The sequence below is a fragment of the Gaetbulibacter sp. M240 genome, from assembly GCF_043876815.1.
In the GTDB taxonomy this organism is placed as follows: domain Bacteria; phylum Bacteroidota; class Bacteroidia; order Flavobacteriales; family Flavobacteriaceae; genus Gaetbulibacter_A.
Window position 1 is genome coordinate 57672 of record NZ_JBAWKA010000005.1, and the last position, 57671, is coordinate 115342.

The 57671-nt window shown below is 36.8% G+C and carries 59 protein-coding genes (1 of these 59 only partly in view); 11 read left to right on the forward strand and 48 right to left on the reverse strand.

The window, feature by feature from the left end:
- The 4 genes from recA to V8G61_RS13390 all read left to right on the forward strand — a co-directional run.
- Positions 1-842: the 3' portion of a recombinase RecA gene (gene recA / locus V8G61_RS13375; protein ID WP_394876367.1), read on the forward strand. Its footprint begins 166 nt before the window's first position; 842 of the gene's 1008 nt are visible here — the last part of the coding sequence; the start codon falls outside the window, past its left edge; its stop codon occupies positions 840-842.
- Between the two features lie 97 nt (positions 843-939).
- Positions 940-1344 (forward strand): hypothetical protein, encoded by a 405-nt coding sequence (locus V8G61_RS13380; protein WP_394876368.1) that lies wholly within the window; start codon positions 940-942, stop codon positions 1342-1344.
- A 27-nt stretch (positions 1345-1371) separates the two neighbouring features.
- A complete protein-coding gene (locus V8G61_RS13385; RefSeq protein WP_394876369.1) occupies positions 1372-1914 on the forward strand; it encodes an RNA polymerase sigma factor in 543 nt (180 codons plus the stop codon).
- Complete coding sequence (locus V8G61_RS13390) at positions 1914-3452, forward strand: hypothetical protein (protein ID WP_394876370.1); 1539 nt, start codon at positions 1914-1916, stop codon at positions 3450-3452. Before V8G61_RS13385 ends, V8G61_RS13390 begins: the two co-directional genes overlap by 1 nt.
- 83 nt (positions 3453-3535) lie before the next feature.
- Here V8G61_RS13390 and V8G61_RS13395 read toward each other — a convergent pair whose 3' ends face one another.
- The gene (locus tag V8G61_RS13395; protein ID WP_394876371.1) at positions 3536-4273 is read right to left on the reverse strand and encodes a lysophospholipid acyltransferase family protein; all 738 of its coding nucleotides are present in this window, start codon (positions 4271-4273) and stop codon (positions 3536-3538) included.
- 65 nt (positions 4274-4338) lie between these two features.
- On the opposite strand from V8G61_RS13395, the gene V8G61_RS13400 reads away from it, so the two are divergent.
- Together V8G61_RS13400 and trpS are read left to right on the forward strand one after the other, a co-directional pair.
- The gene (locus V8G61_RS13400; protein WP_394876372.1) at positions 4339-4581 is read left to right on the forward strand and encodes a GlsB/YeaQ/YmgE family stress response membrane protein; all 243 of its coding nucleotides are present in this window, start codon (positions 4339-4341) and stop codon (positions 4579-4581) included.
- Positions 4582-4667: 86 nt separating this feature from the next.
- Positions 4668-5636: a tryptophan--tRNA ligase gene (gene trpS / locus V8G61_RS13405; RefSeq protein ID WP_394876374.1), complete on the forward strand. Its 969-nt coding sequence runs from the start codon at positions 4668-4670 to the stop codon at positions 5634-5636.
- A gap of 15 nt (positions 5637-5651) precedes the next feature.
- Here the strand turns inward: trpS and dprA are convergent, their stop codons facing one another.
- Positions 5652-6755, reverse strand: a complete 1104-nt coding sequence (dprA, locus tag V8G61_RS13410) for a DNA-processing protein DprA (protein WP_394876375.1) — start codon at positions 6753-6755, stop codon at positions 5652-5654.
- 104 nt (positions 6756-6859) lie between these two features.
- Here dprA and V8G61_RS13415 point away from each other — a divergent pair, with 104 nt between their 5' ends.
- Positions 6860-7795: an SPOR domain-containing protein gene (locus V8G61_RS13415; protein WP_394876376.1), complete on the forward strand. Its 936-nt coding sequence runs from the start codon at positions 6860-6862 to the stop codon at positions 7793-7795.
- Positions 7796-8172: 377 nt separating this feature from the next.
- Here the strand turns inward: V8G61_RS13415 and V8G61_RS13420 are convergent, their stop codons facing one another.
- On the reverse strand, positions 8173-8379 hold the full coding sequence (locus V8G61_RS13420) for a hypothetical protein (protein WP_394876377.1): 207 nt from the start codon (positions 8377-8379) through the stop codon (positions 8173-8175).
- 675 nt (positions 8380-9054) lie between these two features.
- The gene (locus tag V8G61_RS13425; RefSeq protein WP_394876378.1) at positions 9055-9537 is read right to left on the reverse strand and encodes a hypothetical protein; all 483 of its coding nucleotides are present in this window, start codon (positions 9535-9537) and stop codon (positions 9055-9057) included.
- A 337-nt stretch (positions 9538-9874) separates the two neighbouring features.
- Between V8G61_RS13425 and V8G61_RS13430 the strand changes: the two genes are divergently transcribed.
- Positions 9875-10387, forward strand: coding sequence for an acyl-CoA thioesterase (locus V8G61_RS13430; RefSeq protein ID WP_394876605.1), 513 nt, complete (start codon positions 9875-9877; stop codon positions 10385-10387).
- A 135-nt stretch (positions 10388-10522) separates the two neighbouring features.
- Here the strand turns inward: V8G61_RS13430 and V8G61_RS13435 are convergent, their stop codons facing one another.
- The 20 genes from V8G61_RS13435 to V8G61_RS13530 all read right to left on the reverse strand — a co-directional run bounded on the left by V8G61_RS13435 (position 10523) and on the right by V8G61_RS13530 (position 29616).
- Entirely contained in the window at positions 10523-11749 is a 1227-nt protein-coding gene (locus tag V8G61_RS13435) for a murein hydrolase activator EnvC family protein (protein WP_394876379.1), read from the reverse strand.
- Between the two features lie 2 nt (positions 11750-11751).
- Positions 11752-12519 carry a DUF4292 domain-containing protein gene (locus V8G61_RS13440; protein WP_394876380.1) on the reverse strand — a complete coding sequence of 256 codons (768 nt, stop codon included), beginning with the start codon at positions 12517-12519 and terminating at the stop codon, positions 11752-11754.
- Positions 12519-13880 (reverse strand): tetratricopeptide repeat protein, encoded by a 1362-nt coding sequence (locus V8G61_RS13445; RefSeq protein ID WP_394876381.1) that lies wholly within the window; start codon positions 13878-13880, stop codon positions 12519-12521. The genes V8G61_RS13440 and V8G61_RS13445 overlap by 1 nt, the downstream gene beginning before the upstream one ends.
- Before the next feature lie 39 nt (positions 13881-13919).
- Positions 13920-14939, reverse strand: coding sequence for a sugar nucleotidyltransferase (locus V8G61_RS13450; protein WP_394876382.1), 1020 nt, complete (start codon positions 14937-14939; stop codon positions 13920-13922).
- A 115-nt stretch (positions 14940-15054) separates the two neighbouring features.
- On the reverse strand, positions 15055-15489 hold the full coding sequence (dut, locus tag V8G61_RS13455; protein ID WP_394876383.1) for a dUTP diphosphatase: 435 nt from the start codon (positions 15487-15489) through the stop codon (positions 15055-15057).
- A complete protein-coding gene (locus tag V8G61_RS13460; protein WP_394876384.1) occupies positions 15486-16946 on the reverse strand; it encodes an oligosaccharide flippase family protein in 1461 nt (486 codons plus the stop codon). Before V8G61_RS13460 ends, dut begins: the two co-directional genes overlap by 4 nt.
- 307 nt (positions 16947-17253) lie before the next feature.
- Complete coding sequence (atpG, locus tag V8G61_RS13465) at positions 17254-18114, reverse strand: ATP synthase F1 subunit gamma (RefSeq protein ID WP_394876386.1); 861 nt, start codon at positions 18112-18114, stop codon at positions 17254-17256.
- A gap of 88 nt (positions 18115-18202) precedes the next feature.
- Positions 18203-19777, reverse strand: coding sequence for a F0F1 ATP synthase subunit alpha (gene atpA / locus V8G61_RS13470; RefSeq protein WP_394876388.1), 1575 nt, complete (start codon positions 19775-19777; stop codon positions 18203-18205).
- Between the two features lie 43 nt (positions 19778-19820).
- Positions 19821-20357, reverse strand: coding sequence for an ATP synthase F1 subunit delta (gene atpH / locus V8G61_RS13475; RefSeq protein ID WP_394876389.1), 537 nt, complete (start codon positions 20355-20357; stop codon positions 19821-19823).
- Between the two features lie 6 nt (positions 20358-20363).
- The gene (locus V8G61_RS13480; protein ID WP_394876390.1) at positions 20364-20864 is read right to left on the reverse strand and encodes a F0F1 ATP synthase subunit B; all 501 of its coding nucleotides are present in this window, start codon (positions 20862-20864) and stop codon (positions 20364-20366) included.
- 79 nt (positions 20865-20943) lie between these two features.
- Positions 20944-21138 carry an ATP synthase F0 subunit C gene (gene atpE / locus V8G61_RS13485; protein ID WP_344738838.1) on the reverse strand — a complete coding sequence of 65 codons (195 nt, stop codon included), beginning with the start codon at positions 21136-21138 and terminating at the stop codon, positions 20944-20946.
- A gap of 36 nt (positions 21139-21174) precedes the next feature.
- Positions 21175-22269, reverse strand: coding sequence for a F0F1 ATP synthase subunit A (atpB, locus tag V8G61_RS13490; RefSeq protein ID WP_394876391.1), 1095 nt, complete (start codon positions 22267-22269; stop codon positions 21175-21177).
- 104 nt (positions 22270-22373) lie between these two features.
- Complete coding sequence (locus V8G61_RS13495) at positions 22374-22775, reverse strand: DUF6168 family protein (protein WP_394876392.1); 402 nt, start codon at positions 22773-22775, stop codon at positions 22374-22376.
- Positions 22776-23012, reverse strand: a complete 237-nt coding sequence (locus V8G61_RS13500; RefSeq protein WP_394876393.1) for an AtpZ/AtpI family protein — start codon at positions 23010-23012, stop codon at positions 22776-22778.
- Positions 22966-23391, reverse strand: a complete 426-nt coding sequence (locus V8G61_RS13505) for a polymer-forming cytoskeletal protein (protein ID WP_394876394.1) — start codon at positions 23389-23391, stop codon at positions 22966-22968. Before V8G61_RS13505 ends, V8G61_RS13500 begins: the two co-directional genes overlap by 47 nt.
- An 8-nt stretch (positions 23392-23399) precedes the next feature.
- Positions 23400-25862, reverse strand: coding sequence for a hypothetical protein (locus V8G61_RS13510; protein WP_394876395.1), 2463 nt, complete (start codon positions 25860-25862; stop codon positions 23400-23402).
- A gap of 202 nt (positions 25863-26064) precedes the next feature.
- Positions 26065-26760, reverse strand: a complete 696-nt coding sequence (locus V8G61_RS13515) for an ABC transporter ATP-binding protein (RefSeq protein WP_394876396.1) — start codon at positions 26758-26760, stop codon at positions 26065-26067.
- A gap of 12 nt (positions 26761-26772) precedes the next feature.
- On the reverse strand, positions 26773-28251 hold the full coding sequence (locus tag V8G61_RS13520; RefSeq protein ID WP_394876397.1) for a DUF5687 family protein: 1479 nt from the start codon (positions 28249-28251) through the stop codon (positions 26773-26775).
- 21 nt (positions 28252-28272) lie between these two features.
- A complete protein-coding gene (locus V8G61_RS13525) occupies positions 28273-28680 on the reverse strand; it encodes a DUF2059 domain-containing protein (protein WP_394876398.1) in 408 nt (135 codons plus the stop codon).
- A gap of 594 nt (positions 28681-29274) precedes the next feature.
- Positions 29275-29616, reverse strand: a complete 342-nt coding sequence (locus tag V8G61_RS13530; RefSeq protein WP_394876399.1) for a PadR family transcriptional regulator — start codon at positions 29614-29616, stop codon at positions 29275-29277.
- 112 nt (positions 29617-29728) lie between these two features.
- On the opposite strand from V8G61_RS13530, the gene V8G61_RS13535 reads away from it, so the two are divergent.
- Positions 29729-30784: a 2Fe-2S iron-sulfur cluster-binding protein gene (locus V8G61_RS13535; RefSeq protein WP_394876400.1), complete on the forward strand. Its 1056-nt coding sequence runs from the start codon at positions 29729-29731 to the stop codon at positions 30782-30784.
- A gap of 2 nt (positions 30785-30786) precedes the next feature.
- Here V8G61_RS13535 and V8G61_RS13540 read toward each other — a convergent pair whose 3' ends face one another.
- The gene (locus tag V8G61_RS13540) at positions 30787-31809 is read right to left on the reverse strand and encodes a glycosyltransferase family 9 protein (RefSeq protein ID WP_394876401.1); all 1023 of its coding nucleotides are present in this window, start codon (positions 31807-31809) and stop codon (positions 30787-30789) included.
- 61 nt (positions 31810-31870) lie between these two features.
- Positions 31871-32476 (reverse strand): DUF4254 domain-containing protein, encoded by a 606-nt coding sequence (locus tag V8G61_RS13545; RefSeq protein WP_394876402.1) that lies wholly within the window; start codon positions 32474-32476, stop codon positions 31871-31873.
- A 68-nt stretch (positions 32477-32544) separates the two neighbouring features.
- On the opposite strand from V8G61_RS13545, the gene upp reads away from it, so the two are divergent.
- On the forward strand, positions 32545-33204 hold the full coding sequence (upp, locus tag V8G61_RS13550; RefSeq protein WP_394876403.1) for a uracil phosphoribosyltransferase: 660 nt from the start codon (positions 32545-32547) through the stop codon (positions 33202-33204).
- Here the strand turns inward: upp and V8G61_RS13555 are convergent.
- On the reverse strand, positions 33193-34116 hold the full coding sequence (locus tag V8G61_RS13555; protein WP_394876405.1) for a DUF6427 family protein: 924 nt from the start codon (positions 34114-34116) through the stop codon (positions 33193-33195). The genes upp and V8G61_RS13555 overlap by 12 nt on opposite strands.
- Before the next feature lie 68 nt (positions 34117-34184).
- Between V8G61_RS13555 and V8G61_RS13560 the strand changes: the two genes are divergently transcribed.
- Positions 34185-34376 (forward strand): uracil phosphoribosyltransferase, encoded by a 192-nt coding sequence (locus tag V8G61_RS13560; protein ID WP_394876407.1) that lies wholly within the window; start codon positions 34185-34187, stop codon positions 34374-34376.
- A gap of 26 nt (positions 34377-34402) precedes the next feature.
- Here the strand turns inward: V8G61_RS13560 and purD are convergent, their stop codons facing one another.
- The 21 genes from purD to rfbA all read right to left on the reverse strand — a co-directional run bounded on the left by purD (position 34403) and on the right by rfbA (position 57619).
- Positions 34403-35674 carry a phosphoribosylamine--glycine ligase gene (purD, locus tag V8G61_RS13565; RefSeq protein ID WP_394876408.1) on the reverse strand — a complete coding sequence of 424 codons (1272 nt, stop codon included), beginning with the start codon at positions 35672-35674 and terminating at the stop codon, positions 34403-34405.
- A 94-nt stretch (positions 35675-35768) separates the two neighbouring features.
- Positions 35769-37124: an undecaprenyl-phosphate glucose phosphotransferase gene (locus V8G61_RS13570; RefSeq protein WP_394876409.1), complete on the reverse strand. Its 1356-nt coding sequence runs from the start codon at positions 37122-37124 to the stop codon at positions 35769-35771.
- Between the two features lies 1 nt (position 37125).
- Entirely contained in the window at positions 37126-38112 is a 987-nt protein-coding gene (locus V8G61_RS13575) for a UDP-glucuronic acid decarboxylase family protein (protein ID WP_394876410.1), read from the reverse strand.
- A gap of 859 nt (positions 38113-38971) precedes the next feature.
- Positions 38972-40366 (reverse strand): UDP-glucose 6-dehydrogenase, encoded by a 1395-nt coding sequence (locus tag V8G61_RS13580; RefSeq protein WP_394876411.1) that lies wholly within the window; start codon positions 40364-40366, stop codon positions 38972-38974.
- 10 nt (positions 40367-40376) lie between these two features.
- Positions 40377-41585 carry a WcaI family glycosyltransferase gene (locus tag V8G61_RS13585; RefSeq protein ID WP_394876412.1) on the reverse strand — a complete coding sequence of 403 codons (1209 nt, stop codon included), beginning with the start codon at positions 41583-41585 and terminating at the stop codon, positions 40377-40379.
- Entirely contained in the window at positions 41578-42147 is a 570-nt protein-coding gene (locus V8G61_RS13590; RefSeq protein ID WP_394876413.1) for a putative colanic acid biosynthesis acetyltransferase, read from the reverse strand. The genes V8G61_RS13585 and V8G61_RS13590 overlap by 8 nt, the downstream gene beginning before the upstream one ends.
- Positions 42148-43236 (reverse strand): glycosyltransferase family 4 protein, encoded by a 1089-nt coding sequence (locus V8G61_RS13595; protein WP_394876414.1) that lies wholly within the window; start codon positions 43234-43236, stop codon positions 42148-42150. It lies immediately after the preceding gene.
- An 8-nt stretch (positions 43237-43244) separates the two neighbouring features.
- Entirely contained in the window at positions 43245-44465 is a 1221-nt protein-coding gene (locus tag V8G61_RS13600; protein WP_394876415.1) for an O-antigen ligase family protein, read from the reverse strand.
- Entirely contained in the window at positions 44462-45643 is a 1182-nt protein-coding gene (locus V8G61_RS13605; RefSeq protein ID WP_394876416.1) for an O-antigen polymerase, read from the reverse strand. The genes V8G61_RS13600 and V8G61_RS13605 overlap by 4 nt, the downstream gene beginning before the upstream one ends.
- 255 nt (positions 45644-45898) lie before the next feature.
- Positions 45899-47113: a hypothetical protein gene (locus V8G61_RS13610; protein WP_394876417.1), complete on the reverse strand. Its 1215-nt coding sequence runs from the start codon at positions 47111-47113 to the stop codon at positions 45899-45901.
- A complete protein-coding gene (locus tag V8G61_RS13615) occupies positions 47100-48314 on the reverse strand; it encodes a hypothetical protein (protein WP_394876418.1) in 1215 nt (404 codons plus the stop codon). Before V8G61_RS13615 ends, V8G61_RS13610 begins: the two co-directional genes overlap by 14 nt.
- A 173-nt stretch (positions 48315-48487) precedes the next feature.
- Positions 48488-49021 carry a GNAT family N-acetyltransferase gene (locus V8G61_RS13620; protein ID WP_394876420.1) on the reverse strand — a complete coding sequence of 178 codons (534 nt, stop codon included), beginning with the start codon at positions 49019-49021 and terminating at the stop codon, positions 48488-48490.
- Between the two features lie 10 nt (positions 49022-49031).
- A complete protein-coding gene (locus tag V8G61_RS13625; RefSeq protein WP_394876421.1) occupies positions 49032-50096 on the reverse strand; it encodes an N-acetylneuraminate synthase family protein in 1065 nt (354 codons plus the stop codon).
- Positions 50083-50982, reverse strand: coding sequence for a dTDP-4-dehydrorhamnose reductase family protein (locus V8G61_RS13630; protein WP_394876422.1), 900 nt, complete (start codon positions 50980-50982; stop codon positions 50083-50085). Before V8G61_RS13630 ends, V8G61_RS13625 begins: the two co-directional genes overlap by 14 nt.
- A gap of 1 nt (position 50983) precedes the next feature.
- Positions 50984-51685, reverse strand: a complete 702-nt coding sequence (gene pseF / locus V8G61_RS13635; RefSeq protein WP_394876607.1) for a pseudaminic acid cytidylyltransferase — start codon at positions 51683-51685, stop codon at positions 50984-50986.
- On the reverse strand, positions 51685-52704 hold the full coding sequence (pseB, locus tag V8G61_RS13640) for a UDP-N-acetylglucosamine 4,6-dehydratase (inverting) (RefSeq protein ID WP_394876423.1): 1020 nt from the start codon (positions 52702-52704) through the stop codon (positions 51685-51687). The genes pseF and pseB overlap by 1 nt, the downstream gene beginning before the upstream one ends.
- A 39-nt stretch (positions 52705-52743) precedes the next feature.
- Positions 52744-53829, reverse strand: coding sequence for a GDP-L-fucose synthase family protein (locus V8G61_RS13645; protein WP_394876424.1), 1086 nt, complete (start codon positions 53827-53829; stop codon positions 52744-52746).
- 50 nt (positions 53830-53879) lie between these two features.
- Positions 53880-54998: a GDP-mannose 4,6-dehydratase gene (gene gmd / locus V8G61_RS13650; RefSeq protein ID WP_394876425.1), complete on the reverse strand. Its 1119-nt coding sequence runs from the start codon at positions 54996-54998 to the stop codon at positions 53880-53882.
- A gap of 92 nt (positions 54999-55090) precedes the next feature.
- A complete protein-coding gene (rfbD, locus tag V8G61_RS13655; RefSeq protein ID WP_394876426.1) occupies positions 55091-55960 on the reverse strand; it encodes a dTDP-4-dehydrorhamnose reductase in 870 nt (289 codons plus the stop codon).
- Positions 55961-56195: 235 nt separating this feature from the next.
- A complete protein-coding gene (gene rfbC / locus V8G61_RS13660) occupies positions 56196-56753 on the reverse strand; it encodes a dTDP-4-dehydrorhamnose 3,5-epimerase (RefSeq protein WP_394876427.1) in 558 nt (185 codons plus the stop codon).
- Positions 56750-57619: a glucose-1-phosphate thymidylyltransferase RfbA gene (gene rfbA / locus V8G61_RS13665; RefSeq protein ID WP_394876428.1), complete on the reverse strand. Its 870-nt coding sequence runs from the start codon at positions 57617-57619 to the stop codon at positions 56750-56752. Before rfbA ends, rfbC begins: the two co-directional genes overlap by 4 nt.
- Positions 57620-57671: the final 52 nt, after the last annotated feature.

A 57671-nucleotide genomic window follows, 5' to 3' on the forward strand; every position in this document is an offset into this window, starting at 1 on the left:
GTGGTTATCCGCGCGGACGTGTGATAGAAATTTATGGTCCGGAATCTTCGGGTAAAACAACCTTAACCTTACATGCTATTGCAGAAGCCCAAAAAGCAGGTGGTATTGCCGCTTTTATAGATGCTGAACATGCCTTCGATCGGTTTTATGCTAAAAAACTAGGTTTAGATATTGATAATTTAATTATCTCACAACCTGACAACGGTGAGCAGGCTCTGGAAATTGCAGATAACCTCATCCGTTCGGGAGCTATTGATATTGTGGTTGTCGATTCTGTAGCTGCTTTAACACCTAAAAGTGAGATTGAAGGTGAAATGGGTGATTCAAAAATGGGATTACATGCCCGTTTGATGTCGCAAGCTCTAAGAAAATTAACCGCGTCTATAAGTAAAACCAACTGCACGGTAATTTTCATTAACCAGTTACGTGAAAAAATTGGAGTGATGTTTGGGAATCCGGAAACTACTACCGGTGGTAACGCTTTGAAATTCTATGCTTCAGTACGTTTAGATATTCGTCGTTCTACGCAAATAAAAGATAGCAACGGTAATGTTTTAGGTAATAAAACGCGTGTAAAAGTTGTTAAAAACAAGGTAGCACCACCTTTCAGACTGGCTGAATTCGATATTATGTACGGCACAGGTGTAAGCAAGGAAGGTGAAATTCTGGATATTGCTGTTGAAAATGATATTGTGAAGAAAAGCGGTTCTTGGTTTAGTTATGGTGACACCAAACTTGGTCAGGGTCGTGATGCTGTAAAAGATCTGATAAAAGATAATCCCGAATTGATGGATGAACTGGAACAAAAGGTTCGAGAGGTCATGAAGGAAGCAACTACATAAAATTTAAAAGCCCGATAACGGGCTTTTTTTTATAACTCACGCAACCTTTTTATCTTTTTAGCATCTAATCGATGAAAGTCGAAATTATTAATTTGTTATGAAAAGGTTTATTTTATTTTCTGTTCTTATCCTGTTTTTTGCTTCATGTAGCACGGATGATCAACCCTATTATTACAGAGAATTCATGCCGGTAGAAAGCGTTGACATCCCGGAGGAATTTATCATGGGTGAAATATATCCTATTACCGTGCGCTATTACAGACCTACAACCTGTTATTGGTTCGAGACATTCTATTACCGCAAAGACAATAACATCCGTGTCGTTGCCCCGATCAATGTTGTTGGAAATGAAAACTGTGAACCATTAGATAATGTATTAACAGAAGATTCTTTTAACTTTTTGGTTACTAGCAATGGATCGTATGTTTTTAAATTCTGGCAAGGTGAAGACAGCAATGGTGATGATATTTATTTAACTATTGAAGTGCCGGTAGTAGAATAATTTAATTGTAACAAATACAAGGCTAATTTGAGTTTAAAACAACTCATAGAAAAGTGTAAATCGGAAGATACTAAAGCACAGGGAGAGTTATATACGATTTTCTCTGCCAAACTATTTTCGGTTTGTTTGAAGTATTCCAGGAATTACACTGAAGCAGAAGATAATTTGCAGGATGCCTTTATAACCATCTTCAACAAGATCCATCAATATAAAAACAAGGGATCATTTGAGGGCTGGTTAAAACGAATTGTTATCAATACGGTGTTGCAACGTTACCGCAAAGAAAAGGTCTTTGATATTATTAATGAAAATACTGTTGAGGCAGAAGAACAGGAGGTAGAAGATACACCGGTATCTTTGGAATATTTGCTCCGAAGTATTCAAAAATTACCAGACCGCTACAGACTGGTTTTCAACCTGTATGTTTTAGATGGCTATTCTCATAAAGACATCGCCGACATGCTGGAAATTAGTGAAGGTACCTCAAAATCAAACCTGTCGCGAGCGCGACAGATATTGAAAAAAGAAATTGAAAATTATACGAATTCGGTAAGAATTAATTCATTGTAATGAGTGATAAAAAGAATATAGACCGGTTATTTCAGGAAGGCTTTAAAGATTTTGAAGTCCAGCCCAATGATGCCGTTTGGAAACATATTGAAGCCAAACTGGGGAAAAAGAAAAAACGACGCGCTATTCCTTTTTGGTGGCCATATGCAGGTGTAGCTGCGCTTTTAGCATTGCTATTAGGTTTGGGCTACTCATATTTTAATGATGCAGAAGTTGTTCCGGAACGCAACCGCATTGTTAATGAGAACCCAAATACTTCTCCACATGAAATACTTGAAGAACAAGATCAGAATAAAACATTAGTTCCTGACCCTACAAACAACCTGCTTCCTGAAAACACCTTCTCCAACGAGCAACAATTAGCTTCAGAAAAAACTTCTGAAAGTAAAAATGCTTTGATCTCCGAGGTTCAAAAATCGAATGCAAATAAATCCATTACACAAGGCTCTAATACTAAAACAACTCCTAATAATCCTTCGGCGGTAGCCGGAAATGAAAGTGCAACATATCCATCTGATAGTTCAGATGATAGGGTTAAGAATCTCAATTTAAGTAAAGACTCAAACGCTGTTACAAACAACAATCCTTCAAATAACCCTTCAGCCATAGCTGAAAATTCATCCGATGTAAATTCGAAACAACGAAATGATCCGACTTCGGCTTTAGCCGAAAATAAACCTCGAAAAAATAATATAACGAACCAGGATTCACTTTCGGGACTAGCCCAAAACACAACTAAGAGCAAACAAAGCATTGAAGAGGTGCTTAACGATAATAAGATCCTTGAAAAGGAAGACGACGACGATTTAAGCAGGTGGAGTGTTGCTGCTAATGCTGCACCTGTTTATTTCAATTCCTTAGGGCAAGGCTCTGCAATTGACCCGCAATTCAACGGAAATTCCAAAACAGGAGAAGTAAATATGAGTTATGGGATTTCGGCCCGTTACGCCTTGAATAAAAAACTTCGGATTCGATCCGGAATCAATAAAGTAGCCTTAGGCTACAGAACAAATGATGTTTTGGTGTTTCAATCACTGAGCCAAAATTACACCTCTGGTACCTTAGATTTTATCTCTAAACCCGGAGATGTTAATTTACTTGGATTGGGAGCCAACGATAATACCACGCTTACCAGTGCTTCATCCATAAATTCTGCAAAACCGGAATCGGTAGTCTCCAACGCTGCGATCGATCAAACGTTCGGCTATATAGAAATTCCTGTAGAGCTTGAATATGCCCTGATCAACAAGCGTATTGGATTTCGGGTTATTGGAGGTTTTAGCACCTTGTTTTTAAGTAACAATGCGGTGTATACCGAATCAGAATCTGGCAGGACCTATTTAGGAGAAGCCAACAATATGAATGGTACAAGTTACTCAGGTAATTTTGGTTTGGGCTTGAGTTATGGTGTCACTAAAAAACTGGATCTAAATATTGAACCATTATTAAAATATCAATTCAATTCTTTTAACAGAACAGCTGGTGATTTTCAACCCTTTTTTATAGGTGTGTACACCGGCTTGTCGATAAAATTTTAAACGCTTGGTTAGATGCGGACTTTGGTTTTTTTGATCCTTCCAAGATCAAGTCCGGGAAACTGCTCTCCTTGAGAGCAGTTTTTTTATGTTTCATCCTGAAGTAAGCTCTCCATGATAATTCCATGTGCTTGTGCACTCAGCGTTTTGGTATCATTAACAGTTAATCCCTCCGTTTGAATAAATTTGTGGATCTTAGCTCTTAATGCACCTGGGCCACCACTGAAAAACGTATAGGAAAATCGCTTTTTATTATCAAAGAAAGTAATTGGCACTATCGGTATTTGATGATTTATCGCAAGTCGGAAAGCCCCATCTTTAAAAGTATCCAAAATAATCCTTTCATCAGGCACACCACCTTCAGGAAAAATACAAATACTCAAGCCTGATCGCAGGCGTTTTTGAGCTCGCAAAAAAACGGCTTGCCTGCTTTTTGGCGAACTCCTATCCACCAGAATACAAGTCCGTTTATAAAAAAATCCGAATAAAGGTAATTTGGCTAACTCCTTTTTTCCCACAAATACAAAAGGATTTTTAATTAATACCAGCATTAGCATGATATCGATCATGGAGGTGTGATTTGCAATGAACATATAGCTTTTGTTCTTTTCCGGCACTTGTTCTTTTATGAATATACAGCGAAAGCCCATCCCTACCAGTATGAATCGAGCCCAAAAACGTGCCAGTTTAAAAAAGAAAGGGTACCAAGACTCTTTTGAAATGGAAATCAGTAATATAGGAAATAATAAAACAATGGGTAGCCCTACCAGAATGTAAAACCAAATCCGATATAATATCCAAAAGATGTATTTAATGATACCCATGAGTATCAAAAGTAATATTATAAATTGACTATCTTTAGATACACAAACTATAAAATTTTATAATTATGAGTTTACTTTATGCCCTACTTATTGGAGCCATAGCCGGATGGCTGGCAGGAAAATTAATGAAAGGTGGTGGTTTTGGCCTCCTAGCAAATATCATTATTGGTATTATTGGTGGCCTTGTAGGAAACTGGATCTTTGGCAAACTAGGCGTAGCTATTGGAACTGGTTTAATCAGTGATATTATAACCGGTGCCATTGGTGCTTGTGTTATTTTATTTATTGCAGGACTGTTTAAAAAATAGCTTCCAGTCCATTTTTTTTGAAAAGTGGCTCAGGCCACTTTTTTTATTGGCTAACTTATCTTTAAATTTGCGCTTTAAACTCAGACATGGCAAGAATACTTACAGGCATTCAAAGTACAGGAACACCGCATTTAGGTAATATTTTAGGTGCTATTATGCCGGCCATCGATATGGCTAATGATCCTAAGAATGATTCTTATCTGTTTATTGCGAACTTACATACCCTTACGCAAATAAAGGACGCCGAACTCCTAAGAACCAACACCTATTCAACAGCAGCTACCTGGCTCGCCTTTGGTCTGAACACCGCCAAAACGGTATTTTACCGCCAAAGTGATGTGCCTCAGGTTACCGAACTTACCTGGTACCTTAGCTGTTTCTTTCCATACCAGCGCCTAACACTGGCACACAGTTTTAAAGACAAAGCCGACCGATTAGAAGATGTGAATTCAGGCTTATTCACCTACCCTATGTTGATGGCTGCCGATATTTTATTGTACGATGCCAATATTATTCCGGTAGGAAAAGACCAGTTACAACACATTGAAATGACCCGTGACGTGGCTACACGTTTTCATGCAAAAATGGGTGAAACCTTTGTGATGCCCGAAGGTAAAATTCAGGAAAACACCATGCTGATTCCCGGTACCGATGGTGAAAAAATGAGTAAAAGTCGTGATAATACCATCAACATCTTTCTTCCCGACAAAAAACTTCGCAAGCAGATCATGGGTATCCAAACGGACAGTACCCCTCTTGAAGAACCCAAAGATTGGAAAACATGTAATTGTTTTGCCTTATATAATCTTCTGGCTTCAGAGGATCAAATTACCGAAATGAAACAAAATTATGAGGCCGGTGGTTATGGTTACGGGCATGCCAAACAAGCATTATTCGAATTAATCATTACTAAGTTTGCACAGGAACGCGAGCGTTATAATTATTACATGGAGAACCTTGAGGAGATCGATAAGGTTTTGGCGCATGGTGCAGAAAAGGCCAAAGTCGTTGCCGACGCTGTTTTAAATCGGGTGCGCAAAAAAGTTGGTTATTGAGACCGGTTAATTCCCTTAAATAATTTCAAATAATTTTCCCGGTAATGGACGAATAAGTCCTTTCAGTTCCATATTCAAAAGGATACTGGCGACCTTGTAAATTGGCATCTCACAATGAATGGCAATGGTATCTAACTGCTGTTTATCGTGGTCTTTCAAATAATTATAAATTATTTTTTCTTCAGGATCAAGTTCCACAAACAACTGCTTTTGAATGGCCGGTTTTTGTTTATTTTCTAATTCCCAACCTAAAATATAAGGCACATCCAAAGGCGTGGTGAGCATATGTGCACGTTGGTGCTTAATTAAATTATTACAACCCTCGCTCAAGCTATCCGTAGTTCTTCCCGGCACAGCAAATACCTCCCGATTGTATGAATTTGCAATATCGGCGGTTACTAAACTACCTCCTCTCCTGGCCGATTCAATAACAATAGTCGCTTGGCTTATCCCAGCGATCACCCGGTTCCGTTTTAAAAAATTCTTTTTATCAAAAGAATCCGTGCTAGAAAACTCAGATAAAAAACCGCCGTGTGCTTCCATTTGGGCCATATACTTTTTATGTACTTTCGGATAAATCGTATGAAAGCCGTGTGCCAGACAACCAATCGTTTGCAGCTTATGTTGCAAAGCCGCTTTGTGTGCCGTAATATCGGTACCATAAGCAAAACCGGAAACGATTAGGGGATTATAAACCGCTAAAGTTTCAATAAGATTTTCACAAAAAGCTACACCGCTATTGGTAATTTTACGCGTACCTACGATACTGATAATATGCCTTTGCTTTAGATCGATTTTACCTGACTGGAATAATAGAATAGGGCCGTCAATACAATGCTTTAGTTTTTCAGGATAGTCGTCATCTTCGAAATAAAAAACCTGTAATCCTTCTTTTTCTATGAAATTCATTTCCGCCTCAGCTTCCTTCAAATAGTTTTTTTTGGATATCGCCTGAACAATCACCGAGCCAATCCCATTTATTTTTTGGAGCTTATGGGATGATTCTTTTAAAACAGCTTCAGCTGATCCGCAATGATTTATGAGTCTTTTGGCCGTAATATCGCCAATGTTAGGTATGTGCTGGAGGGCCAGCGTGTAAAGTAGGTCTGTTCTCGTCATGTTTGGGACATGGATTAATGTTTACAAGTAACGGAATTTTGCTGTGTTAATAAATAGTTCCCTGTAAATTTTATTAGATAGCAAATTTTTCTAAATTTGTTTTCATGCAACTGGAAACCTACATAAGCGATCTACTGTACCGTTACGAATGTGTTACTATTCCTGAATTCGGGGCTTTTATAACACAACCTGTATCGGCTACGATTTCTGAAGAAACACAAGCCTTTTATCCACCAAAAAAAGTTTTGTCGTTTAACGAACAATTACAAAATAACGATGGTTTACTGGCGCATTATATCGCTGATGTAGAAAAAATTCCATTTGAAGTAGCGCGCAACAAAGTAGCGAAACGCGTTAAGATCTTAAAAAGTTATCTCACACAGGGAGAAATACTCACCTTCAAGAATATTGGAGAGATGACCTTGAACAACGCCGGAAAAATTCAGTTTGAACCAACTTATCAATTGAATTATTTAACAGATGCTTTCGGATTATCTGAATTTGTTTCTCCGGAGATTCAACGTGAAAGCTATGCCGAAACGGTTCAATCTATTGAGGAAACCACACCGATCACTATTTCAACTAAAAAACGCGAGGCTACACCATTTTTAAAATATGCAGCTATCGCCGTGATCGCGCTTACTTTAGGTGGTATTGGAGGTTCTCGCTACTACATCAATCAAATTGAGACCCATAACCAGATCGCTCAGCAAGAAGCCGATCAACAATTGGAATCCCAGATCCAGCAAGCCACTTTCGATCTCAATACGCTGCCTTCTATTACTCTGAATGTAACCAAACAATCGGGAAAATACCATATTGTTGCCGGAGCATTCCGCATTGAAGCCAATAGCGATAAAAAAGTAAAACAACTTAAGTCCAAAGGCTATAGTGCCTACAAAATAGGCGTTAATAAGTATGGTTTACACGAAGTGGTTTATGCCAGTTACGAAAATCGTTTAGAAGCCTTGGAAGCTTTGCGAAGCATCAAACGTGAAGACAACGCTGCCGCCTGGTTGAAAGTGCAAGAATTGGATTAGGTTCTCTTATTCAATTAACTATTATAACATTTTAGGATTGAGTTAAACCTCCTCAAACGTGGTCGTTTTATAGAAATATATCACGCCGATAAGATATGATAAAACTCCAATAGAAAACCCAATACCTAAGGCCGATAATAGTCCCCTTTTTAAAACAAAAATAACATAATTACCAGGTAATATTACAGATAAGAAACCTACCAACCAGGCCTTGGATGATAGGTCTTTTGGTTTTATTAAAGTGTTACAATGCGGGCATGTCCACTTTGACAAATTCGACATCAAAAAAATCTTTTTGAAGGGTTGTTTCTTTTTACAAACCGGGCAAATGAAAGTATTCTTCATTAGGAGAATAATATATCAACTAATTAATTCTTTTACTTCCTAAATTCCTTCCAAAGTACCCGCATAATTAAAATTATAAAATATACCACCACAATTTCAATTAAAAACCCTAGAATGCCGTGATGCCTCAAGTAATCATCTTCCCGTGAAAAAAAATACATTCCTATGAGGTAGTCTATTATATTATAAATCATAACACCAACAGCCACCCAAATAAAATTAATAACATGCTTTTTCATTCAATTAATATTTAATTTTTAAATAGGTAAATAAAATCCTATCAAAATCTGTAGAGATTGTAATCAGGCCATATTTACTCAATAAAATAAAAGGTGGTTTTTTTTATTACTTTGAAAATATAAAGGTGGATATTTTGTAGGTAATATCTTAGTAATTTTTACGACTTTTCGTGATTTTTATAAAACACAATTTAAAATCATCGACAAACGAAAGACTCATCGGGGCTTATTTAGGAAATAATATTAAAAGTGCAAAAAGCGAATTACTGTCTTGTCCTAAAATATGGCTAAAGGTTAATATCAACTGTTTTCAGATTAGAAAAAAAATAGCAGAGAAGGACTAAACTTTAAGTGCAGTCCAGTCCTCAACTCCTATTTATTATTGACCGTGATATGCCTCGTTGCTATTTTAGATAAAGCTGTTTGAAATAATTTATAGAATACCATAAGGGAATTAATCTTTTCCAAATATCTTTTTTATCTATTATGTTTTTGTAGTATAATCTATAACCATCAATGAATGTTCTATAAATTGTAGAATAAAATAGAATACCTAAAACAAACCAAACACTTTCGAATTGATAATATTTAAAAGAAAGAATTAAAATTATCAATGGTAAAAGAATTAATAAATAATATATCCAAATGTTTTTTAAAATTTTCATAGCTAGTATATTAAGAACATTCATCACTCTCATAAGCACATATCACGGCTACACCTACCGCAACCTCTGGGAAAAAGGCCGTTCCAATCGACAAGAATACAGAATCCCACCCATTTTTGGTATATTTATCACTCATACAATCAACAATTGCTTGACCACATCCTTTTTGTAATAATATTTTCTTTGATCTATCGTTAGGTTCTAAAAATAGAAACTCAATGTTATTGTTTTTTGCATCAATTGAATAGTAATTAACTAGTTCTCCATTTTCATTCAAATACTTTACTTCTATTTCTGTCTCACTAATAAAATTTATTTCAGTTATTATAAATTTTGCTATTTCTCCATTCTTATCAATAATAAAACTCTTCTCCCTCTTCAAATTAGGGTTTGAATTATTAATTTCAGGGATAGAAATAGCACGTAAATCACTATTCTCAATAGAAATTAAAGAAGGATCGTCCAAATCATAATTCAATCTTTGTGTTTTCAAAATCAAGCGTTGCTATGATTCCATTTTGATTAATGCTTTTTCATTCCATTAATTGTTAGTTTTTTTAACGTACCGATACAATCCGATCGAAATATGAAAAGATCGCGGTCTGCACATGAGTTAAACAATAAAATAAAAAGGTGGTTGTACTACTTTGAATACTTAAAGGTGAATATTAAATCTCAATTATCAGAAAAAACAATATACTTTTTTGCTATTTCTTACAAAAAAATAAAATAACCATCGATAAACGGTATATCAAGCCTTTGGTTTTGTTTGGGCAACAAACCTTCAAATCCCCCAAAATCCCGTACCTTTGCAGCCTAATTACAAGGCTATGAAAGCAAAAACACCTGAAGAATCTAGAACCATAATGACCGATATGGTCCTGCCCAGTGAGACCAATCCCTTAAACAATCTTTTTGGAGGCGAGCTCCTTGCCCGTATGGATCGCGCTGCCAGTATTGCCGCCCGTCGTCATTCGCGCCGCATTGTGGTAACGGCCTCTGTGAATCATGTGGCTTTCAACCGTGCCGTGCCCCTGGGAAGTGTGGTAACCGTGGAGGCCAAGGTGTCGCGAGCTTTCAAAACGTCTATGGAAATTTTTATCGATGTCTGGATCGAGGATCGTGAATCCGGTGCCCGCACCAAGGCTAACGAGGCCATTTACACCTTTGTAGCCGTTGATGAAACAGGACTACCCGTAAAAGTGCCGGAAGTTATTCCCCAAACCGATATCGAAAAAGAGCGCCACGCCGCTGCTCTACGTCGCAAACAACTCAGTCTGGTTCTGGCCGGAAAGTTAAAACCCCAAGAGGCTACCGAACTCAAAGCGCTTTTCTTTAATTAAAAAAATATTTTGGACAATCCTCCTGCTTTAGGCAGGAGTCGGGCTTTCCGCTACTATCTTTTTCCGCTCAACGCGCAAAAAGGATAACCGCTGCAATCCCTATTGCGGGCTGCAGCAATGATTTAACACAATGTATTACATTTGATTGACCCAACTCGCCGGATCCTGAGTATTGGAATCCTTATACACAATAAAACTTAATAATGTTTCACCCGTAGCCGGGTTTGTAGCCACATCGCCAAGCACCTCTTTTGTACCAACACGATCACCCTCTTTTACCCGTATATTGATCACATTCCTGTAGGCTGTCATGTAATTACCATGCCGAATAACGATCACAGGATAAGCATTCTTGATCATGATGATCTTACTCACAACACCATCAAATACCGTACGAACCTCAGCTCCTTTTTCTGTGGCAATCAATACCCCGTTACGTTTCACTATAAGCGATTTATTAATTAACGAAGGCTGCCGACCATAACCCAAACGCACAAAACCCTTTTCAACAGGCCAGGGTAGTTTTCCTTTGTTGGCTTCAAAGTTCGAGGCCAATACCTTTTCTTCAGGGGTTAAAGCAAAACTTGTGCTTGAGGTCGATTTTCCGGCTTTGGCATTCGATTTGGCTATCTCGGCACGAATAATCGCATTGATCTGCTTTTCTATCCGATCGGCCTCGCGTTGCTTTTCCCGAATTTGTGCTGTATACCTGCTTAAATTCTTATTAATGGCTGCCATTAAACTTTGGTGCTGAGCCCGTTGGGCTTCCAGGTCTTTTTGGCTTTTTCTGTTTTCTTCGATCAAGGCATTCTTAGCCTCTTTTTGCTTCAGCAAATCCTTATTAATATCCTGTAATTCCTGGGTTTTTAACTTGATGATCTCACCCTGCTTTTTTTGATGCGCAGCATATTGTTTAATGTATTGCAAGCGTTTATAAGCCTGTTTAAAATTATCCGATGACAACAAAAACATCAAACGGCTTTGCTGATTTTTACTTTTATAAGACTTCACGATCATGGCCGCATAATCCGCTTTAAGCTGTTTCAATTCAGCTCTTAGGTCCGTTACTTTTTTCTGATTGTTGTTGATCTCTCGAGTAAGATAATTCGCTTGCTGATTGGTAACCTTGATCAAATTATTCAGCACATTGATCTTATAATTAAAATCCTCGATCTTCGATAATTCCGACTGCTTTTTCGAGCGGTTCTCTAACTGTAGGGCATTGATCTTTTCAATCTCTCGACGTAACTCCAAACGCCGATTCTCCAGTGCTTGTTGTTTATTATTTTGCGAAAAACCCAAAAAACAACACAACAACAGGCCAATAAATAAAATTCGTTTATGTGCTCGTTTTATATGCATCGCTACAGTTCGATTTTTTGGTATCCCGATGGAATTTTAAACGGAAAACGTAAACTTTCATTGAGGGAAGTGTTCTTAAAATCCAACTCAATAATCGCTTCCTGGTTGCCTTCAACTGCTAAAATCCGAATCGTTTCCGGAATAATCTGTTTTTGTACCTCCTGATATTTTTGGTAATCTATTTGCAACAGCCGACGCAAAGACGCCTGGGCCATTTGCTGTGAATTTACCTTGAACATGGCAGGGTCGATCAGGAAAAATAATTCAAACAATTCGTTCTGGTTTTTAGGCTGAACCACATAATTATTATCCAACACTTCTGAAGTGAACCCCTGAGTTTTCACAGGGTATAACAATTCTCCTAATATAAGGTTTTGCGCTTTGGTAAAATCCAATGGTATGCCCAACAGTTCGCTTAAATAGCTAAAATCCCCTTCAAAATAGGTTTTATCCAATTTGTTATAATAGCTTACACCGTCGGGAGTTATCATAGCTTTAACTACCGAAAACGCCGAACTCATCCAGATCTTTTGATCTTTTTCAATGCGTAAACTAATGCTGTAAGATTGTGAACGGCCGTCGGCATCATAACTCAACTTCACTTTCGAATCCAAAGTTCGGAATTTAGCTGCTTGCCTACTATTCTCTCTGATGACCTGTTTGGTTGAAAGGTTATAATTAGCTTCCGCTGAGGTAAGTGTTTTTGTTGACCGGCAACTAAACAACGTACTCATAAACAAGACTGCGATAAGGGCTGTATATTTACTCATTAATTCGATTCGGGTATTTGTTTGGCTTTATCACTAAACGTTTTTGCTTTAGCCATATTATTCAACAAGGTATAGGATTTGCTCATCTCTGAATAGAAATCACGGGTCATTTTCGGATTATCAACCACAAAATCAACACCCATATCCAAGGCTTCCAAAGCCTCTTTAGGTTTATTTAAAGCGTTTGAAGACACACCGTTTATTAAATAAAAGAGCGGTTGCGCCGGGTATTTCTCCATAGCCATTTGACTCTTTTCCTTAGCACTTTCAAACTTTTTAAAATCCAAATACAATAAAAGTGTGTTTTTCAACACCCTTAAATTATCCGGAGCCAAAGCCAAAGCTGCTTCAAAATTTTTCATGGCATTCACCTTGTCATTTTCTTTTAAATAATACTGACCCAACTCTAACAAGGTGTTCACATTATTTGTACTTCCAACAGCCACGGTAGCTTCTACCAGATCAGGTTCATACTCCGGAAAGGCTTTAACAAAATTCACAAAATCTGTTAGTACTTTCAATTTGGCATCCGGTTCAATCTGCGAACTCTTAACCACAATTTTCATAGATTCTATGGCCTTTTCAGGCTCATTGGCCTTCAAATAAAATTTATACAATGCCAGGTGAACCAATTGCGACTTCGGATTTACTCTTAAGAGTTCCTTAGCCGTTTCAAAGGCTTTGTCCTCTTGATTATTGGCGCTGTACCGGTAGATCAGTTTTAGGTAATTCGCTTCTTTATCAGGATCATTCTCAACACGTTCTTCCAAATTCTCTATTTGCTCATCTTTTCGGCCGGTAGCCTTGTAAATAGCATTACGCATGTAATCTCTACTTTCGGTAATGCCGTATTTAGCATCCAATTCATCCAGAATTTCTAAAGCTTTATCAAACTTCTCAATCTTCATATACAAACCAGCCAGATCTTCTTTATAATCCGGATGATATTCAACAAGGTCCTTTAGGGTTTTTATGGCCTTATCATAATCCTTTTGATCCAGATAATACCCATACAGGGCATCGTTATACCATTCATTTTCTGGCTCCAAACGCACCGCTTTTTTAAAGGCATCTTCGGCTTCGCCGAAATTTTGAAGCTGACTATAATTCAGGCCGAGTTCATAATAAACCACGGCAGAGCGCCTATCGATTTCTTCACATTTCAAAAGAGCTTCTACGGCACGATCGTAATTTTCAATAGCACGTTGTTTTAAGGCCTCAAAAAATGATTCCTGAAAAGCATCCTCAACATTACCTAGATCATCTGTGGGCTTTTTGTTAAAATCCACCTGAGCAAAGGCCATCTGAAACCCAACACTAAGGCTGAGAACAAAAATTAATATGACGTTCCTTTTTTTCATGAATTGTTAAATCCTAATCCGCAAAATGCCGTTCAAATTCTATTCCAAAACGGAATAATCGCCTAAACTTACCTTTGTGAATTTACCGTTGTAAATGACGTGATTCCCAATCATGGCTTCTTCTAAATGGGCATTCTTAATATGCGTTTCGTTTTGAATTAAGCTGTTAGCAATACTGGAATTTTCAATAACGGTGGATTCACCAACCGATACAAAAGGTCCAATCGTACTATTTTTTAAAACAACATGTTCCCCAATAAAACAGGGTTCTATAATAGTGGCGTTTTCAAGTGTCACGGAGGATGCTACAAGTTGTTCTTCACCATCTGATTCTAAAAATCCCAGCATGCGTTTATTCGTTTCAATAGTGATCGCCTTATTTCCACAATCCATCCATTCATCAACCGTTCCGGTTTTAAATACCTTACCCTCGGCCATCATACGTTTGATACCATCGTTAATTTGATATTCCCCACCATTGGTAATATTTTCATCTAGGATCTCCTGTAATTTATCTTTTAAAACGGCCACGTCCTTAAAATAGTAAATGCCTATAACGGCCTGATCGCTCACAAATTGTTTTGGTTTTTCAACCAATTCTACGATCTCCTCTTTCGCATTTAATTTGACCACCCCATAGGCTTCGGGATTGGCTACTTTTTTGGTCCAGATCACGCTATCAGCTTCAGCATCCAGATCGAAATCCGCACGAATTAACGTGTCGGCATAGGCAATAACAGCTGGCCCTGACAGCGATGGTTTAGCACACATAATGGCATGACCCGTACCCAAAGGCTGGTCCTGTCGATAAATACTAGCCTTAGCTCCCAGACTTTTTGCCAAGGCTTCAAGACTGGTCACGACCTCGTCGCCAAACCATGCCGGATCACCAAGAACAAAGGCAATTTCCTCTACAGGTTGTTTTAAAACTTTGGCTATATCCTTTACCAGACGGTGCACAATAGGTTGACCCGCTACTGGAATTAAAGGTTTTGGTACGGTTAAACTATGCGGACGTAATCGTGATCCACGACCCGCCATGGGAACTATTATTTTCATATTTTTTATTTTTTAGAATAGAGAAAATAGAGCAGAGAATAGAGATTTATATAATGCTCTAAATTCTCTTGTCTCTTGTCTCTTTTCTTACTTCTCTTCTCTCTTTTCTTTAAATCTACTTCACCCCGGTACTTCCAAAACCTCCGCTTCCACGCTTGGTTTCCGAAAGCTGATTCACTAAATCCCATTCGGCACGTTCATGTTTGGAAATAACCAATTGCGCAATACGCTCTCCATTTTGGATTACAAATTCATGATGTGATAAATTGACTAAGATCACACCGATCTCACCACGATAATCAGCGTCAATGGTTCCCGGAGCATTTAAAACAGTGATGCCCTTCTTAGCTGCCAAACCACTTCTTGGTCGTACCTGAGCTTCATATCCAATGGGTAACTCAATAAATAAGCCTGTCCCCACCACGCTCCGTTCCAAAGGTTTCAATGTCCGTGGCTCAGATAAGGCTGCGCGTAGATCCAACCCTGCTGAAGCTTCCGTTTCATACTGTGGTAAATCGTGATTTGATTTATTAATGATCTTAATTTTCATAATTTCAATACCTGTTTTATCTTGTCTTGCTCAAATTTATATACGATTCCCAAAAATACAATTAACAGCGTTATTCCAACAACATAATTTCCTCTAAATTCATAAAAGGACAACCAGGAAAACACCGTTGAGCCACCCAAGTAAAATCCTATTTTTTTGAGGTTATAAGGAATTGGATAATATTTTCTTCCAAAGAAAAATGATAAAAACATCATGACCGCATAAGCTACTAAAGTGGCTACAGCAGAAGCTTTATAACTGAATTCCTTGATAAATAAAAAGTTAATTGTTAAGGTGATTATCGCTCCAACTACCGATATGTACGCCCCAAATTTGGTGCGATCAGTGATTTTATACCATACCGACAGGTTGTGATAGATCCCCAGACAAAAATTAGCGAGTAGGATTATAGGAACGACCCACATGGCCTGCCAATAAGCTTCGCTACGCACAATAAATAGTTTCAAAACATCGGCAAAAACAACAACCGATAAAAATATGATCGCGCCCAAGGCGACAAAAAATTCGAGGATCCGAGCATAATTCTTTTGTGGGTTTTCCGCTTTAGCGTGACTGAAGAAAAAGGGTTCGATGCCCAACCTGTAAGCAGTGGCGAATAAGGTCATAAAAACAGCGATCTTGTAACAAGCCGAGTACATTCCAATTTGGGTCTCGGCAATGTCAGGCGGTAACATTTCAGCAAGAAGTATACGGTCAAAAGTTTCATTAACCGAAAACGCAACACCTGCAATAAGTACCGGATAGGCATATTTCAGCATTTTTTTCCAAAGTACCTTATTGAAAACATATTGAAGCTGCAGGTAGAATGGTGACATAAAAAGCAGGGTAACCGCACTTGCAATTAAGTTGGCAATAAATATATAACTGATCTCAAAATCCGGTCGATAAATAACATCAAAAAAGGTATTTTCTCTTGCCAGGTCTTTCAAGGCCAATAAGAAAAACACATTCAAACCCAGATTAATGGCCACATTTAAAATCTTTACCACAGCGTAGCGCATAGGCCTTGCCTTGGCTCGTAACCATGCAAAGGGAATAATGACCAAAGCATCCAGAAGTAAGATCCAAACAACAAGTTTGATATATTTAACATCGATACTTATGAGTTCAGCTATTTGATCTTGAAACAGAAGTGCTAAGGCAAAAAACAGGAATGATGAGAATATCAGTGAAATTGCAGACGTTCCCGTGACTGTCCTTTTATCGTCGTGTTTATTAAAAAAGCGAAAAAAAGCAGTTTCCATTCCGTAGGCCAAAACCACATTGAGCAAAACGAAATATGAAAATATTATTGAAACCTGACCGTATTCAGCAACGGAAGACAACACACCCTCGGTCGTGTAAAGAGGCACCAGTAAAAAGCTAAGCATGCGGGGTAGCACCGTAGCTAACCCATAGATTGCTGTTTGTTTGAATAATGACTTTAATCCACTCAAGAAAAGACAGTTTAAATGCTAAAAATACGCTTTTTAAGCCACGTATACCAAAGATACGGTATTGGAGATGTAATTAGATATCGAAGGGCTATAAAACTAAAAAAACCCCACCGTTTAGTGGGGTTTGTGTTTTTTAAGATTCCTACCCAAGGCAGGCAAGCTTCCGTCGCTTTCGCTCCTTTTGAATGACAAATGAAACGTCATTGCGAACATTCCGAATATAATTGGAGTTGAAGCAATCTTTCAACAAGGATTTCAATTATTGGATTACCACGTCGCTGCGCTCCTCGTAATGACAGAATCAATCTTAGTTGTTTAATGCTTCGGCACCACCTACGATCTCAAGGATCTCGTTGGTAATAGCTGCCTGACGCGCTTTGTTGTATGTTAATTTCAACTGATCGCGTAATTCTTTAGCGTTATCTGTTGCTTTATGCATCGCCGTCATACGTGCGCCGTGCTCTGCTGCAAAAGAATCGCGAATACCTTTATACAATTGTGTTTTTAAAGATTTTGGAATTAACTGCTCAACAATCTCTGCCTTTGAAGGCTCAAAAATATAATCGGCTTGTGCATTGTCATCCTGTGCCATCGGAACAATTGGTAAAAATTGTTCGTTCTTAACAATTTGCGTTGCGGCATTTTTAAATTGGTTGTACACGATCTCGATTTTATCAAACTCGCCATCTACAAACTTAGCCATTAAAAGTTCAGCTATTTTAGCAACATTATCAAAAGTTAGATCGTCAAAAACAGCACTCTCATTCGCAATAATCTTTCCAGTTTTCTTAAAGGCATCATTGGCTTTTTTACCAATGGCGACATAAGACACGTTCTGGTCTTTATACGTTTGAGCGGTCAAACGGTTAACCTCCTTAATAATATTTGAGTTGAACGCACCTGCCAAACCTCTGTTAGAAGTGATGGCCACAATAAGCACGCGTTTTACCTCACGTTGTGCTGAAAATTTACTTCCAGAATCATCATCCAAAGTTGCACTTAGGTTCTGTAAAAGCTCGGTTAGCTTATCAGCATATGGCCGCATAGCCGTTATCGCATCTTGAGCCTTCTTCAACTTGGCAGCCGATACCATTTTCATGGCACTGGTAATCTGCATCGTTGAAGATACCGATGTTATTCTGTTACGTATTTCTTTAAGATTCGCCATAATCTCCTTTTGTCATTCCGTACTTGTTACGGAATCTTTTTTAATTGAAATTCAAATAATGAGATTCCTGCTTTCGCAGAAATGACAATTAATATTTACTTGATAGATCTTTTGCTACCGCTATTAAGGTATCTGTTACTTCATCCGTTAATTTACCGGCTTTTAAGGTACTTAATACATCTGCGTGCTTTGCTCTTAGGAATTCTAAGTAGTCGCGCTCAAATTCTTTTACCTTTTCAACAGGTACGTTACGCAATAAGTTCTTAGATCCAGCATAAATAATAGCAATCTGATCTTCTACAGTATACGGATCGTTTTGAGCTTGTTTCAAGATCTCTACGTTACGTTTTCCTTTTTCAATAACATTCAAAGTAGAGGCATCCAAATCAGAACCAAACTTCGCGAAAGCTTCTAACTCACGGTACTGGGCCTGGTCTAATTTCAAAGTACCTGCCACTTTCTTCATGGATTTGATCTGTGCGTTACCACCAACACGAGATACCGAAATACCTACGTTAATAGCCGGACGAACACCAGAGTTGAATAAATCACCATCCAAGAAGATCTGACCATCTGTAATCGAAATTACGTTGGTTGGAATATATGCTGATACGTCACCTGCTTGAGTTTCAATGATTGGTAAAGCTGTTAATGAACCACCACCTTTAACCATAGGTTTTAAAGAATCTGGAAGATCATTCATTTCCTTAGCGATATTATCATCGTTAATTACTTTCGCAGAACGCTCTAATAAACGCGAGTGTAGGTAGAAAACGTCTCCAGGATACGCCTCACGTCCCGGTGGACGACGCAATAAAAGAGACACCTCACGATACGCAACCGCTTGCTTAGATAAATCATCATAGATGATTAAAGCTGGGCGACCAGTATCTCTAAAATACTCACCAATCGCAGCACCGGCCATTGGCGCGTATACTTGCATCGGCGCAGGATCTGAAGCATTTGCAGCCACTATCGTGGTATAGGCTAAAGCGCCTTTGTCTTCAAGAGTTTTTGCAATGTTAGCTACGGTAGAAGCTTTCTGACCAATAGCAACATAAATACAATATACAGGATTACCTGCATCGTAAAATTCTTTTTGATTTAAGATGGTATCTACACAAACTGTAGTTTTACCCGTCTGACGGTCACCAATTACCAACTCACGCTGACCACGACCCACAGGAATCATGGCATCAATAGATTTAATACCCGTTTGTAATGGCTCAGTTACAGGCTCACGATAAATAACCCCCGGTGCTTTACGCTCCAAAGGCATTAAATATGTTTCTCCTGAAATAGCACCTTTCCCGTCAATAGGATTTCCTAAGGTATCTACAACTCGACCTACAATACCTTCACCAACATTAATAGAAGCAATTTTAGAGGTGCGTTTTACTGTAGAGCCTTCTTTTACTCCAGAGGATCCACCTAATAATACGATACCAACGTTGTCTTCTTCCAGATTAAGTACAATACCTTCTAATCCGCCATCGAACTCTACTAACTCGCCATATTGCGCATTAGATAATCCGTAAGCACGTACAATACCATCACCTACCGTTAATACTGTTCCAACTTCATCTAATGAAGCGCTTGCTTCAAAACCTGATAATTGTTTCTTTAAGATTGCTGATATTTCAGCTGGTTTTACTTCTGCCATCTTTATTTAGTATTTACGCCCTTGGCTTGGCCCCGGGCGAGTCTTAATTTAATGTAAATTCTCGTTTTAAATTGTTCAGTTGATTTATAATACTGGCATTGTATTGTACATCGCCAATGCGTAAAATAAATCCTCCAATTATAGATTCGTCTATTTTATTTTTTAAATCCACGTCCTTGCCTGTCATGGCTTTAGCTTTAGCTAAAAGCTGTTTTTCCAATTCAGGAGTAATTGCCACAGCCGTAGTTACTGTACCATGTGCAATCCCTTTTGATTGGTCGTATAACTCCGAATATTTTGAAGCTACCTGATGCAAAAGCGCGATCCGGTTATTTTCGATAAGGGTATCTATTAAACTAATGGTTAGCTCATTGGTTTTTATGAACACCTCATCAAGAATTGCCTTTTTTGCAGCTGCATTGATCACAGGACTTTGAATTACACTACTGAACTCGCGATTTCCTGCAATGGTATTTGCAATGAGTTTCATATCCTCATTTACGGCCTGGGCTTCTTTATCATTTGAAACCGAAGCCAAAACGGCTTTTGCATATCGTATTGCTGCTCTTGCTCCTGCCATGGGTTATTAGTTTATTTTAGCGTCGTCCAACATGGTTGCCACTAACGCGTTTTGTTTTTCTTTATTGGCTAATTCCTGACGCACTACCTTTTCTGCGATTTCAATTGAAAGATCAGCTACTTGCTTTTTCAATTCAGACATAGCCGCTTTCTTTTCTGTTTCAATAGCATCCTGTGCTTGTTGAAGCATTTTATTAGCTTGCGCCTGAGCTTCACCTTTCGCGTCTTCGATCATTTTATTCTTTATCTCACGCGCCTCTTTCAACATCGATTCACGCTCCGCTCGAGCTTCTTTTAAAAGTTTTTGGTTGTCGGCCTGAAGGTTTTCCATATCACGCTTTGCTTTTTCAGCAGAATCCAAAGCATTCTTAATACCTTCTTCTCTATCGTTTACAGAGTCTAAAATGGGTTTCCAGGCAAACTTCTTCAATAATAAAATCAAAGCAATGAACAAGATAGCTTGCCAAACAAATAATCCTAACGAAAAGTCCTCGAATAATTTTTCCATAGTAACGTATATAAAATATCTTCTGTTTAATTAAAAAGAACAGCTATAACCAACCGTTATAGCTGTTTCTTAGTTGTTTTTAGCTTACAGCAAATAATGCTGCGAAACCAATACCTTCAATTAAAGCTGCTGCAATAAGCATAGCTGTTTGAATTTTTCCTGTAGCTTCAGGCTGACGCGCAATTGCTTCCATGGCAGAACCACCGATTCTTCCGATTCCGATTCCGGCTCCAATTACTACTAAACCTGCACCTACCATAACTGGTATTTCCATAAATATATGTATTAAATTAATTAAACATTCAACTCATTAATGTGCCTCGTCGTGGTGTTCTTCCACGGCCATACCAAAGTACAACGCTGAAAGCACGGTAAAAATATAGGCTTGTAATGCTGCTACCAACAATTCAAGGATAGCCAATACAAACGCTAATAAAAAGGATAATGAACTTCCGATCCAGTTCTCGAACAGGAATATCAATCCGATGATACTCATTAAAACGATGTGACCTGCAGTGATGTTCGCGTATAAACGAATCATCAGGGCAAATGGTTTAATGATGGTTCCAAGTAATTCAATTGGGGCTAAAATAATTTTCATTGGCCATGGCACGCCTGGCATCCAGAAAATGTGTTTCCAATAGTTTTTATTACCTGAAAATGTCGTGATCAAAAAGGTTATAAGCGCTAAACACATGGTTACCGCTATGTTATTTGTTAAATTCATTCCTATAGGTGTTAATCCAAAAAGGTTAACAATCCAGATAAAGAAGAATACGGTTAGCAAATAACTCATATATCTTTTATAATGTTTTTCTCCAATGTTTGGGATGGCAATTTCATCACGAACGTACAATACAATAGGCTCAAGAAGACGACCAAACCCTTTTGGTATACCGCCATTACTGCGATAGGTTCGTGCCATGCGATAGAAAATAATAAATACAATCGCGAAGATCATGAAGATCATCAAAACGTTCTTGGTTATAGAAAAATCTAAAGGTTTTTCATTCAACGCATGACCGTGTTCATCTTCAACAATATGGCCATCAGGACCATCTACTTTGTATATTTTGGAATGAAATATCTTGTAGTAATCACCACCAACTTCGGCCACGGTTTCTCCATGATGAAATTTAGAAGAAGAAAACACTTTTAAGCCATCGTCCCATAGAATCACGGGTAATGGAAATCCAGCATGAATTTCTTCACCATCTTTGGTATATGAAAACAAGTTAAAATCGTATGAATCCTTTAAGTGATGTTGAATGTAGGCTTGTACCTCTGTCTTGGTATCTTTCCCGTCAGAATACGACATCTCATGTTCACCCTCTTCTCCATAGGATAGAAAGGTTACTAAAAGCAGTAAAAATGTTATTGGTTTTAAGGCTATTTTCTTATGCATATCACTTTAAATCATAGTGGCTTAAAAATCGCTGCAAAGGTAGCTTTTTATATCAAAAACAAAAACAATTTTTTCTTTTATTTGAAATAAGCGCCAGGGCGCTATCATTGTTCAGCTTTATCTAAGGAATTCAGCCATTTACCAAGGCTTAAAGTTTCGAAAATCAAACCCACCACATAAGGCGTGAAAAAGCTTGCAAATTCAACTCTGGAAATATCGCCGTCCGATTTATAAACCGGGTAGAAAAAAATGAAGAAAACGGCAAATTTTAACAAACTCCCGGCCAGGAACAAAAAGCCTAACTGCTCTTTGTATTTACGGCGCAAATAATAAAGTATGCCGAAAATGATAATAACCAAACTTAGGTTTATGGTATAGGCTAGTATAATGTGGTCCGCAAATAGCGCCATATCCAAACCTTTAAGGATACCCAAATGGATTCCGAAAGTTAAAAGGAATAATAAGATCGCCTTTATGGAGAATTTAACAAAGGTATTTTGTGTCATTCAACTATTAAGTCGGTTTAATTGTTTGACTAAAGCGTATAAAGAAATGGCAACGCCTAAAAGTGTCATGGCGACAAGGAACAATTTTCCACCGGCATTGTAGGTTTGATCAAGCCATTTGCCCAAACGAACAAACAAATATATGGTAACCCCCATTTGAAGCCCTGCACCTGTTAGGATGGCAAAGTTCTTAAGCGGTTTTTTCGGATTTTGATCCTGCTTCTCGTTGTTGCTCACCGTTATTCATTTCTTTAACTGTGCCTTTCATGACACAGGTTACATTGAATGTTGCGCCAGGTTCTACGGCCAATTTACCGGAAATTACCTCGCCCTCAATATGTGCTGAGCTTTTTAAAGTTAAGGTGCCAGAAAGCGCTAATTTGCCGGAAAACTTTCCTTCAAAATACGCATCGGTACCTTGGAGCGATCCCTTGATCAATCCAGATTTACCAACAACTATTTTGCCCGTGGTTTTTACATTACCTTCAATGGTGCCATCAATTCTAAAATCACCTTTACTTGTGAGATCACCAACTATTTTAGTGCCTTCAGAAATAATGTTTTGTCCAGATGTATTTTCCATTTTTTTCTTATCTTTTTTGTTATCAGAGAACATTTTCGCTATTAATTTAATTTTAGGGTTAGATATTGATCTATGTTTTTATGAATCTGCACAATCTGATAATTGTCTGCAGAAATATAAAAGTACGGCCTTTTTATTTTTTTCTCGTTGTATTCGGCTAATAATTGATCGAAGGTTTGTGCGACCTGCTTATTTTTAAAGCCGTGAACTACCAAAAATGTGGTGTTCGTTGTATATACGTCAACTGAAGTACTTAAGTCGTAATATTTTCGCAGATTTTCCAAAATTTCATCCAGATTTTTTTTGAATTCAGGTATCGCTTCCCTCTCGATTGTATCAAATTGAAACACCACATAATAACTACCGTCTTCGGTATCCGGGCTAAATTCAGTTGATTCTAAATTAGGTAGAACACTTGTCAGCATATATTGTGCTTGTTTGCCTTCCTCCGTGTTCGCGTAATTAACGGCTACTTGGCTCAAGGCAGTTTTATAGGCCTCAAAACCTTTAAGGCGTCCCAGTGCTGTTGCCTTTAACAATTCGAATTTTGGAACCATAGGGTCGCCATTGAACGTATTGATGTTTTTTTCAGATTCCGATATAACCTCAGCATAATTCTGTTGCTCGTGCTTTTCATACAAAGTTTCATAAATACGCTCGGGACTGTTCTCCTCCCTGCCAGCCACGAGATCCGGGTTCAATAAGATATTGGCATAACGCGAAGCAGGATAATTTGTTATGATATCCGCTTTGGCGACATCAGCTTCACCTTGCTCGCCCAAAGCCTCATAAATTTTATACAGGTTGTATTTTGAAGGCAATATTAAGGGTTTGGCAGGATCGCTGCTCAATAGGTCGAGGAACTTTGTTTTGGCGCGTTCCAGTTCATTGAATTTTTCACGATAGATCAATCCTAATTGGTAGTATGCATAGTTTCTGTCCGTCTTTATACTATCTAATTCTTTTGGTTCTGAAGGCACCCTCGCCAAATAAAATTGCGGGTCGAACTTTTCTTCGGCCGTTGCCTGAGCTACAATATTCTGAGTTGGAGCAACCTCTGAAACCTGAGCGGTAACCGTTCTTTTCGACCAGCGCCAGTTATCTTCCAAAGGGCGATTTCCCCAAACTTTAATAAATTCATTTTTGCCATAGGCCACTAAAGTCGGATTGTAAAAGTAAAAACCTGCCGACTGCTGTGCGCTGCGATTACTCACAGGATTATTTGCTCCAATAATCCCGGTATTGGCATTGGCATTAGCTGATTTTTCAGATTCAGCAGCTTCTGTTTTGGCTTTGAGGTCGGCCACAAAGGCTTCAAAATAAGCAAGCCTTTCGGCATCCGGCATTTTTACTAATTTCAGAATACTATCATTAGTTTGTGCAATACCTTCATACAAAATAACATCCTCCAGATTATCACGCTTACGTTTTATAAGACGGAAAGCTTTAGAATTATCCTTCAGATTCAGCATGGTACTGTCGTAATATGCGCCAGCTATCTCATAGACCGAAGCATCAAAATTCATATCACCGAGTGTCTCATAGTTTTTAGCCTTTAGCAGTCTGTCATTAGAATCCGTGCGCAAGGATTTATTAAAATATACTATGGCTGTTGAATCCTGTTCATTCCGTAAACGATAATTGGCAATACCGTGATAGATCTTATCCAGGAATGGCCGGTTCTCCCGGTTTTCTTCCAGTTCGTCCAAGAGTTCTTCTAAAGTCAATTTATTACCGTTTTCGAGATCGAAATTCTTGATTTTTTCCAAATAAGCACTGATCATGTAAATCCGAGGTGTTCTTCGATTTAATTCAATCACCTTATCGAATGCGATATTAGCACTGTCCTTGTAGCCTAACTGATTATATAACTGGCCTTGAATAAAACGAAACCGCCCGCGTTCGTCATTACTTTTAGTGGCTTTAGCAGCAACTCCTAATTGGGTTATGGCTGTGTCGATCACCTTGGTATTAATATAGGCCTGAGCCAGTATGGAAGTGGCATCGGCTAGGTCCTGACCGTCCAGAGATTCTACACGCAATAAGCGCTTTAGATTTTCGATTGCAAGTTCGTTATTGTCCAAGCGGATATTCGCTTTTTCCCGCCAAATTTTGGCTTGATTGATCTTGTCACTAGCAGGATATTTGTATAGAATATAGTTAAAGGCTTCCAACGATGGAATAAAGCGCTGATCAAAATAACGGGCTTTTCCTAAAAGGAGGTAGGCCTCATCCATCTGAGGGTTCTTCTCCTTTCCATCGATGTTCATCCCGTGTTTTTGTATGGCTTTAGTTGCTTTTTCTTCTGCCCTTGTAAAATTCTCGTTTCTGGCCTGCCCGGGAAGTAAAATATCCTCGTCGATCTGCATACGCTCTATGGGAAGAAGACCCCAGTAATTATCAGCATAGGAGCTATTAAGTTGCATTCGGCCCTCTTCCAAGGCATTGTAACCATTAAAAAGGGCATTGTATTCTGCAGTAACGGCATGGAAATTCCTGCTCAAAAACTTGTCCTTTTTACGGGAACAGCTTATGAGTAAAACCACACTGCAAATAGTGAGAATAATTCGGTTTCGCGATGCTTTCAATACTGCCGGCCTTTTGTTGCTTAAATAACTACAAAGAGTTGTTATTATTATGCTAAAGGGTAAAAATAAACATCTTTTTCAATTCAACCATAAATTAAATAGGTGAATAAAAATAAGTTTAATTTGAAAAATGAGCTTCGAGCTCTTTCAGAGTCGCCGCACTGGTCACCAGATCCTTAACGATCTTTCCCTTATCCAAGACCACAATGCGTTGGCAAACATCGGTTACATGAAGAAGGTCGTGACTGGAAATAAGCATGGTAACCCCTTTCGTTTCCGCGAGGTTCTTTATAATGCCTTTTAACCTGATCTGCGTTGTCGGGTCCAGATTGGCAAAGGGTTCATCAAGAACGATCACTTCCGGGTTCCCGATCAAGGCGGCTACAATACCAGCCTTTTTCTGGTTTCCTTTACTCAGATCGCGCAAGTATTTTTTCTGACCAATAATTTCCCCGTGAAAAAAGTCTTCATATTGAGCAACCAAAGCATCTACGTCGGCTTTGTTCTGACCACGCAATTCGCCAATGAAATAAAAATATTCTTCGGGTGTCAGGTAGCCTATCAAAAAGGTTTCATCAATAAAAGCCGACGTAAAAGGCTTCCAGTCTTCGCTTTCATCCACCCTGATGTTATGGTTATCAATATAACCTGTTGTGGGTTTAATAAGGTCGAGTACCAAACTGAAATAGGTTGTTTTACCCGCGCCGTTATTTCCCACCAGACCAAAACTCTGGCCCTTGGGAATATCTAAAGAAGTGATATTCAAAACCTCTTTGTTGTTGTATTTTTTTGAAATGTTATTGGTTGTTATCATAACACTTATTTTTTAATTATCTTGGTTAAAGGCTGAGATCATTTTGTACTTAGAACGCAGGTATTTATTGGTAATCCCCTTCATCAGAGGTTTATGAAAAAAGATCCCGGAGAGTCCTAAAATTATAAGAACCGCACAAGCCCATTCAAAACCGATCAAAAAATACAATCCAGCAAATAGTCCCATTGGAATCAGTAATAATGGAATTCCTATTAAGAACTGAACCAAGCCTGTACCTTGGTAATTGAAGGCAGCTTTCTGACTCAGATCAATTTTTTTTCTATTAAAAGAGCCACCCCACAAGATGACATGCGAGTTCACCCCAATATTATAAATGGCCGCAGCAAAATGCGCCAATAAGATCTTCCATCCAAAATAAACGTAAGGTATACCGAGCACAAATAACATGCCGACACTAATGGTCATTAAAAGGAATTTCGATCTTAAATAATCCCGGTATTTGATATTCTGACTCATCAACAGTTTGTAATAGCCGCTATCCCAGGCCGGGATGAACTGTCCAAAATTGATCAGGAATATCCCTGTCGAGAAAAGCCCGATAAACATAAAAAACCAAGGCATGTTATTATAGGTAGGTTGTGGATAGAAAAACAAGCCATACAGCAAGCCAATTCCCAAAATCCAGACTGAAGATTTGGTGCGTTTGTTCCGCCAGATCAGGCGCAAGTCCATTTGCAAAAAGGGCGCAATACTTCCAAAGGTTCTGGTCCATTCCAGATTAGAGGCCTTAACCTCCTTTATTTTTGTTTTTAAACCACTGTCTAAAAATAGTTTGGCGCTTAAGAATTTAAAATTATAGTAATACAAAGTTCCAAGAAGCAGCACAAGTACCAAAACATAAACCGGTTGCTCTAAAACTGCATTCATACCGTTGGCGACCAAGGTGTCTAATTGAATAATATTAAAATAATTCAAAGCAAATAAGCCACCCAAACCTATAACAATAGGCAAAAATGAAACAGAAATTTCTGCGGAAACACTTTCAATAATAAAATTGAGAAAGTTGTTGCAAAGGCTGATCAGGAAAAGTGTGAATATCCATAGGATAATAGTAAAACCATCAACTCCGGTGAAAAAGAGTTTAACGCCAAATGGAATGAGGGCAAATAAAGGTAAAAAATTATAGAGCGATAAAGCCGATTTCCCTAAAACGTAATGTACTATGGTTTTTCGCTTTAAGTTTAAAATCAAAAATGGTTTCACGTGCATCGCCGGAAGCTTCTGAAAGAAAAAGCGTATCAGCAATTCCGTCATGATCCAATAAAATATGCCTGCATTTATAAGCTTTATAGGGTCTTTGTCCGGAGCTACTTTCTGAATAATATCCAGAAGGAAAAAACCCATTACCAAGAACACCGCCATAAAATACAAGGCCATAAATCCCATTAAGAATTTTATAACCAAGCTTTTCCCCAAGCTGGCCGACCTAAAAAAAGACCGCCACTCCAGATATAAAAATCGTTTAATCACAAGCGTTGAATTGTGGTTTTTCTATTGGTATTTCTGAGCTATCGCCTGAACTTGCATACCCCATGATTGTCCAAGTCCCATCGCCTTTTGCATTAAATCCATTTGTTTACTCGCAAGTTTTTTACCGAGGTCAGATTTGTAAAACTCAACTAACTGTTCAATTTCATTTCTCGTAAATTCAGCCATATAAATGTCGGCCATTTTACCATACAAATCAACAAGTGTAGCTTCAGCCTCAATAACATATGTAGCCTTCTTATCCTCCGGAACCATTTGACCTATCTGTTCAATAGCATTTTGAAACGCCGTGGTAGCGCCCGTAAGTTTAATAAATTCTATAGTATCATTTTTAAACGATTCATCCGATTGTGCATTCAGGTTAAAGGTCATTCCCAGGGTAAGTAGGCCCACTAGTACAAATGTTTTCATGTCAGTTGTTTTTTGAATTTTAAATAATTAATAGCTAAAGTCAACTCATAGGTATGAAGCCAACCTAATTTGTTACAAGATAGTTTGAATATTTTTGTTGAATAAAATTATCCCTCAGGTTTTAAACCAAAAAACAATTTGTTCTCTCGAAACGATCGATAAAGTGAATATCCTCTATTGATTATTTATTTTTTGGGCGTTACCACTCCTACGTCGCGGTCGGGCTTTACGTTATATCTTTTTTTCATGCTTCAAAAAAGGATGCCACTTCAATCCCTAACGCAAACATCGTCATTACGAACGAAGTGAAGTTATACTATTATTATGAATTCCATTCATAAGATTACTACATCCATCTACTCCTCACAATGACCAATTGGTTTGTCATTCAGAGCGAAATTCAATGGAGCGAAGAATCTCAAATGTCATTACGAACAAAGTGAAGTCATCAGTATGTTTGAAATTCCATTAAAAAGATTGCCGCGTCGCTATGCTCCTCGCAATGACGCAAAGCTATCGTCATTAAGAGCGAAGTGAAGTAATCTGTTTGTTGTAATTCACATTGCTATGCTTATCGTAATAAGCTCCGAAAAATTATTCCGCTTCTCGGTGTTTCGGATGAATCAAGGCTCGCATATTTTGAATATAGCCTTCCAGTTCCGCAAGTTTTTGTACCGTTTCCTGTGTGCCCTTTTCTGTTAATCTGTAATATTTCCGAGTGCGTTTTCCAACAAAAGCGTACTCAACATCCACACATCCATCAGCCTCCAATTTGTGTAAACAGGGATACAAAGCACCTTCAGTAATTTGAAAACCGCCATTGGTAATTTCCTTCACACGCTTTACAATTTGATACCCATACATTCTATCGTGCTCATTCAATAGTTTCATCACGATAACCGTTAAGCTTCCTGTATACAAATGTGGTGTTTTCATAGATTTCAAATATACCTAAATAATTTATGCATAAAAAACTTAGGTATAATTTTTATGGCAAAAAACTGGCGTAAAACGGATGCGCTTCACTATTTTTGTTGCAAAAAGAAATATGTCATCATTTCATACCCTTTCAGTAGCCAATATAACCCGGGAAACAGCGGAATCAGTCAGCATCCGATTTAACATCCCAGAAAACTTAAAAGACACTTTTCAGTTTAAGGCTGGTCAATACATCACTTTAAAAACCACCCTTGATGGTAAAGAAATTCGCCGCGATTATTCCTTGTGCGTCGCTCCAAATTCCAAAGAATTAAAAGTGGCTGTTAAGGAAGTGGAAGATGGTACTTTTTCTGCCTACGCCAATCGCACTTTAAAAGTGGGAGACTCACTGGAGGTGGCCTCACCAAAAGGACGTTTTATATTCACGCCTAACGATTCCAAAACAAAGAATATCGTTTTGTTTGCAGCCGGTAGCGGTATTACACCGGTGATGAGTATATTAAAATGTGCTCTGGAAGAAGAAAAAGAAAGTAAGGTTGTGTTGGTGTATGGGAACAAAACCCCAGAAGACACGATGTTCTTAAACGAACTGTTGGAACTTCAACACCAATACCGAGACCGCTTTTCTATTCAATTTATATTCAGTCGCTCGAAAGAAAAAGATGCCCTCTTCGGACGCATTGAAAAAAGCACGGTAAATTTAGTTGTAAAAAACAAATACAAACATATTGATGTGGATGCCTTTTATATCTGTGGTCCGGAACCTATGATCCATACGGTTAAGGGCGTTTTGGAAGAAAATGGTATTTCTAAAGATCATATCCATTTTGAATTGTTCAAGGCTTCTAAGCAAGATGAGGTGGAAGATACCAGTGCTCCTTCCGGTAAAACTTCAATAACCATTACCTTGGACGACGAAACTACAACCTTCGAAATGTCGCCAAAACAGAGTATTTTAGAAGCCGCTTTAGATGAAGATCTGGACGCGCCTTACTCCTGTCAGGGTGGGATTTGCAGCACCTGCTTAGCTCGTTTAAAGGAAGGACAAGCCGAAATGCGTCAGAATAATATTTTAACAGATAAAGAGGTGGAAGATGGTTTAATTTTAACTTGTCAGGCGCACCCAACCAGTTCGAAAGTTGTTATCGATTACGACGACGTATAACCTTAAATTACCGTTTTAATTTTTTCAATAATCGCCTGCGGTGGAATACTCCCTGCAGCATTCTCATAGCCTTTTGGATGCTTTTTCCCATAAATCGAAGTTGGGATCTTTGGAAATTTTTCTCGGTCTGCGACCAGCATATAATCTTCTGGTTGATGGAAAGGCGCAAAGCCGGCATACGGATGCGTAACGCCCCAAACAGTGATCACCTTAACACCATACATCGCTGCTAAATGACCATTGCCGGAATCCATTGAAAGCATGAGGTCCAGATTGGAAATGACATCCAGTTGATCGGCAAATGAAAGTTTTTCAGCGACATTATAAGTGTTCTCAAAAGTGCTTTCCCATGCGTTTAGTAATTCAAATTCCGATTGGCCTCCACCAAATAACAGAATTTTATATGCTTTAGATAGCTCAGCGATAACAGTTTTCATGTGCTCCTCAGGATACATTTTACCCTCATGCGCTGCAAATGGTGCCACACCAATCCAACGGCCTTCCTTATCCCCTATAATTGCTTTGATATTCGCCTGAAGTGGTCTGGGTTTTGGAAACACAGGTTCTTTTAAGTCTACAGGAAACCCCATGGCCTCAAACACAGCGGCATAGCGCTGATGTGTTGTTTTTAAAGGCTCAAAATTGCGGCCTTTTACTAAAGCCTTTTTTTCTTTTCGTCCTTTATTGATCGTCACCACACGCCTGCAACGTATAAGCGGTTTTAAGATCTTCGTTCTTAAAACACTATGCAGGTCGGCAATAGCATAAAATGAATACGATTTATTAAGTTGTCTTGCCAGGCGATTTAAGCCAAAAATGCCTTTGTGTGTGGTATCCACCTCAGCTTCTACAACGTCAAGGCGTTCGATGTCCCGAAATAAGGGTTTAAAAAAAGGTCGTGTAAGGATCGTGATCTGAAGCTCAGCGTGTTGTTGTAAAAGTGCACGAACTACAGGTACTACCATGGCAACATCTCCCATGGCTGAAAGCCTTATCACTAAAAGATGTCTAGGTGTTGTTGCCATGGCTAAAATGGTAAAAACCCACCTAAGTCACTTTCAGGTGGCAGTATATATCAGGTTATCACTATTTCTGAGAACGCAAAACAGGATTCAACTCTTCATCGTTGTACATTTTCATTTGTTTGTACACCTTCATGTATTTATCGCCGTTCTCAATATCTTTTAAAAGCGTATCAATGGCCGTCGAAAGATCGACACGTTGTTCCAATAAAACGTCTAATTTCACCTTACAGGCTTTGCGGTGGGTTTCAGAAGCATCCTCACGCGTAGCCTCTTCATTCATATGATAGATTTTTAAAGCTAAAATAGACAGGCGGTCCACGCCCCAGGCCGGACTTTCAGTATTGATGGTCGCGTCTGATTTAGGTATTACATCCTTATACTTTTCAAGAAAATAACTGTCTATATATTCTACCATATCAGTGCGATCCTGATTGGAAGCATCGATCTGGCGCTTCAATTTTAAGGCCGCCACCGGATCTATTTGCGGATCGCGAATAATGTCTTCATAATGCCACTGCACCGTATCGATCCAACATTTTCTGTATAACAAATGCTCTATAAGATCGCTTTTTTCATACGGATTTTCAAAAGGTTGATCCACAGTATTGATGATGTGGTATTTTTCAATAACGTCTTGAAATATCTTATTTGCTTTATCTGTAAACATGCGTTTAAAATTTTAGGGTGTAAATATACTTCATATTTAGTTAACTTTACTACTGTAAAACCCGCAGTATGCATATTCATAACTTATCACAGGAAAATTCCGTTTTAAATACCTTCATATCAGAAATCCGAAGTAAAACGATCCAGACAGACCGGATGCGTTTTCGCAGAAATATTGAACGTATCGGGGAAATACTTTCCTATGAAATGAGTAAAATGGAACCTTATAAAACCACTTCCGTGGAAACGCCTTTAGGCACCTCTGAAATTTCGATTTTACATGACGATATTGTTTTGTGCTCGGTGCTTCGTGCCGGGATACCGCTTCATTATGGGATCCTGAATTATTTTGATAAAGCCGAAAATGCCTTTATTTCAGCTTACCGACACCATGAAGGTCATTCCGATGATTTTGAGATCATTGTGGAATATCTAGCTTGTCCGGATTTGAACAACAAAACCTTAATTCTGGCGGATCCTATGTTGGCAACCGGTCAATCCATGGTGTCAACCTTTGCCGCTTTACAACCATACGGCAAACCGAAAGCAATCCATCTTATGAGTGTTATTGGCGCTCAGGAAGGCATTGATTTTGTGGCTAAATCGTTTCCGGAGAAAACCCATTTGTGGATCGCTACAGTAGACGAAACCCTGAATAGTAAAGGATATATTGTGCCGGGGCTAGGTGATGCCGGCGATCTGTCTTTTGGAGAAAAACTACAAAAATAGGAGTGCAATTGGCATCAAAATTAAAATACCTACAAACACCTCACGAAACCATTTGTCTCTTATCGTCTCAACATATCCTGAAATAATAATGGCCAGCGGAGCCATAACAAATAAAAACTCGCTGCCATTTTTAAAAGGCGAAAAAAACAAGATCACTATCGCCACAAATAAGGTAAATAAGATGATGTAAAACGAGGGGCGTACATCGCGCTTTTTGTCTTTTACCGCATTTAAGTAGAAGATAATAGACCAAATGGTATATGAGAGCAATAGGGTGATCCCCACGAAAAACCGAGGCGTATTATAATTGCTGAAATCTTCACTGATCTTAGGGAGGTTTTCAAAATAATACAGGTATTCATCGTGCATCACAATAGAAAAACATACCGTAATAATGAACACCGAAGCTACCCCGGTAAAGGGAATGATCCAATGGCGCAGGTTATTATCCCGATAAAATAATAATGTGGCAAAGACCACCACAAAAAATAAGATCGACCAAAAATAAAATAAGGCGGCAATAGCAAACCAAAATCCGGCATCAAAAAGTTTTGATTTTTCATTCAAATGGGAACGTAAACTGATTAGCCGTCTTAAACCAAACAGTATAAACAAATTGGATAAAAGCACATCATTATTGGTGGTGGTTTGCGGAATAAGGAGCAGAAACAAACTAAACAGAAAGATCTGGTAGTTATTACTTTTAGATAATCGGTTTTTGGTGACAATAAAGTTTAAGACTAAAATAGAAAAATAACTCAAGGTCAGTTTAACAACAATATTCCCGAATAGAGCAGCCGAAAATGGTTGTTTTATAGTTAAGATAAACGCCAGGGTCACCGCTAAAAGGGTAATAAAAAAAACAATAATATAATTTATTGGTTTAGATTTACTAAAAACACTTGTTATCATTAGCGGTTTTTGTATTTTTGTCTCGTAAATATACTAACTAAAAGTAGTTAGAAAAATAAACAAAACTCATGAAAGATTTCTTTTACGGCATACAAGATTTATTTGTGGACTATCTTTTTGCACCTTATGATATGCTGCGTGAATTACAACTGGATTCCTGGTTTGGAGCAAACGTTGTATCCTGGTTGTTCATTGCCATCTTTGCAGTTTTATTCGCATATTGGATGAAGCAACTAAGTCTGTTTGACCCAGAGCATTAAAAATTTAGGATCGGCTTTTGATCCTTTTACAGATCGAAACCGATATCACTTCGATAATACATCTTATCAAAATGTAGTTTTTCTATACTTTGGTAAGATTTTTTTATGGCCTCATTATAAGTGTCGCCATATGAGGTTATCGCTAAAACACGTCCGCCGGACGATACGATCTTACCATCCTTCAATTGGGCACCGGCATGAAAAGGAATAGAATCCGTAACCTGATCCAGACCTGTGATCTCATACCCCTTATTATAAGTCTCCGGATATCCGCCAGATACCAAAACAATGGTTGTTGCCGCCCGGGAATCTATGTCTAATTCAATAGTATTTAAGGTACCGTTCGCCATAGCTTGAAGGATCTCTACAAGGTCATTTTTAAGTCGCGGGAAAACCACTTCGGTTTCAGGATCACCCATCCGCACATTATATTCGATCACTTTAGGATCATCACCAACCTTGATCAAGCCAATAAACACAAAACCGACATACGGTAAGTTATCTTTCTTAAACCCTTCAATAGTAGGTTTTACAATGCGATCCTCGATTTTTGCTAAGAATTCTTTTGTTGCAAAAGGCACCGGAGAAACCGCTCCCATACCACCGGTATTTAAACCTGTATCGCCTTCGCCAATACGTTTATAATCTTTTGCTGTTGGTAGAATTTTATAATGTTCGCCATCGCTTAAAACGAAACAACTCAATTCGATCCCATCTAAAAACTCCTCGATCACCACTTTAGTGCTGGCCTGTCCGAATTTGGAATCCACCAACATGCTTTTCAATTCCGCTTTAGCGGCCTCCAGATCGTTTAAGATCACAACACCTTTACCTGCTGCCAGGCCATCGGCTTTAAGGACATACGGTGGCTGCAAACGCTCTAAAAACGAATAGCCATCGGTAAGGGTCTCTTTGGTAAAGCTTTCATAAGCAGCTGTCGGAATGTTATGCCGCATCATGAACTCCTTTGCGAATTCTTTGCTGCCTTCTAAAGTAGCGGCTGCTTTTTGCGGACCAATAACGCCGATGTGTTTCGTCTCGGGATCATTTAAAATAAAATCATGAACACCATTTACCAAAGGATCTTCCGGGCCCACCACGATCATGTCAATCGCCTCTTTTAGCGCCAGTTGTTTGATAGCCTCAAAATCATTACCGTTGATAGCCACATTTTCAGCGATGGCTGCTGTACCAGAATTTCCGGGGGCTACAAAAAGTTTATCGCAATGTTTACTCTGCGCTATCTTCCAGGCAAAGGTATGCTCGCGTCCGCCGGACCCTAGAATTAAAATGTTCATTTTTAGGAATTTTAATATTGGCAAAAATAAAATTAATCAAAACAAATCGGACTATTTCTTTTCACGTTTTTTCGGAAACTTTGAAGGCTTGGTGTTAATAGGCCTTTTCTTCCCCTTTAAGGGCATTCAAAAAGGTTTGGACAATGATCTTTAAATCAAGAAGGATAGACCAGTTCTCGATGTAGAAAATATCGTATTTCACCCGGTTGATAATGTCTTTGTCTTTTTCAATTTCCCCTCGAAAACCACTTATTTGGGCTAAGCCCGTTATTCCCGGTTTTACAAAATGGCGCACCATAAATTTATCTATCCGCCTGGCGTACAAATTCGTATGACTAACCATATGCGGCCTTGGGCCTACCACAGACATATCACCAAACAATACATTATAAAATTGAGGTAACTCGTCAATACTTGTTTTGCGAATAAAGCGTCCCACTTTGGTGATCCGTTGGTCTTCTTTCGTTGCTTGCTGCAAATGAGCATCTTTATTCGGCGTCATGGAGCGGAATTTATAACAATAGAATTCTTTATAATTAAAGCCATTTCTGGACTGCTTGAAAAACACCGGACCCTTAGACTCCAAACGTATTAAGATAGCCAAAATAGGTGTTAACCATGAAAGTACAAAAATGAGCACTAATAACGAGAAAACAATATCGAACAAGCGTTTTAAGAACTGGTTTACGGAAGCCTGTAAAGGGATGACGCGCAGTGATACGATCGGAATGTAATCGTAATATTCGTATTTTAATTTTCTGGAATAAATATCTTTATTATCCGGAATGAACTTTAGCTCCCTAAGGTTATTGTCTGCAAAATCAATGAGCTTGTTAATTTGCTTATTAGAGAGGGTGGCAACCGAACCATAAATCTCATTGATATCATTCTCAATCACATAGTCCAGACAATCCTTTAAGGAGTCCTCGCCTTCTTTGATCTTGAATTGTTTTTCAAATTTATACCCGAATTCCTGGCGTGTATTGAATATAGAAATGAGCTGTTGTGTTTTTAGATTATCACCAATAACCACTACTTTTCTCAGGTTTCCTCCAAATACGGCTCGGTATCTGTTCAAAAGGAAAAAAAACACAAGCTTAAAAATCGTCAATTGTGCAAAGATCAAGATCACATAATAGGCCAGAGCCAAACGGCTAATCTCAGGCTGTTTGAATAGCCCGATATAAGCATAAAGGGCAAAAGCAAAGTAACTGAACTGTCTAATAAGCAAGGCCAGGATTTGGATAATTTTAGTATGTCGCTTAACGCTGTAGAATTGGTTCCGGAATGCCAATATTAACCAAACCAAACTCAGGTATAACATAAAGATATTAGGGCTGTTTAAATTGATTTCAAAAACATACACAGCTCCGTTGATCAATAACAAATCAATGATCACAGAAATGGGCTTTAATAAACCCGAATAACGTGTTGGTTTAAAGGTCTCCAAACTATTTTTTTATATGCTTTTTAAAATCTTTGTGCTCCCGTTTATTTAATTCTTCCGAAGAGAGACTTTTGAAATATTCGAAGGTTTTTCGCATCCCCTCCTTACGATCCACTTTAGGCTCCCAACCCAGTATTTTTTTAGCCAGACTAATATCAGGTTGGCGTTGCAGGGGGTCGTTTTGTGGTAGTGGTTTATATACTACTTTTTGATCTGTTCCTGTAAGTGCAATGATCTCATCGGCGAAATCTTTAATGGAGATCTCATGAGGGTTTCCGATGTTCACCGGATACACATAATCACTCATCAGTAATCTGTAAATACCATCTACCTGATCATCAACATAACAGAATGATCGGGTTTGCGAACCATCACCAAAAATAGTGAGGTCTTCCCCACGAAGTGCCTGACCCATAAAAGCGGGAATTACACGCCCATCATTTAAACGCATTCGAGGACCATAAGTATTAAAAATACGGACGATACGCGTATCTAAGCCGTGAAACCGATGATAGGCCATGGTAATGGATTCCTGGAAACGTTTGGCCTCATCGTATACACCACGCGGCCCAATCGTGTTGACGTTGCCATAGTAATCTTCCGTTTGTGGATGCACCAAGGGGTCACCATACACCTCAGAAGTGGAGGCAATAAGAATCCGTGCATCTTTAGCTTTAGCCAAACCTAATAAATTATGGGTTCCAAGCGATCCCACTTTAAGGGTTTGAATGGGGATTTTTAGATAATCTATCGGACTGGCCGGTGATGCGAAATGCAAAATATAATCCAAGGAGCCTTCGATAGCGATAAACTCAGTAACGTCATGCTCTATAAACTCAAAGTTGGGCTCCGATTCCAGATGTGCCAGGTTCTTTTTATCCCCGGTAATGAAGTTGTCCATACCAATCACATAAAACCCCTCTTTAATAAACTTATCACAAAGATGTGACCCTAAAAATCCTGCTGCACCTGTTATTAAAACTCTTTTCAATGTCTTGTTTTTGAATTTGACGTCGTTGCCACGGACAAATTTAATGGAATAAGTTTAATATAAAAGATTCGGTATGTAAAAGTTTAATTTAGCGGTATTGTCATGGCGAGGTGTCTGGTGAGGTGGCAATCTCATCAATTAACCGTCATTGCGAGGAGCGCAGTGACGTGGCAATCTTTCTAAAAGGATTTGCACACATACAGATTGCTTCACTATGTTCGCAATGACGTTCCCCCTTTCGTCATTGCGAGAAGCAACGCGACGTGGCAATCTCTTTATGGGAATTACAAACGAACAGATTGCTTCAACTCCGAATATATTCGGAATGTTCGCAATGACGGTACAATTTCGTCATTGCGAGGAGCGCAGAGACGTGGCAATCTGTTTGGTTAATGTTAAAAGATTCTTCGCTTTACTCTGAATGACAATAATTGTGTAATGACATTCAATATTGTCATTCAGACGGAGCGTAGAGGTGGAAGAATCTAAATTGTTATAATCGGGATTCCTAGTTTCACTTGAAATGATACTTTGAAAACAAAAGATGTATGAACGGTCAGTGCGAGGAGCTTGTGACGTAGCAATCTTTCCAAGAGGAATTCCAAACGAACAGATTGCTTCAACTTCGAATATATTCGGAATGTTCGCAATGACGGTACAATTTCGTCATTGCGAGGAGCGCAACGACGTGGCAATCTGTTTGGTTAATGTTAAAAGATTCTTCGCTTTGCTCTGAATGACAATAATTGTGTAATGACATTCAATATTGTCATTCAGACGGAGCGCAGCGGAGGAAGAATCTAAATTTTGGTAGAGAGATTCTTCGTTCCATTACATGTCACTCTGAATGACAATAGTTTTACCCCTTCCCAATAGTATAACACTCAAAACCGATCGCCTTCAAATGCGCCATATCTAAAATACCCCGCCCATCAAAAACAAAAGCTGGTTTATGCATGCCGTCATAAATTTTTTGCCAATCGTAAGTCTTGAACTCATCCCACTCGGTCAACACGGCAATGGCATGGGAATCTTTGCTGGCTTCATAGGGGTCTTGAGCTACCGTAAGCAGACTTCTATTCTCTTCCTCTGATCTGGTATTCAAATAATCCAGATCGGCGTAGATACGCTCGGCAACCACCTTGGGGTCGTAAACGGAAAGCTTTGCTTGCTCATTCAGTAAATTATCTGCCACTTTGATCGCTGCCGATTCCCGGGTATCATTGGTATCCTTTTTGAACGCCCAACCTAAGAAGGTAATTTTCTTTCCGGAAACCGTATTAAAAAGGGTGCTCACGATGTTATCTGAAAAGCGTTGCTTCTGATGATCGTTCATAATGATCACCTGTTCCCAGTAATTAGCAACTTTTGTTAAACCATAGGTTTTTGCTATATACACTAGGTTTAAAATATCTTTTTGAAAACAAGACCCTCCAAAACCAACAGAAGCCTTTAAGAATTTTGACCCGATGCGGCTATCCATACCAATGGCTTTTGATACCTCGTTCACATCGGCTCCTGATTTTTCGCAGAGTTCCGACATGGCATTGATAGACGACACACGCTGCGCCAAAAAAGCATTGGCTGTTAACTTTGATAATTCAGACGACCACACGTTTGTTGTTAAAATACGTTCTTTGGGTACCCAATGGGCATAAATATCTACTAAAGCTTGAATGGCTTTTTTTCCGGCTTCGGTGGTATCGCCACCAATAAGTACACGATCCGGGTTTAGCAGATCCTGAACAGCAGTACCCTCAGCCAAAAACTCAGGATTAGAAAGAATTTGGAAATTCACCCCATTACCCGTGTTCTCTAAAATATTTTTAATAGCAGAAGCTGTTCTAACCGGTAGGGTGGATTTCTCAACTACAATTTTATCAGACTTGGCCACCTGAGCAATTTGGCGCGCACAAAGTTCAATGTATTTAAGATCGGCTGCCATCCCTTTCCCTTTACCATAGGTTTTGGTTGGTGTATTTACCGAAATAAAGATCATATCAGCTTCGTCTATGGCTTTATCTATATCGGTAGAGAAAAACAGATTTCTGCCACGGGCTTCTTTAACTACCTCATCGAGACCAGGCTCAAAAATCGGTAATTTATTAAGATCTGCATCGTTCCAGGCCGCTATTCTGGCCGCATTGATGTCTACAATAGTAACATTAATATGCGGACACTTTTGCGCGACCACTGCCATGGTTGGGCCTCCTACGTAGCCTGCGCCGATGCAGCAGATGTTTTTTATTTTCATGGTATTAATTTCACTTAACCAATTCTTTAACAAACTTATTTAAAACTTTTTGCTGAGAAAACTTTTCCTCAACATACTTTTTAGCATTATTACCTAAAGACTCCTTTAGGGCTTTATTTTCTTTTAGGTCTTTAACACTTCTAACGATATCACTTATTGAAGTTCCGTCAAAATAAAAACCTCCTCCGGAATCTTTTAGAACAGTCGCAACTTCACTTTTTTCATTACCGGTAACGATGGAAGGCTTGCCGCTTGCCATCATACCAAGTAATTTAGAAGGCATCACAGTATCTACCACATCCCTTTTTTGAAATAATACGTGTAGGTCGGCACTAGCTAACAAAATTGGCAGGTCTTCAAAAGGAACTAGATTATAATGTTTTACAAATTTAAATTTTTTTAAACTTGCTACGACATTCTCTTTTTCAGCTCCTTCTCCCACTAAAACCACCTCAAGATTCGAAAGGGTTTTAATTTCTTCGATAAATTCAACAAAAAGTTTCCAATCCTGCTTCGCTCCAACATTCCCAGAATACAATATTTTAAACTTATCAGAATTTAAATACGAGTGGACATTTTTATCCTGATTGTTAAATAAGGTAACATCAATCCAATTAGTTAAATAGTATGACTTTACATTGGTTTTCTCATTTAACTTTTTAATCATACCGTGGCTTATGGTAGAAACTGTATCTGCTTTATTTAATACTTTTTTCTCCACCCACATTAAGGCTCTAAAAATAAATTTTTTATTTCCTTTTAATAGGCCTGATTCCATGGCTGCATCAAACTCAAAATCTTGAATATGAACCCACAATTTTGATTTATACCTTAATTTTAATAACCAGCCTAAAAAAGCTGAAGTTGTAAAAGGAATTATGGATATAATAATATCTGGCTTTGAAACCTTAAAAAGGTTTATAAAATTTCCAAAAGTAAAACTTATCAAGTGTACTAGACGTTTAGAAAATGTTGGATTTATGGGAACATACTGCTTGCTTCTAATAACACGTACCCCATTAATCATTTCTGTAAAAAAAGAAGGCTTTTCCCTATACGCATCCCATATTTTCCATTGCGGATAATAAGGAAACCCAGTTATTACCGTAACCTCAAATCCGTGTTTGACCAAATACTCTGCCTTTTGAGTCGTGTAAAGGCCTATTGCACTATCTTCAGGGTAATAGTTAATGCCAATAATTGTTATTTTTTTACTCAATAGTTCGTTTCTTTATAAATTTAGCAGGCGATCCCGCGTAAATTGAAAATGAGTCTAGGTCTTTAAAAACAGAGCTTCTAGCTCCGACTACGGTTCCTTCTTTAATAGTTATACCGGGACCTACAAAAACATCAGTAGCAATCCAACACCCATTATCTATTACTATTTTTTTTGAATAGATAGGGAAGTTGCTTTTGGTATAATCATGAGTACCTGTGCAAATATAACTTCTTTGTGATATAACTGAATTTGCTCCAATTTGAATTTCCCCTAAAGAATATAAAACTACGTCGTCTCCAACCCAACTATAATCACCTATAGATACTTTCCAGGGGTAAGTAATTTGTACAGAAGGCCTAATTATTACACCTTTGCCGATTTTTGAACCAAAACATCGCAATAAAAAGCGTCGCCATCCATAAAACACCTGAGGTGAAGTTCTGAAAAAAAGTGCATAGATTACCCACCAAAACTGAACTGTAAATTTCGATTTTCCCCGAAAATCATTTGGAGTTCTGTAGAGGTTTAAATTTTGAAAATTAGTTCCGTTGTTTCTTCTCATTTAGCTTTCGACAATTTGTATAAATGAGCCAATAAAATGATCCTGTTTATATTTTTTATTAGCAATAGAGCCGTTATATTCTCTAATCGACTGACTTATTATTGGGTCAGAGCTTAATTTTATTTTATCTACAATACTTTTTGGGCTTTTTTTGTCCACATAATAACCATTAACTCGGTCTTTAAATATATCAGGGATTCCAGCATGCTCTGTGGTCAATATTAAATTTTCAGTTGCCATGGCCTCCAAAATCGATATAGGTTGACCCTCCATTTCATAGTAAGTTGGTAGCACAAAAATATTTCCCCAGAATAGCAAATCTTTTTTAGCTTTCCCTGATACCACCCCACAATATTCGGTGTTTTTTAACTTATCAAAATAATTGCTAAGCTTTTCTGAATGCTTAGAATCTATATTTCCCGCAATTTTTGCTTTAAAATCAAAACCTTCTTCTTCGAGATTTGTTAAAGCCTCTAACAGATCGAATATCCCTTTTTCTTCCATTAAATTACTTAGGAAAATAATTTTCACCTTACCACTTCCCCCATTTAAAGGAACCTGGTTTTCATCTTTTAAAAACAAATAATCTTCAACAAAATTATACAAAACAAAAATTTGATCATTCCCAACAAAAGGAGCCATATTTCCTTTTAACGACTCCGACAAAACAATTCCTTTGGATGTCATTTTTAAAAAATACCTTAAGATTCTTTTCTTAAGACCTTTTACTTGGGCAAACTCTTTCCCTAAATAGTTACCGTGAACATGAATGATAAGTTCTTTTCCAAATAATCGCGATAAAACTATAAACAACCCGTATTTTAAAACCCCGAAAAAAGTTTGGCCCGGCGTGATATAAACCTTATCAACATTTAAAATTTTAAATGCATAAAAATTAATCTTTAAATAAAAAAAAGCCTTTGAAAAAGAGAAGACCCCTAGGTTTTCGTCGAATTTGTTATAGGATGTATTTATGACATCAACACTAAAATTATCCATTCGAGTTAAACCCTCAAAAACCACCTTATTGGCTAGAGAAACTCCTGTAGTCGGTTCTGGTAGTGGACCCACAATTAATATATTATACATTTACAGAATTATTTTTTGAATGTTTTAAAAGCGAAAAAGTTAATAAAAAACGAAAAAATTAAAATCCCGTCCTGTCTTTCCAATATGTTTTCAGTAAACATAATGGTTATAAATAAGGTTAATATAGAAAATGCTGTAAAATTTTTTTGAATAATCGATTTTCTTAAATTATAAAAAAGCATGAAAACCAAACTTAAAATTCCAGGCAATCCTGCAGCCAACCAAGCGCTCAGATACTGATTGTGTGTGTTATAATAATTACCTTTGAAAATATTTTCATTATTTGATATACATTCGCTTAAAACTTCTTTAGAACCACCTATCCCAAAACCGAAAAACGCTCTTTCTTTTATATTAGAAATAGAACAATCTATTAATCGAAACCTAATTGAGGTAGAGCCTAATTGATTATAGTTATTAAATACAGAATCCCAAAATTCAAGGAACCGAACTTTCAAAGGAATGGTGTTATAAAAAATCGAAAATACGGTTGTAAAACCAAAAATTAAAATTATTAAGGCCTCTATTTTTTTTGGCCTTGAAAGAAAATAAATCAATAAAATTGAAAAAGTAACAATTATAGGCCCCTTTCTGGCTAGCATTAATAAAATTATGGATAAAAACAATAGACTGCTTAAAACCAAGGCCACTTGAAAATAACTTTTAGCCTTTTCAGCTATTGGAATTAACAAAATCATAGCCACACTAACATATAGAGACATATAAATAGGATGCATTGAATAATCTTGATATCCAACATTCATCCTTTGAGGATAGTGTAAAAAAATAGACTTATTTAGATAACCATTTAAATAATTATGAAAAAATATAGTTAGATGAAAAATAACTAATGAAACAATAAAGATCCCAACAATATTTTTTGAATGTTTTTCAATAATTCCCTTAGATTTACTTTCGACCAAACTAAAACAAAGCGGAATTATAATCAGTGGAATTATTACTGATAGTCTATTAAACCCCAAATTCTTGTTGTCAGAATAGCTTAAGCTGACCAAAACAATCACAAAAAAAAGTAGATTTATTATTAACAGTTTTGGATTCGAAAATTTTAAATTGTTGTTTTGAACAATTAAAAAAAAAATAGAGAGTGCAAAGGAGATAGTTGAAATATTTCTCAAGTTAAATGGTAAAAGCAAAGAAACTGCGAAAACAAATATTCCAATCAGAAAACATTTAATCCCTAAACTCTTATAATAGAACCCCTTCATATCCTTAATAATTTGTAAATGATTTTAGGGAGAATATAAACTGCTATGAGCGGTCCAATAAAATATGCTATGCCGTTTGATAGATCACCTCTCAACAAAAAAATTAAATGTACCGAAAAATAGAAAGCTATAAACTCTTTCAAGGAATCGCCAGACCTTAACCACCCAAGAAATTTTACGCAAATTAATGCAAAAGTCAAAGCTGTTATTAAAATTCCGAAAATTCCAAAATTAATATAGGCTTCTGAGACTAGAGGATTCGATAAGTTATTAAACGTTCCATCTCCAAAATTAAATTTATCTATTAGATAGTTGCCAATTACTTTGCCAGTAGAAATAGGTTTTGACACCCAAAATGCTCTAGGAATAAAAAAAAATATAACCCCTAAAAGCTGATATCCAAATGAAAGCCCATACGATTTTGTATATTCAACCGTAGCTAAAATATTAGCATACGCATCATAATTGAGAGAGTTAAATACTTTAATAAAATGTCCTGAGTCGATAAAAGTGTTAGTAAATATTTCTGGATTTCTAATGATTTCAGAAAGACTTGCATTTAGATGAGTAATTGAAGAAATTAGTGGAAATGCAACTATCATTGCTACAAATAAAAACAAAAAAAACTTTACATTGGTATTTAATAATTTAGGGTAAAAGAGGTAAATTAAAGTGATATATATTGGTCCAAGCGCATTTCTTTTTTCAGTTAAAGGGTTTTTTAAAACCATCAACAAGGCTACTAAAATGAAAAATATGAATAATACAATAAAAGAGTTTGCGGTTAGTTTATTTTTACTTTTCAAATACTTATAAGTAATTGCTATTGCCCCTAAAGGAACGAAAAACAAAACCTTCTTTTTTATCAAAAGATCTGCTATCGAGCCTTCCGCATTAAAATAAACTGATTTCACTAACTCATTAATTAAATAGTTAAAATTTGATAAAACTATAATTATAGAAAAACAACACAAAACTAATATTACCAAGGGCGTAAAATAGTTCTCTACTTTTCTATCTATAGTTAATTGGTTGATTTTTTTAACTATCCTTTTTTTAAACAAAACATAACAGTAAAAGAAAACCAAATTAAAAAGAAGAATTAAGAAGTTGATTGACACGATGCTCCAGGGTTCATAAGGAAAAAGGTTTGGAAAATGCATTTTGGTTTCATCCATAGAATCAATTTGAATCATCGGTGATATCAAAAAAAACAAGTAATTAAAAACAATATAGGAAGTTAAAAACGGAGAAAATTGATTCTCAGAATTTAGGTGGTAGTTTGTGATATATGTTAAAAAAAGAAAGTTTATGAAAAACGACGCCCATATTAAAGGCTCTAATTTTAAGAACAAAAAAAGCGGTAAACTAAGAACTAAATATAAAAATGTTATGATGTGTTTTAGTTTCATGCTTTAACTTTAAAATAGAATTTATCGATTTAAATAGAACTTTTCTGCATATGCGAAGGCTAAAACACTTTTAATAAAATGAATTAGAAGTAAGAAAAAAATAAAATTTTTATATCCAAAATACATCGAAATTACAACAATCAAAACCCAAATTGAAAATGACAAAATATTAATGATATTATAGGTTTTAAATTTATTGTTAATTAAATAAAATGGTTGGATTACCCAGTTTAAAGCATTAAATATCATTAATAAAATAACGTAGGGTATAGTAGAAATAATTGAATTAGTTTTATCGTTAAAATTAAAATCTATTTTAATCAGAACCAAATAAAAAAGATAAACTGTAAATGCTATTATTAAATAAATGAACAGAGTTTTTAATTTTATTTTTTTTGAAATCTTATAATTTTTAATTGATAATTCCTTTTTTATCAAGGGCGCATATATTGAATTTATCCCAATACTCAAAAGTAAAAATACATTGAAAAGGTTTAAAATATATCCCACTTTTAAAAGCTCGTCTTGGGGTGAATATAGTTTAGAAAAATTCAATATTCCCCAACCAGATAACCATCCAAGAGCACTTACCGAAAACAAATTGAAAACTGCTTTCAAATCATTTTTACTTAGAAATTTGATTCCAAAATTAAACCCTAAAAGATTAAGTCTTCTTAAAATAAGAATAATTATTACTAATCCTATTGCTTTTCCTAGAAAAAACGCAAGCACTATATCTTTTAAAAAAATTGTAAATAATATAATAGTTAGAAAGGAAATTAAAAAAAAAGCTTGAACCTTAAGAGCATTTTCATGCTGTTCAATCATTTTATAATAATTAGTTAAAAAAAACAAATAAGAATTTATTAACATGCTCGAAAACAGACTAAAAAAAACAATAAGGTTTTGAGTTTGAAAATAATTTGAAATCTGCTCTTCAAAAATAAAGGAAATAAAAAAGAAAAAAAGAACAACTAATATTGAATTTGTTGTCATTTTATTTGCCATCAATTTATAGTCAGTTATTTCTTTCGAATAAATTAAAGTGGAGTGATTTAAAGGTAATAATAAACTTAAAATTTGCTCAAGGGAAAGTAAAAGTAATATTGTAATATATCGGTCGGAATAGGCACTAATAGCAAAATATAAAAGCAGTAAATAATTTAACCCTTTTGATGCTCCTGAAACCAAGATGTACTTTATCGAAATTAAAACATTTCTGTTAACTCTTAACATTTTTTAAGATTTCATTAATAATTCTATCAACACTATTCCCATCAACTACTCCAATAGAATTATAAAGATAATTTTTAACCAAATCCTTATTCACTTCAATATTAAAAATACTAGTTTCAAAGTACTCTTTATGTGAAAAGTACTCTACTACATCTTCTGGATATTGCCTTACCAATCCCTTTGATAATCCCCATCTTGGAGATTTTACTTTTTTATTAAGGATTAAAGCGTAAACAATAACGGAAGAGAAATGGCTTAAGACAAACAAAGAGTGAAAAAGATAATTTTTGAAGTCAATGTCTTTAAAATATTTAATATTTTGCTCCTCAAAAAAAGATTCATAACCACTAATGTTTCTTCTTGGGTGTAATTTAACCACGAGTTCTAAAGAGTTCTTCTTTATTATTTCATTAATTTCCATCATGAAAGTCATCCACTTTTCCATATCCCAGTTATGGGTAAATGAAAGCCCATCATCTATATAAGCCACATAATTACTGGCTTTAATCTTTAAATCTTCTAAAAATAATTTTCTATTTATTATGGGAGTATTAGAAAAAACATCCAACTCAGGGTTCCCTACAACAACAACTTTATCTCTAGGAAAACCAAACTCTTCGGTCATCAATTCATAGTCAGACTGATAATAAACAAATGATTTGGTTACATCAAGATCTGGACAATATTTAGGCAATGTTGTAAACTCAAGTGGATGTTTGATAATATTTTTTAAAAAAGTAACTATTGATATTGGATTTTTTCTTCCTAAAATATAGTTGTAAATCGAAAAAAGATTTTTCTTGTTAATTTTTGATAATAATTTTTTTTCTCCCAAAACAGATTTAACTTTGTTCACACTTTCTAAGGCTATTAATTTTCCATGAGCCAAATAAAAAATACTAATATTTAAATCTTTACAAATTTTAACGATTGCCCTGTCCAAAATGAATGATAAATTTAAAATTATAATAACTGAAGGCTTTTCTATCGAAATGATCTTTTTTAACCTAAATGTTTTGTAATACATTATATCTCGAACTTTTAGACCACAAACTTCAATTTCTGGTTGGATATCTCTGTTTGTTAAGGAAGAGGTATGAAGCATTAAGGTAGAAAACCCATTTTTTTTAAACTCTGAATCTAATCTTAAAAAATTGCGATAGCCCTTGTCCCAATTATCAAAATAAAGTACTTTACCCATGTTTTTTAGCTTTTTGTTTTGAAGGAAAAATTTAACTAACAATAAAATGAATGTGACAAAAAATATTCTTTTTTTAAGATAATTTCAGCTCTCTAATCCAAATAAGTTTATTTTTTTGATAAACTCCAATGAGTTGGAGTTAGTAATAAAAAGAAAATTGTGAATTTAAATATTTATTCGGTTTGATTCTGTAATAAGGAAAAAAGATAAGAATCCCAATATTTGCCTTTTTCAAAACAGTTTTGACGTAAAACCCCATCCTTTTTAAAGTTAAATTTTTCAGTGAAAAATTTAATTTTTTGATTATCAAACTCATAGAGTTCCATCCATACTTTATTCAAATTCAAGTTATTAAAACCATAATCTATTAATAATTTTGTAGCCTCCTCGGCTTTGCCGTCATTACCAATATAAAGTTGATCTTTACCGATATAAAAGGAAAAATCAGCAGAGCGAATTATCCAGTTAATATATAATAATCCTGCTGCCCCAATGGGCTCATTGTTCTTTAAGTCCACAATTGTAAACATAAAGTTAATATGTTTAGTTTGCTGTAGACTCTCAAACCATTTCTCTTGGTCTGCTAAAGATAACTCCCTTACCTCTCTAAAGTTTTTTCTGAATTCTTCTATATTTCTCCAATCCCTGAATAATATTAGATCTTCTTTTTCAACGGCTCTTAGCCCAATGTTATTTCCTTTAATCATAATTACACCTTTATTTAAATTTATCTGGAGTTAAATGGTCTCCAGATTCAACATCAGTTTTTAATGAGTTCCCGACAACTTTATTTATTTCATAGGGTTTAAAACCTCCTTCAGAAATAGGTCTTAGCACAATAATATCTTCTTTTTTGACTATGTCCCCTTTTTTAAGATCTTTGTTGACTCTTAAACACCTTTGTTGAACCACTTTTGACAATTCTTCATTTGGTTCTACTCGTTTTATACCGTCTCCTAAAGCAGCAATTAACTCATAAGACCTATCCACCATTTCTCTCCAACTTTGAGGATTCATAGCAAAGGCATGGTCTGGCCCCTCCTGATCGTTGTTGTCTGTAAAATGCTTTTCGATAACTCTTGCCCCCAAAGCTATACTTCCAAGTGTTGTAGCATGTCCGGATGTGTGATCAGAAAGGCCTAAAACAACATTAGGATATTTGTTTTTATATGCCTTCAAAACATTCAAATTACAGTATTTGAAATTCTCTTGACTCCCGGTATAATTTGTATTGCACTGCATCAAAACAATGTCATTTGATTTACTCAAAGCTAGATCCATCACCCTTTCTACGTCTGACATTTCCGAGGCTCCAGTTGCTATTAAAGTTGGCTTTTTCTTATCCAAAATGTATTCAATAATTTCAAGCCAAGTAATATCCCCTGATCCAATTTTGTATAAATCAACATAAGGATCTACCAAATCAACCGACTCAAAATCGTATGGACTTGTAAAGTAATCAATCCCTACTTTATCACATTCTTTTTTTAGTATTTCGGTCCATTTTTTATTAATACTAGCATCCTCATAAACTTCAAACACACTTTTTTTCCATTTTGATTGATGTGAAAGTTTCCCCTGCATAGCATCAAATCCTTTTTTACTAACAATTTTATTAGCCTGAAAGTTTTGAAATTTGGCAGCATCTGCACCCGAAGCCTTAGCTAAGTGTATTAATTCAATTGCTTTATCTATGGAACCATTGTGGTTTGCTCCTATATCAGCTATAAAGTAAAGAGAATTCTCATTAATAGTTTTTCTTCCTAGTTTAATACTTTTCATTGTAGTGTAGTTTAATTTCTTGAATTGTTTTCTTTAGGTCTGGGAGTTTTTTGCCCGCTATTTTTTCATACAGGCTGCAATTCAACGTTTGGTCTGTACTACGCTTAGCCCTACCCAAAAATTCTAAGATTTTTCCTTTTTTTACGCTTTCTGTAGGCAGATCTAGTTCGTTCAATAATTTCATTCCAAAATCATATTTTGTACAAAATTCGCTGCCAGAAACATGAAATGTTTTTCTATTAAATAAGCCTTGGTTTTTAGCAATATATTCTAATTGTTCCGCAAAATTCCATATGGAAATAGGGTTAAAAAGAACGTCTTCAAATAGTGTAATTTCATTTTTCGCTTTTGAGGAATTAATTATCCACTCAGCGAAGCCTTGTTTATTTTTATTTCGATTTAAACCAACGATTGTCGTTCTAACAATCGTGTAATTAATATCAGAATAATTTAAAAAGAACTCCCCTAGTTCTTTAGATTTACCATATACACTTTCTGGTTTAACCGTATTGTCTTCAGTTGCTTTATGCATGCTATTTGAGAAAACAGCATCAGTAGATATGTAAATAACATGTGTCCTTTTGGAAACTGTCTCAGCGATTTTTTTTAACGACAATCCATTTATTTTTAAAGCCTCCTCTGGGTTTTTATCACAATAATTTCCATTAGTTAATGCAGCACAGTGAATAACAATGTCTGGTTTTGCCCAATCAATAAGTTCGAAAAAGTTTGAGTTACCTAAATCAAATTTAAAGTAGTTTTTTATATGTTCGAGAGAGTTTGAACTTGATCCGGTTGCAAAAACTTCATAATTATTTTGAAAAGTTTCTACTAAGGTGGCTCCTAACATTCCCGTAGCCCCAGTTATCAGTACTCTCTTTTTCATTTTAAATTGCGTTTTTTTCAAGTAGTAATTTATACTTAAATTCTGCTATTTCCCAATCTTCAATATTATCAATATCCTGAACTTCCATTTCTTTAATCTCGAAAGCCCCCGTATTTTCAGTCCATAAACTTTTAGCCTCCAACAATTTATCAATTTTAAAACAATAAAACTGACCTGCATCATGATAAGAATTACTTAAATCTTGTGATCTTGCAACTATGTTTTCAGGCGAGACCATACTCATTTTATTCGATTCATCGAGTTTTAAAGCTCTTTGGATCGGATAACTGTATTTTACAACAGGGAAAACACAGTCAAAATTTGAGACGTCTAGATAGTTGAAAAACTTTATTAATTTAGCCGGCGTTGTGAATGGGGCTGTAGGATAAATGCAACATCCCTGGTTAAAACAAATATTTTGCTTAGAATAACTACTAAGTACCTCCTCCAGAACATCAAAAGTAGTAGCATAATCATTTGAGCTTTTGACACTTCTTAAAAAAGGCACTTTTGCTCCAAGGTTTTTTGCTACATCTGCTATTTCTGGATCATCAGTTGAAACCATTACCTCATTAAATAAGTTAGATTTTAAAGCCGCCTCGATAGAATAGGCAAGAATAGGTTTTCCACAAAAGGACTTAATATTCTTTCGAGGAATACGTTTACTTCCTCCTCTTGCTGGAATTATGGCAACTCTTCTCATCACAATTCAAAAGTAGAATCAACGTGTTTTTTTATTAGTAACCGAAGGTTTTCTACTGTCTCCCATTCTTCATTTTGTCCCGAATTATAACTAAAGCCCTGGTCTACTTTTTTAGCATTGAATGTATCTATGAATTCCTCCAAACTCCAACGATGTGTCGCCGGAATAATCGTATAGTATTTCCCCAAATCATAGGTGTAAAAGGAGTCCGATGCAGTTATCATTTCTTCATGTACTTTTTCACCCGGACGAATACCAACTATGGGTTTTTCACAATCTGGACCTATAGCTTCGGCTACGTCAGTAATTCTATAGGACGGGATTTTAGGAACGAATAATTCACCTCCCCATGCATTTTCAAGGGCATGCATGACCATATCAACGCCACCTTGAAGCGATATATTGAATCGCGTCATGTTAGGATCTGTTATAGGCAGAATTTTATCCTGTTTCTTCTTCTTGATAAAGAAGGGTATCACAGAGCCATTTGACCCCATAACATTTCCATAGCGAACAACTGAAAATCGGATGGGGTTATTACCTTTTATATTGTTAGCAGCAATAAATAATTTGTCCGAAGTAAGCTTTGTTGCTCCGTAAAGATTTATTGGTGCACAAGCTTTATCTGTAGATAGAGCTACCACTCTTTCTACATTTGTTTTTAAACAGGCATCTACTACATTTTCCGCTCCTCCTATATTTGTTTTAATACACTCATCAGGGTTGTATTCAGCAATGGGAACATGTTTCATTGCTGCCGCATGAATAATATAGTCAACTCCCTGAAAGGCTCGAATTAGTCTTTCTTTATCTCTTACATCACCTATGAAATATCTAATTTGAGGATATTTATCAATAGAGAACTCCTGAGCCATTTGAAATTGCTTTTGCTCATCTCTTGAAAAAATAATTAATCGCCTCAATTCAGGCGATTTTGTTAGTATATGTTTTGTTAAGGCCTTTCCTAAAGAACCTGTACCCCCAGTAATTAATATTGATTTTCCGCTTAAATTGAACATTTTTTCCTCTTTTAATTAAAATAATTTATTTATTTGAATTTATTTACCGATGTAAAGTTTATAGAGCTCTTTTATTCCAGAGTCTAACTCAGTTTTGAATTTCCAACCCAATCCATTAAGCTTCGATACATCAGTTAATTTACGCATAGTCCCATCCGGTTTATTCGTATTAAATACCAAATCACCTTTATACTCTACAGTATTTTTAATAATTTCAGCCAATTCCTTAATTGAAATATCAACACCGGTTCCTATGTTAATGTGTGTATTGCGGATTTCTGCTCCTTTGGAAAAAGATCCTGAAACTAGTTCAGAATGACATGAAAGTTCAGGGTGACAATCACTAAAATCTCTGTTTTCCATAATAAACACAGAGGCATCTGCCATATCCTCACTCCATAAGAATTCCCGTTTCGGTTTTCCAGAACCCCAGATCTCTACGCTATCCTCTGAAACGCCAAATTTTGATAAATAGTCCCGGGCTTCTTCGATTAAATTAACACCTAAATCTTTAATAACCTCATCGTATTTTGTCTCCGAAAGTAGTTTTGCTAAATGCATTTTTCTTATTAAGGCTGGTAAAACATGCGATTTTTCGAGATCAAAATTATCATTTGGCCCGTATAAATTGGTTGGCATCACCGACAAAAAATTAGTACCATATTGCAAATTATAACTCTCGCACATTTTAATGCCCGCAATCTTGGCAATGGCATAGGGCTCATTGGTGTATTCTAAAACATCTGTTAGCAAATACTCCTCCTTCATAGGTTGCGGGGCGTTCTTAGGGTAAATACAGGTGCTTCCCAGAAACAATAGCTTTTTAACCTTATGAACGTAGCTTTGATGAATCACATTATTTTGGATCATCATATTCTCATAAATAAAATCTGCACGGTATATATGGTTCGCCACAATACCACCCACTTTTGCAGCGGCTAAGAACACGTATTCTGGTTTTTCATTAGAAAAAAATTCGGCGACCGCTTCTTGATTCGTTAGATCAAGATCTTTGTGCGTGCGCGTAACAATGTTCTTATACCCTTTTTGATTTAGGTTTTTTAAAATGGCACTTCCTACTAAACCACGGTGCCCGGCTATATAGATCTTGGAGTCTTTTTGCATAATTTTTTAGAGATTGCTTCAGTTATTCTCACTTTGCAATAAAGCCTGTATTATTCAAAATAATTTTTAATTTGGTAACCACCATCTTTAAGATAATTTTGCTGCTCCATCAACTTAATATCACTCGTCATCATATCCTCAACTAAAGCTTGTAGATCATACTTGGGAATCCAGCCTAATTTCTCCTTAGCTTTCGTAGCGTCTCCTATGAGCAAATCGACTTCAGTCGGTCTGAAATATTTAGGATCAACTGCGATAACTTCTTTACCTATTTCTAATTGATATTTAGGATTCGAACAGGATTTAATAAATCCTTTTTCTTCGGCTCCTGTTCCTTTAAATTCTAATTCCATCCCTACATGTGCAAAACACATCTTTACAAAATCCCTAACCGGTGTTGTTTTCCCTGTTGCAATCACCCAGTCTTCAGGTTCATCAGCCTGTAAGATCATCCACATCATGCGAATATAGTCTTTAGCATGGCCCCAATCGCGTTGCGCATCTAAGTTGCCCAAGAAAATTTTATCCTGTAAGCCCAAAGCTATTTTTGACGTCGCCCTCGTAATTTTTCTGGTAACAAAGGTCTCCCCACGTATAGGAGATTCATGGTTGAATAAAATCCCATTACAGGCATAAATCCCATAGGCTTCCCGATAATTAACCGTGATCCAATAGGCATACATCTTGGCAACCGCATAAGGACTTCGCGGATAAAATGGTGTTGTTTCCGTTTGCGGCACTTCCTGAACTTTCCCATAAAGTTCGGAGGTAGACGCTTGATAAATTCTTATTTTTTTCTCCAGGCCTAACAAACGAATCGCTTCTAAAAGTCTTAATGTGCCTATACCATCAGCATTAGCTGTGTATTCGGGCATTTCAAACGACACATGGACGTGGCTCATCGCCGCTAGGTTGTAAATTTCATTCGGCTGCACTTCCTGAATAATACGGGTTAAGTTCGTGCTATCCGTTAGATCACCATAATGCAAAAAGAAATTTTGGTCTTCTACATGGGGGTCCTGATATAAATGATCTATTCGATCCGTATTGAACAAGGAGGACCGTCTTTTAATACCATGTACCTCATAACCTTTTTTTAAAAGAAACTCACTTAAATAGGCGCCGTCCTGCCCGGTAACTCCTGTGATCAGTGCAACTTTTTTATTCATTTCTGTTTGTGTTTGTTATTAGAATACCGTGTTAAGGTCACTTTGCAAAAGTAATATAATTGCTAAGTTCAACAAGGTTTGTGTTACTTTTATTACTTCATTGCCTTATTTATGTGCTTTCGCCAAAATGGCACTTCAATTTTTAAAATATTCTTAATTTTTGAAGTGTCTAATACACTAAATTTTGGTCTTTTAGCTGCAGTTGGATAGGATTCTGTTTTTATGGGCTTCACCTCAATCTCTTTTTTACCTTGCTCAAAAATAGCTGTAGCAAAATCATACCAGCTTATTTCGCCTTCATTAGAAAAATGGTAAACACCATAATCATTGGAGCCTCTGAGTATGATTCTGATAATTACCTCAGCCAGATCACCAGCATAGGTGGGAGAACCTATTTGGTCGGAAACTACGCTAATTTCATCTTTGGTTTTAGCTAATCGCAGCATGGTTTTTACAAAGTTATTTCCGTGTTCTGAATATAACCAGGAGGTTCGAATAATAAAATGTTCTTTTAAATTGTTTTGAATCGCTAGTTCCCCTTCTAGTTTTGTTTTTCCATAAACACTCAAGGGGTTTGGGGCATCTGTTTCTTTATATGGCCTGTTACTCGTGCCATCAAAAACAAAGTCTGTCGAAATGTGGACTAAAACAACAAGATTGGCTTCACAAGCCATAGCGAGATTTTTGGCTCCGGTTACATTTATGTTGAAGGCTGCTTCTTTTTCCGTTTCAGCCTTATCTACTGCTGTATAGGCCGCGCAATTGACACAATAATCCAAATTGTTTGTTTTGAAAAATTGTTGAACCTGACCAAGATCCGTAATATCTAAATCCAAGTAATCCGAGAAAATAAACCTTAAATCAGGGTATTTTTCCTGAAGGTCTTTGATGCACAGCCCTAATTGGCCATTAGCTCCGGTGACCAGGATGTTTTTGGTTTTAATTGAAGGGTTTTGAGGCATTTTGTTTTTTTTAATTAATCGTTTTTTAAAAAGATTCTTCCTCCGCTGCGCTCCGTCTGAATGACATGTGGTTTCAATTTAAAAGATTACTTCGTCGTTCCTCCTCGTAATGACGGTATGGGGAGATTCTTCTGGCGGGCAAGGCCCTCCGTCTGAATGACATAGGTTTTCAAATCAAGAGATTACCACCTCGTTTCACTCCTCGTAATGACGGTATGGGGAGATTCTTCCTCCGCTACGCTCCGTCTGAATGACAGTATTCTTTGAACGTTGGTAATTGCATATCTTTTTCAGAGATGATTATGTCTTCTTCGAGTAATTTCCAGTCGATATTAAGATCCTTATCATTATAAATAATGCCGCTTTCAGAGGCCTTATTATAGTAATTATCACATTTATAGGAAAAAATAGCCGTGTCACTTAACACGATGAAACCATGGGCAAAGCCACGTGGGACAAACAACTGTTTTTTATTCGTTTCAGAGAGTTCTACAGTAACATTTTGGCCAAAAGTTGCTGAGTTTTTCCTTAGGTCTAGGGCAATATCCAAAACGCGGCCTTTAATGACACGCAGTAATTTTGCCTGAGCATATTTTCCTTTTTGAAAGTGTAAGCCCCGTAACACGCCTTTAGTAGAATATGACTCGTTATCCTGCACAAAATCAACCTCAAGGCCTGTTGCATCATTAAAGTCCTGTTGATTGTAACTTTCAAAAAAATAACCGCGTTTATCCTCAAAAATTTGCGGTTCAATTATGAAACAGCCTTTTAATTTGGTTTCTTTTACAATCATTTATTTTGCTTTAATACACCCAAAAGATTTTTCCCGTAACCACTTTTCATCAAAGGTTTCGCTAGAGCTTTAAATTGTTTTTCGTTTATATAGCCCATCTCATAAGCAGCCACCTCAATAGCGCCTATTTTGAGCCCTTGTCGCTCTTCAATAACTTCAACGAACTGCGCTGCTTGCATCAAGGACTGGAAGGTTCCCGTATCTAACCAGGCTGTGCCACGATCTAAAACACTCACATTCAATTTCCCTTGGTCCAAATATACCTTATTGATATCCGTGATTTCCAACTCGCCACGCGGGCTTGGTTTAATGTTTTCTGCAATTTCCACCACGCTATTATCATAAAAATAAATACCTGGAACGGCATAATTAGACTTCGGTTTTTTAGGCTTTTCCTCAATGGAAATTGCTTGTCCTGCGGTGTTAAATTCAACCACACCATAACGTTCCGGATCATGGACCCGATACGCGTAAATAATGCCGCCATCAGGATTATTGTTTGCTTGCAGAAGTTTCGCCAAACCAGATCCATAAAAGATATTATCTCCAAGGATCAAAGCTACTTTATCAGCTCCAATAAATTCTTTGCCAATTATAAAAGCTTCTGCCAAACCATTGGGAGCCTCTTGCACTGCATATTCAAAACGACAGCCATATTTCTTTCCATCACCTAACAAAGCTTTAAACAACGGCAGATCCTTAGGCGTGGAAATAATCAGGATTTCGTTGATCCCGGCATACATCAAAGTCGATAAGGGATAATAGATCATCGGCTTATCATAAATGGGCATGAGTTGTTTGCTTACCGTTAGGGTAAGTGGGTGTAGTCTTGTTCCTGAGCCACCGGCTAATATGATTCCTTTCATTTCTTAATTGTTATACGGTTATATGGTTATAACGACTTAAAAGTTGATGTCA

Bases quoted from the DNA above. Each gene is read 5' to 3' on its own strand.
- V8G61_RS13495 (WP_394876392.1), bottom strand. From the start codon at position 22,775: ATGACACAAAATACCTTTGTTAAATTCTCCATAAAGGCGATCTTATTA.
- V8G61_RS13615 (WP_394876418.1), bottom strand. From the start codon at position 48,314: ATGGGTAAAGTACTTTATTTTGATAATTGGGACAAGGGCTATCGCAAT.
- atpE (WP_344738838.1), bottom strand. From the start codon at position 21,138: ATGGAAATACCAGTTATGGTAGGTGCAGGTTTAGTAGTAATTGGAGCC.
- V8G61_RS13450 (WP_394876382.1), bottom strand. From the start codon at position 14,939: ATGAAAATAATAGTTCCCATGGCGGGTCGTGGATCACGATTACGTCCG.
- V8G61_RS13595 (WP_394876414.1), bottom strand. From the start codon at position 43,236: ATGTATAATATATTAATTGTGGGTCCACTACCAGAACCGACTACAGGA.
- V8G61_RS13540 (WP_394876401.1), bottom strand. From the start codon at position 31,809: ATGGCAACAACACCTAGACATCTTTTAGTGATAAGGCTTTCAGCCATG.
- V8G61_RS13580 (WP_394876411.1), bottom strand. From the start codon at position 40,366: ATGAAAATAAAAAACATCTGCTGCATCGGCGCAGGCTACGTAGGAGGC.
- V8G61_RS13535 (WP_394876400.1), top strand. From the start codon at position 29,729: ATGTCATCATTTCATACCCTTTCAGTAGCCAATATAACCCGGGAAACA.
- V8G61_RS13445 (WP_394876381.1), bottom strand. From the start codon at position 13,880: ATGAAAAAAAGGAACGTCATATTAATTTTTGTTCTCAGCCTTAGTGTT.
- trpS (WP_394876374.1), top strand. From the start codon at position 4,668: ATGGCAAGAATACTTACAGGCATTCAAAGTACAGGAACACCGCATTTA.
- rfbA (WP_394876428.1), bottom strand. From the start codon at position 57,619: ATGAAAGGAATCATATTAGCCGGTGGCTCAGGAACAAGACTACACCCA.
- V8G61_RS13420 (WP_394876377.1), bottom strand. From the start codon at position 8,379: ATGAAAAAGCATGTTATTAATTTTATTTGGGTGGCTGTTGGTGTTATG.
- V8G61_RS13620 (WP_394876420.1), bottom strand. From the start codon at position 49,021: ATGATTAAAGGAAATAACATTGGGCTAAGAGCCGTTGAAAAAGAAGAT.
- V8G61_RS13380 (WP_394876368.1), top strand. From the start codon at position 940: ATGAAAAGGTTTATTTTATTTTCTGTTCTTATCCTGTTTTTTGCTTCA.
- pseB (WP_394876423.1), bottom strand. From the start codon at position 52,704: ATGTTCAATTTAAGCGGAAAATCAATATTAATTACTGGGGGTACAGGT.
- atpG (WP_394876386.1), bottom strand. From the start codon at position 18,114: ATGGCGAATCTTAAAGAAATACGTAACAGAATAACATCGGTATCTTCA.
- V8G61_RS13605 (WP_394876416.1), bottom strand. From the start codon at position 45,643: ATGGATGAAACCAAAATGCATTTTCCAAACCTTTTTCCTTATGAACCC.
- V8G61_RS13515 (WP_394876396.1), bottom strand. From the start codon at position 26,760: ATGATAACAACCAATAACATTTCAAAAAAATACAACAACAAAGAGGTT.
- V8G61_RS13415 (WP_394876376.1), top strand. From the start codon at position 6,860: ATGCAACTGGAAACCTACATAAGCGATCTACTGTACCGTTACGAATGT.
- V8G61_RS13530 (WP_394876399.1), bottom strand. From the start codon at position 29,616: ATGAAAACACCACATTTGTATACAGGAAGCTTAACGGTTATCGTGATG.
- V8G61_RS13555 (WP_394876405.1), bottom strand. From the start codon at position 34,116: ATGATAACAAGTGTTTTTAGTAAATCTAAACCAATAAATTATATTATT.
- atpA (WP_394876388.1), bottom strand. From the start codon at position 19,777: ATGGCAGAAGTAAAACCAGCTGAAATATCAGCAATCTTAAAGAAACAA.
- dprA (WP_394876375.1), bottom strand. From the start codon at position 6,755: ATGACGAGAACAGACCTACTTTACACGCTGGCCCTCCAGCACATACCT.
- upp (WP_394876403.1), top strand. From the start codon at position 32,545: ATGCATATTCATAACTTATCACAGGAAAATTCCGTTTTAAATACCTTC.
- V8G61_RS13480 (WP_394876390.1), bottom strand. From the start codon at position 20,864: ATGGAAAAATTATTCGAGGACTTTTCGTTAGGATTATTTGTTTGGCAA.
- purD (WP_394876408.1), bottom strand. From the start codon at position 35,674: ATGAACATTTTAATTCTAGGGTCCGGCGGACGCGAGCATACCTTTGCC.
- V8G61_RS13590 (WP_394876413.1), bottom strand. From the start codon at position 42,147: ATGAGAAGAAACAACGGAACTAATTTTCAAAATTTAAACCTCTACAGA.
- V8G61_RS13525 (WP_394876398.1), bottom strand. From the start codon at position 28,680: ATGAAAACATTTGTACTAGTGGGCCTACTTACCCTGGGAATGACCTTT.
- V8G61_RS13625 (WP_394876421.1), bottom strand. From the start codon at position 50,096: ATGAAAAGTATTAAACTAGGAAGAAAAACTATTAATGAGAATTCTCTT.
- V8G61_RS13440 (WP_394876380.1), bottom strand. From the start codon at position 12,519: ATGAGTAAATATACAGCCCTTATCGCAGTCTTGTTTATGAGTACGTTG.
- gmd (WP_394876425.1), bottom strand. From the start codon at position 54,998: ATGAATAAAAAAGTTGCACTGATCACAGGAGTTACCGGGCAGGACGGC.
- V8G61_RS13435 (WP_394876379.1), bottom strand. From the start codon at position 11,749: ATGCATATAAAACGAGCACATAAACGAATTTTATTTATTGGCCTGTTG.
- V8G61_RS13505 (WP_394876394.1), bottom strand. From the start codon at position 23,391: ATGTTCTCTGATAACAAAAAAGATAAGAAAAAAATGGAAAATACATCT.
- V8G61_RS13630 (WP_394876422.1), bottom strand. From the start codon at position 50,982: ATGAAAAAGAGAGTACTGATAACTGGGGCTACGGGAATGTTAGGAGCC.
- V8G61_RS13600 (WP_394876415.1), bottom strand. From the start codon at position 44,465: ATGAAGGGGTTCTATTATAAGAGTTTAGGGATTAAATGTTTTCTGATT.
- V8G61_RS13610 (WP_394876417.1), bottom strand. From the start codon at position 47,113: ATGTTAAGAGTTAACAGAAATGTTTTAATTTCGATAAAGTACATCTTG.
- V8G61_RS13395 (WP_394876371.1), bottom strand. From the start codon at position 4,273: ATGGGTATCATTAAATACATCTTTTGGATATTATATCGGATTTGGTTT.
- atpH (WP_394876389.1), bottom strand. From the start codon at position 20,357: ATGGCAGGAGCAAGAGCAGCAATACGATATGCAAAAGCCGTTTTGGCT.
- V8G61_RS13400 (WP_394876372.1), top strand. From the start codon at position 4,339: ATGAGTTTACTTTATGCCCTACTTATTGGAGCCATAGCCGGATGGCTG.
- rfbC (WP_394876427.1), bottom strand. From the start codon at position 56,753: ATGATTGTAAAAGAAACCAAATTAAAAGGCTGTTTCATAATTGAACCG.
- V8G61_RS13560 (WP_394876407.1), top strand. From the start codon at position 34,185: ATGAAAGATTTCTTTTACGGCATACAAGATTTATTTGTGGACTATCTT.
- atpB (WP_394876391.1), bottom strand. From the start codon at position 22,269: ATGCATAAGAAAATAGCCTTAAAACCAATAACATTTTTACTGCTTTTA.
- V8G61_RS13545 (WP_394876402.1), bottom strand. From the start codon at position 32,476: ATGTTTACAGATAAAGCAAATAAGATATTTCAAGACGTTATTGAAAAA.
- pseF (WP_394876607.1), bottom strand. From the start codon at position 51,685: ATGAGAAGAGTTGCCATAATTCCAGCAAGAGGAGGAAGTAAACGTATT.
- V8G61_RS13430 (WP_394876605.1), top strand. From the start codon at position 9,875: ATGAAAGCAAAAACACCTGAAGAATCTAGAACCATAATGACCGATATG.
- dut (WP_394876383.1), bottom strand. From the start codon at position 15,489: ATGAAAATTAAGATCATTAATAAATCAAATCACGATTTACCACAGTAT.
- rfbD (WP_394876426.1), bottom strand. From the start codon at position 55,960: ATGCCTCAAAACCCTTCAATTAAAACCAAAAACATCCTGGTCACCGGA.
- V8G61_RS13645 (WP_394876424.1), bottom strand. From the start codon at position 53,829: ATGCAAAAAGACTCCAAGATCTATATAGCCGGGCACCGTGGTTTAGTA.
- V8G61_RS13390 (WP_394876370.1), top strand. From the start codon at position 1,914: ATGAGTGATAAAAAGAATATAGACCGGTTATTTCAGGAAGGCTTTAAA.